At 69.0% G+C, this 57,340-nt stretch carries 52 protein-coding genes (2 of these 52 only partly in view); 21 read left to right on the top strand and 31 right to left on the bottom strand.

Annotated features, from left to right (window positions below):
* The 5 genes from C8K38_RS21160 to C8K38_RS21140 all read right to left on the bottom strand — a co-directional run.
* Window positions 1-250, bottom strand: partial view of a hemolysin family protein gene (locus C8K38_RS21160; RefSeq protein WP_097213371.1) — the 5' portion only. Its footprint begins 839 nt before the window's first position; the window shows 250 of its 1,089 coding nt (coding positions 1-250); its start codon is at window positions 248-250; its stop codon lies off the left edge, out of view.
* Complete coding sequence (locus C8K38_RS21155; protein ID WP_097213370.1) at window positions 243-1,664, bottom strand: hemolysin family protein; 1,422 nt, start codon at window positions 1,662-1,664, stop codon at window positions 243-245. Before C8K38_RS21155 ends, C8K38_RS21160 begins: the two co-directional genes overlap by 8 nt.
* A gap of 265 nt (window positions 1,665-1,929) precedes the next feature.
* On the bottom strand, window positions 1,930-3,366 hold the full coding sequence (locus tag C8K38_RS21150; protein ID WP_097213369.1) for a GuaB1 family IMP dehydrogenase-related protein: 1,437 nt from the start codon (window positions 3,364-3,366) through the stop codon (window positions 1,930-1,932).
* Between the two features lie 3 nt (window positions 3,367-3,369).
* Window positions 3,370-4,251: a DMT family transporter gene (locus C8K38_RS21145; protein WP_097213368.1), complete on the bottom strand. Its 882-nt coding sequence runs from the start codon at window positions 4,249-4,251 to the stop codon at window positions 3,370-3,372.
* Between the two features lie 3 nt (window positions 4,252-4,254).
* Complete coding sequence (locus tag C8K38_RS21140; protein WP_097213367.1) at window positions 4,255-5,607, bottom strand: DEAD/DEAH box helicase; 1,353 nt, start codon at window positions 5,605-5,607, stop codon at window positions 4,255-4,257.
* A 195-nt stretch (window positions 5,608-5,802) separates the two neighbouring features.
* Between C8K38_RS21140 and C8K38_RS21135 the strand changes: the two genes are divergently transcribed.
* A complete protein-coding gene (locus tag C8K38_RS21135) occupies window positions 5,803-6,288 on the top strand; it encodes a DUF4262 domain-containing protein (RefSeq protein ID WP_179800664.1) in 486 nt (161 codons plus the stop codon).
* Between the two features lie 81 nt (window positions 6,289-6,369).
* On the opposite strand, the gene gndA is transcribed toward C8K38_RS21135, so the two are convergent.
* The gene (gndA, locus tag C8K38_RS21130) at window positions 6,370-7,827 is read right to left on the bottom strand and encodes an NADP-dependent phosphogluconate dehydrogenase (protein WP_097213365.1); all 1,458 of its coding nucleotides are present in this window, start codon (window positions 7,825-7,827) and stop codon (window positions 6,370-6,372) included.
* A 168-nt stretch (window positions 7,828-7,995) separates the two neighbouring features.
* A complete protein-coding gene (locus C8K38_RS21125) occupies window positions 7,996-9,972 on the bottom strand; it encodes a DEAD/DEAH box helicase (protein WP_373560283.1) in 1,977 nt (658 codons plus the stop codon).
* 477 nt (window positions 9,973-10,449) lie between these two features.
* On the opposite strand from C8K38_RS21125, the gene C8K38_RS21120 reads away from it, so the two are divergent.
* Window positions 10,450-10,998, top strand: a complete 549-nt coding sequence (locus C8K38_RS21120; RefSeq protein WP_097213364.1) for an OsmC family protein — start codon at window positions 10,450-10,452, stop codon at window positions 10,996-10,998.
* Between the two features lie 18 nt (window positions 10,999-11,016).
* Here C8K38_RS21120 and C8K38_RS21115 read toward each other — a convergent pair whose 3' ends face one another.
* Together C8K38_RS21115 and C8K38_RS21110 are read right to left on the bottom strand one after the other, a co-directional pair.
* On the bottom strand, window positions 11,017-11,961 hold the full coding sequence (locus C8K38_RS21115) for a M56 family metallopeptidase (protein WP_077041754.1): 945 nt from the start codon (window positions 11,959-11,961) through the stop codon (window positions 11,017-11,019).
* Window positions 11,962-11,988: 27 nt separating this feature from the next.
* Window positions 11,989-12,411 (bottom strand): BlaI/MecI/CopY family transcriptional regulator, encoded by a 423-nt coding sequence (locus C8K38_RS21110; RefSeq protein ID WP_097213363.1) that lies wholly within the window; start codon window positions 12,409-12,411, stop codon window positions 11,989-11,991.
* A gap of 153 nt (window positions 12,412-12,564) precedes the next feature.
* Here C8K38_RS21110 and C8K38_RS21105 point away from each other — a divergent pair, with 153 nt between their 5' ends.
* Both C8K38_RS21105 and C8K38_RS21100 read left to right on the top strand, forming a co-directional pair.
* Entirely contained in the window at window positions 12,565-13,875 is a 1,311-nt protein-coding gene (locus C8K38_RS21105; RefSeq protein ID WP_097213362.1) for an alpha/beta hydrolase, read from the top strand.
* Window positions 13,872-16,439 carry a bifunctional lysylphosphatidylglycerol flippase/synthetase MprF gene (locus C8K38_RS21100; RefSeq protein WP_097213361.1) on the top strand — a complete coding sequence of 856 codons (2,568 nt, stop codon included), beginning with the start codon at window positions 13,872-13,874 and terminating at the stop codon, window positions 16,437-16,439. Before C8K38_RS21105 ends, C8K38_RS21100 begins: the two co-directional genes overlap by 4 nt.
* 2 nt (window positions 16,440-16,441) lie before the next feature.
* Here C8K38_RS21100 and C8K38_RS21095 read toward each other — a convergent pair whose 3' ends face one another.
* Genes C8K38_RS21095 through C8K38_RS21085 form a run of 3 tightly spaced genes read right to left on the bottom strand, consistent with a single transcriptional unit; the run spans window position 16,442 to window position 19,808 of the window.
* On the bottom strand, window positions 16,442-17,314 hold the full coding sequence (locus tag C8K38_RS21095; protein WP_097213360.1) for an ABC transporter ATP-binding protein: 873 nt from the start codon (window positions 17,312-17,314) through the stop codon (window positions 16,442-16,444).
* Window positions 17,314-18,405 (bottom strand): FecCD family ABC transporter permease, encoded by a 1,092-nt coding sequence (locus tag C8K38_RS21090; protein WP_097213359.1) that lies wholly within the window; start codon window positions 18,403-18,405, stop codon window positions 17,314-17,316. Before C8K38_RS21090 ends, C8K38_RS21095 begins: the two co-directional genes overlap by 1 nt.
* Window positions 18,402-19,808, bottom strand: coding sequence for an iron chelate uptake ABC transporter family permease subunit (locus tag C8K38_RS21085; protein ID WP_097213410.1), 1,407 nt, complete (start codon window positions 19,806-19,808; stop codon window positions 18,402-18,404). Before C8K38_RS21085 ends, C8K38_RS21090 begins: the two co-directional genes overlap by 4 nt.
* A 324-nt stretch (window positions 19,809-20,132) precedes the next feature.
* Here C8K38_RS21085 and C8K38_RS21080 point away from each other — a divergent pair, with 324 nt between their 5' ends.
* A complete protein-coding gene (locus tag C8K38_RS21080; RefSeq protein WP_179800667.1) occupies window positions 20,133-20,858 on the top strand; it encodes a hypothetical protein in 726 nt (241 codons plus the stop codon).
* A 195-nt stretch (window positions 20,859-21,053) separates the two neighbouring features.
* Window positions 21,054-21,488 carry a PaaI family thioesterase gene (locus C8K38_RS21075; RefSeq protein WP_373560285.1) on the top strand — a complete coding sequence of 145 codons (435 nt, stop codon included), beginning with the start codon at window positions 21,054-21,056 and terminating at the stop codon, window positions 21,486-21,488.
* Between the two features lie 206 nt (window positions 21,489-21,694).
* Here C8K38_RS21075 and C8K38_RS21070 read toward each other — a convergent pair whose 3' ends face one another.
* From C8K38_RS21070 to C8K38_RS20985, 17 genes are all read right to left on the bottom strand, one after another.
* Window positions 21,695-21,880, bottom strand: coding sequence for a hypothetical protein (locus C8K38_RS21070; protein ID WP_097213358.1), 186 nt, complete (start codon window positions 21,878-21,880; stop codon window positions 21,695-21,697).
* A 575-nt stretch (window positions 21,881-22,455) separates the two neighbouring features.
* On the bottom strand, window positions 22,456-22,725 hold the full coding sequence (locus tag C8K38_RS21065) for a hypothetical protein (RefSeq protein ID WP_097213357.1): 270 nt from the start codon (window positions 22,723-22,725) through the stop codon (window positions 22,456-22,458).
* Entirely contained in the window at window positions 22,725-23,531 is an 807-nt protein-coding gene (locus C8K38_RS26950) for a hypothetical protein (RefSeq protein WP_143548502.1), read from the bottom strand. Before C8K38_RS26950 ends, C8K38_RS21065 begins: the two co-directional genes overlap by 1 nt.
* Before the next feature lie 1,066 nt (window positions 23,532-24,597).
* Complete coding sequence (gene nuoN / locus C8K38_RS21050; RefSeq protein ID WP_097213354.1) at window positions 24,598-26,229, bottom strand: NADH-quinone oxidoreductase subunit NuoN; 1,632 nt, start codon at window positions 26,227-26,229, stop codon at window positions 24,598-24,600.
* Window positions 26,226-27,860 carry an NADH-quinone oxidoreductase subunit M gene (locus C8K38_RS21045; protein ID WP_097213353.1) on the bottom strand — a complete coding sequence of 545 codons (1,635 nt, stop codon included), beginning with the start codon at window positions 27,858-27,860 and terminating at the stop codon, window positions 26,226-26,228. The genes nuoN and C8K38_RS21045 overlap by 4 nt, the downstream gene beginning before the upstream one ends.
* On the bottom strand, window positions 27,857-29,800 hold the full coding sequence (gene nuoL / locus C8K38_RS21040) for an NADH-quinone oxidoreductase subunit L (RefSeq protein WP_097213352.1): 1,944 nt from the start codon (window positions 29,798-29,800) through the stop codon (window positions 27,857-27,859). Before nuoL ends, C8K38_RS21045 begins: the two co-directional genes overlap by 4 nt.
* Before the next feature lies 1 nt (window position 29,801).
* Complete coding sequence (nuoK, locus tag C8K38_RS21035; RefSeq protein ID WP_097213351.1) at window positions 29,802-30,101, bottom strand: NADH-quinone oxidoreductase subunit NuoK; 300 nt, start codon at window positions 30,099-30,101, stop codon at window positions 29,802-29,804.
* Complete coding sequence (locus C8K38_RS21030; protein ID WP_097213350.1) at window positions 30,098-30,910, bottom strand: NADH-quinone oxidoreductase subunit J; 813 nt, start codon at window positions 30,908-30,910, stop codon at window positions 30,098-30,100. The genes nuoK and C8K38_RS21030 overlap by 4 nt, the downstream gene beginning before the upstream one ends.
* The gene (gene nuoI, locus C8K38_RS21025; protein WP_097213349.1) at window positions 30,907-31,467 is read right to left on the bottom strand and encodes an NADH-quinone oxidoreductase subunit NuoI; all 561 of its coding nucleotides are present in this window, start codon (window positions 31,465-31,467) and stop codon (window positions 30,907-30,909) included. The genes C8K38_RS21030 and nuoI overlap by 4 nt, the downstream gene beginning before the upstream one ends.
* Window positions 31,460-32,794 carry an NADH-quinone oxidoreductase subunit NuoH gene (nuoH, locus tag C8K38_RS21020; protein ID WP_097213348.1) on the bottom strand — a complete coding sequence of 445 codons (1,335 nt, stop codon included), beginning with the start codon at window positions 32,792-32,794 and terminating at the stop codon, window positions 31,460-31,462. The genes nuoI and nuoH overlap by 8 nt, the downstream gene beginning before the upstream one ends.
* Window positions 32,794-35,238 (bottom strand): NADH-quinone oxidoreductase subunit G, encoded by a 2,445-nt coding sequence (locus C8K38_RS21015; protein ID WP_097213347.1) that lies wholly within the window; start codon window positions 35,236-35,238, stop codon window positions 32,794-32,796. Before C8K38_RS21015 ends, nuoH begins: the two co-directional genes overlap by 1 nt.
* A complete protein-coding gene (gene nuoF / locus C8K38_RS21010; protein ID WP_097213346.1) occupies window positions 35,238-37,484 on the bottom strand; it encodes an NADH-quinone oxidoreductase subunit NuoF in 2,247 nt (748 codons plus the stop codon). The genes C8K38_RS21015 and nuoF overlap by 1 nt, the downstream gene beginning before the upstream one ends.
* Complete coding sequence (nuoD, locus tag C8K38_RS21005) at window positions 37,484-38,815, bottom strand: NADH dehydrogenase (quinone) subunit D (RefSeq protein WP_097213345.1); 1,332 nt, start codon at window positions 38,813-38,815, stop codon at window positions 37,484-37,486. Before nuoD ends, nuoF begins: the two co-directional genes overlap by 1 nt.
* A complete protein-coding gene (locus C8K38_RS21000; protein WP_257017696.1) occupies window positions 38,815-39,516 on the bottom strand; it encodes an NADH-quinone oxidoreductase subunit C in 702 nt (233 codons plus the stop codon). Before C8K38_RS21000 ends, nuoD begins: the two co-directional genes overlap by 1 nt.
* Window positions 39,517-39,572: 56 nt before the next feature.
* Entirely contained in the window at window positions 39,573-40,136 is a 564-nt protein-coding gene (locus tag C8K38_RS20995; protein WP_097213344.1) for a NuoB/complex I 20 kDa subunit family protein, read from the bottom strand.
* 63 nt (window positions 40,137-40,199) lie between these two features.
* Complete coding sequence (locus C8K38_RS20990) at window positions 40,200-40,571, bottom strand: NADH-quinone oxidoreductase subunit A (protein ID WP_097213343.1); 372 nt, start codon at window positions 40,569-40,571, stop codon at window positions 40,200-40,202.
* Between the two features lie 288 nt (window positions 40,572-40,859).
* Window positions 40,860-41,276, bottom strand: coding sequence for an Rv3143 family two-component system response regulator (locus C8K38_RS20985; protein WP_097213342.1), 417 nt, complete (start codon window positions 41,274-41,276; stop codon window positions 40,860-40,862).
* Between the two features lie 182 nt (window positions 41,277-41,458).
* Here C8K38_RS20985 and C8K38_RS20980 point away from each other — a divergent pair, with 182 nt between their 5' ends.
* From C8K38_RS20980 to C8K38_RS20950, 7 genes are read left to right on the top strand one after another with little or no spacing between them, the layout of a single operon-like run.
* On the top strand, window positions 41,459-41,761 hold the full coding sequence (locus C8K38_RS20980) for an urease subunit gamma (protein WP_097213341.1): 303 nt from the start codon (window positions 41,459-41,461) through the stop codon (window positions 41,759-41,761).
* A 9-nt stretch (window positions 41,762-41,770) separates the two neighbouring features.
* The gene (locus C8K38_RS20975; protein ID WP_097213340.1) at window positions 41,771-42,082 is read left to right on the top strand and encodes an urease subunit beta; all 312 of its coding nucleotides are present in this window, start codon (window positions 41,771-41,773) and stop codon (window positions 42,080-42,082) included.
* Complete coding sequence (locus C8K38_RS20970) at window positions 42,082-43,803, top strand: urease subunit alpha (RefSeq protein WP_097213339.1); 1,722 nt, start codon at window positions 42,082-42,084, stop codon at window positions 43,801-43,803. Before C8K38_RS20975 ends, C8K38_RS20970 begins: the two co-directional genes overlap by 1 nt.
* Window positions 43,804-43,819: 16 nt before the next feature.
* A complete protein-coding gene (locus C8K38_RS20965) occupies window positions 43,820-44,458 on the top strand; it encodes an urease accessory protein UreF (protein WP_097213338.1) in 639 nt (212 codons plus the stop codon).
* A 52-nt stretch (window positions 44,459-44,510) separates the two neighbouring features.
* Window positions 44,511-45,188 carry an urease accessory protein UreG gene (ureG, locus tag C8K38_RS20960; RefSeq protein WP_077041737.1) on the top strand — a complete coding sequence of 226 codons (678 nt, stop codon included), beginning with the start codon at window positions 44,511-44,513 and terminating at the stop codon, window positions 45,186-45,188.
* Between the two features lie 4 nt (window positions 45,189-45,192).
* Window positions 45,193-45,864 carry an urease accessory protein UreD gene (locus C8K38_RS20955; RefSeq protein ID WP_097213337.1) on the top strand — a complete coding sequence of 224 codons (672 nt, stop codon included), beginning with the start codon at window positions 45,193-45,195 and terminating at the stop codon, window positions 45,862-45,864.
* A complete protein-coding gene (locus C8K38_RS20950; protein ID WP_027501474.1) occupies window positions 45,861-46,211 on the top strand; it encodes an ArsR/SmtB family transcription factor in 351 nt (116 codons plus the stop codon). The genes C8K38_RS20955 and C8K38_RS20950 overlap by 4 nt, the downstream gene beginning before the upstream one ends.
* On the opposite strand, the gene C8K38_RS20945 is transcribed toward C8K38_RS20950, so the two are convergent.
* On the bottom strand, window positions 46,212-47,621 hold the full coding sequence (locus C8K38_RS20945; RefSeq protein ID WP_097213336.1) for an NAD(P)/FAD-dependent oxidoreductase: 1,410 nt from the start codon (window positions 47,619-47,621) through the stop codon (window positions 46,212-46,214).
* Between the two features lie 223 nt (window positions 47,622-47,844).
* On the opposite strand from C8K38_RS20945, the gene gdhA reads away from it, so the two are divergent.
* The gene (gene gdhA / locus C8K38_RS20940; protein ID WP_373560282.1) at window positions 47,845-49,194 is read left to right on the top strand and encodes an NADP-specific glutamate dehydrogenase; all 1,350 of its coding nucleotides are present in this window, start codon (window positions 47,845-47,847) and stop codon (window positions 49,192-49,194) included.
* Here gdhA and C8K38_RS20935 read toward each other — a convergent pair.
* A complete protein-coding gene (locus tag C8K38_RS20935; RefSeq protein WP_097213334.1) occupies window positions 49,187-49,975 on the bottom strand; it encodes a helix-turn-helix domain-containing protein in 789 nt (262 codons plus the stop codon). The genes gdhA and C8K38_RS20935 overlap by 8 nt on opposite strands.
* Window positions 49,976-50,108: 133 nt before the next feature.
* On the opposite strand from C8K38_RS20935, the gene C8K38_RS20930 reads away from it, so the two are divergent.
* The 7 genes from C8K38_RS20930 to C8K38_RS20900 form a co-directional block, all read left to right on the top strand.
* Entirely contained in the window at window positions 50,109-50,471 is a 363-nt protein-coding gene (locus C8K38_RS20930; RefSeq protein WP_097213333.1) for a nuclear transport factor 2 family protein, read from the top strand.
* A gap of 160 nt (window positions 50,472-50,631) precedes the next feature.
* Entirely contained in the window at window positions 50,632-52,056 is a 1,425-nt protein-coding gene (locus C8K38_RS20925) for an MFS transporter (protein ID WP_257017681.1), read from the top strand.
* A gap of 113 nt (window positions 52,057-52,169) precedes the next feature.
* Complete coding sequence (locus C8K38_RS20920) at window positions 52,170-53,312, top strand: HoxN/HupN/NixA family nickel/cobalt transporter (protein ID WP_209926490.1); 1,143 nt, start codon at window positions 52,170-52,172, stop codon at window positions 53,310-53,312.
* A 66-nt stretch (window positions 53,313-53,378) separates the two neighbouring features.
* The gene (locus tag C8K38_RS20915) at window positions 53,379-53,708 is read left to right on the top strand and encodes a hydrogenase maturation nickel metallochaperone HypA/HybF (protein ID WP_027501469.1); all 330 of its coding nucleotides are present in this window, start codon (window positions 53,379-53,381) and stop codon (window positions 53,706-53,708) included.
* 3 nt (window positions 53,709-53,711) lie between these two features.
* Window positions 53,712-54,656: a hydrogenase nickel incorporation protein HypB gene (gene hypB / locus C8K38_RS20910; protein WP_097213331.1), complete on the top strand. Its 945-nt coding sequence runs from the start codon at window positions 53,712-53,714 to the stop codon at window positions 54,654-54,656.
* Window positions 54,656-55,711, top strand: a complete 1,056-nt coding sequence (locus C8K38_RS20905) for a hydrogenase expression protein HypE (protein WP_097213330.1) — start codon at window positions 54,656-54,658, stop codon at window positions 55,709-55,711. Before hypB ends, C8K38_RS20905 begins: the two co-directional genes overlap by 1 nt.
* 24 nt (window positions 55,712-55,735) lie before the next feature.
* Window positions 55,736-57,340 carry the 5' portion of a nickel-dependent hydrogenase large subunit gene (locus C8K38_RS20900; RefSeq protein ID WP_097213329.1) on the top strand. Its footprint extends 192 nt past the window's final position, so 1,605 of the gene's 1,797 nt are visible here — the first part of the coding sequence; the start codon lies at window positions 55,736-55,738; the stop codon falls past the right edge of the window.

Below are 57,340 nucleotides of genomic sequence, written 5' to 3'. Positions count from 1 at the left end.
GCGCGATCGCGGGCTCGCCGACCCGGCCGAGCAGGATCGAACAGATCGTGATGCCCAGCTGTGCGCCGGCCAGCATCAGCGAGAGGTTCTCGCCGGCCCGGATCACCGTGCGCGCCCGCTTCTTGCCCTGCGACTCCAGCGCCTCGAGCCGGTCGCGTCGCGCCGAGATCAGCGCGAACTCGGCGGCCACGAAGAACGCGTTACCCGCGAGCAGGAGAACGGTCAGGGCGACCGCGAACAGGTCACTCATCGTCGTCCTCCTTCGTCTCCGCCGAGTGATCGGCCAGTGTCTCCGCCGAGTGATCGGCCAGTGTCTCCGCCGAGTGGTCGGCCAGGTCGGCGACCGGGGTCAGCACCACCCGGTCGATCCGGCGGCCGTCCATCGCGGCGACCCGGGCAATCCAGCCGCCCGCGGAGCGGCCGTCGTCGTCCGGATGAGGCAGGACGACCTGGTCACCGACCTCGGGGATCCGGCCCAGGTGGGCCAGGACGAGGCCGCCGAGGGTGTCGTACTCGCCCTCGGGCGCCGAGTAACCGGTGGTCTGGCTGACCTCGTCGATGCGGAGCAGGCCCGAGCAGATCCAGCTGTCGCCGCTGCGCTGCACCTCGATCTCCGGCTCGTCGTGCTCGTCGCGGACGTCGCCGACGATCTCCTCGATCAGGTCCTCCATTGTGACCATGCCCGCGGTGCCGCCGTACTCGTCGACCACGAGCGCGACCTGCATGCCGTCGGCGCGGACGCGTTCCATCAGCTCGTCGCCGTCGAGGCTCGACGGCACCACCGGGACCTTCTGCGCGAGGGTGATCAGCGGCGTGGTGGCGCGTCCCGTGGCGGGCACCGTGAACGCGTGCTTGATGTGCACGACGCCGACCGTGTCGTCCAGGTCGCCGTCGACGATCGGGAACCGCGAGAAGCCCGTCCGGGACGCGGCCTCGATCAGGTCGGCGACGGTGTCCCGGAGTTCGAGGGTCTCGACCTTCACCCGCGGGGTCATCAGCTCCTCCGCGGTGAGCTCGCCGAATCGCAGCGAGCGATCGACGAGCAGCGCGGTCCCGGCGTCGAGCGCGCCGCGGCGCGCGCTGGTGCGCACCAGCGAGCCCAGTTCCTGGGGAGAGCGTGCCGAGCGAAGTTCCTCGGCGGGTTCGATGCCGAGCCGTCGGACCACCCAGTTGGCGGATCCGTTGAGCCCGTTGATAGCCCATTTGAACACCGCCGAGAAGCCGGCCTGCAGGCCCGCGGTGGCGCGCGCGGTCTGCAGCGGACGCGCGATGGCCAGGTTCTTCGGCACCAGCTCGCCGTAGATCATCGACAGCGAGGTGGCCAGCACCAGGGCGAGGGTCAGCGAGATGCCGCTGGCCACGGATTCGCTGATGTTGACGGCTGTCAACAGCGGGTCGATGAGCTTGGCCAGCACCGGCTCCGCGAGATAGCCGGTGATCAGCGTGGTGATCGTGATGCCGAGCTGGGCGCCGGAGAGCTGGAACGAGAGCGTGCGGTGTGCGTGCTGCACCTGGCGCGAACGCCGGTCGCCGTCGCGCGCGTGGGAGTCGACGGTGCTGCGCTCGAGCGCGGTGAGCGAGAATTCCGCGGCCACGAACAACGCGGTGCCTGCGGTCAGGGCCGCGAACCCGATGAGGCTCAAGACGGTGAGTGCGATCTCCATCAGCTATCGCCGCCGAGCGTGGGTCCGAACAGTGGGGGATGTGCGCCGGGTTTGTCGCCCGGCTCGGTAGAGGAGCCCTCCGTAGAGGTGCTCTCGTCGCCGGACTCGGTCGAGTCGACGACGGTCAGAGTGGGTGCCTCAGGCACCTTGTTCCTTCCTGTTGTGCGCAGGCTTTCGCTGCGCGTGTGCGAGTGCAGACCACGATTCTACCGGGCACGGCGGACCGTGCCCGGTAGTAGTGGTGGTGCGTCGGTGTGTCGGCTCGCTACCAGCCGGCAGGCAGCGGGCGCCCCTCGGCGAACCCGGCCGCGGACTGGACCCCGAGCAGCGCCTTCTCGTGCAGCTCCTCGACCGTGCGGGCGCCTGCGTACGTGCAGGTGCTGCGCACGCCGGAGCAGATGTGGTCGATGAGGTCCTCGACGCCGGGGCGGTCCGGGTCCAGGCGCATGCGGGAACTCGAGATGCCCTCCTCGAACAGGCCCTTGCGGGCACGATCGAAGGCGCTGTCGGTGGCCGTCCTTGCCGCGACAGCGCGCTTGGACGCCATGCCGAAGCTCACCTTGTATGCGTTGCCCGCCTGGTCCATCCGCAGATCACCTGGCGACTCGTAGGTGCCCGCGAACCACGAACCGATCATCACGTTCGAGGCGCCCGCCGCGAGGGCCAGTGCCACATCGCGGGGGTGCCGGACGCCGCCGTCCGCCCACACGTGGGCGCCGAGTTCCCGTGCGGCCGCAGCACACTCGGCCACCGCGGAGAACTGCGGCCTGCCGACGCCGGTCATCATCCGGGTGGTGCACATCGCGCCGGGTCCGACGCCGACCTTGACGATGTTCGCGCCAGCGGCGATGAGGTCCCTTGTGCCTGCCGCGGAAACGACGTTGCCCGCGGCCAGCGGCACGCCGAGGTCGAGCTCCGCGACGGCGCCGAGGGCGTCGAGCATCTTCTGCTGGTGCCCGTGTGCGGTGTCCATCACGAGGACATCCGCGCCCGCCGTGACCAGTTCCTTCGCCTTCGCGGCCACGTCGCCGTTGATGCCGACGGCCGCGGCGACGCGCAGCCTGCCGTCCGAGTCGAGTGCCGGTTCGTAGATGCCCGCCCGGATCGCGCCGGTGCGGGTGAGCACGCCCGCCAGGGATCCGTCCTCGTTGACGATGACCGCCATCGGGTCGTGCTTGGTCTCGAGCAGCTCGAAGACCTCGCGCGGGGAGGCCGTCACGGGCGCGGTGACGAAGTCGGTGATGGCGACGGAGCGGAGCCTGGCGAACCGGTCGACGTCCGCGCACGCGGCTTCGGTGACGACGCCGATCGGCCGGTCGTTCTCGACGACGACCAGGGCGCCGTGCGCACGCTTGGGCAGCAGGGCTATCGCGTCGGAGACGGAGTCCTCGGGGCCGAGGGTGACCGGGGTGTCGGCCACCAGGTGGCGGCTCTTGACGAACGCGACGGTCTCGGCGACGGCGGAGGCCGGGATGTCCTGGGGGATGACGACGATCCCGCCGCGGCGCGCGACGGTCTCGGCCATCCGGCGGCCGGCGACCGCGGTCATGTTGGCGACGACGATCGGGATGGTGGTGCCGGATCCGTCGAGCGTGGACAGGTCCACATCGAAGCGCGAGGTCACATCGGTGCGATTGGGCACCAAGAAGACGTCGTCGTAGGTCAGGTCATAGGGCGGCTGCTGGCCGTCGAGGAAGCGCACGTCTTACGAGAGTACCGGCTGCGACGTCTGGGCGTGGGTGGTCACATCGGCCTGGGACCGGGACAGTCCGATCGTGGTCACGACCATGACGAGCACCGCGACGGCGATCAGGGCGATGCCGGGACCCTCCACCCGAAGCCGCTCACCGAGCACCGCGAACCCGAGGAAGGCGGCCACCAGCGGCTCGGCGATGGTGATGGCAGGCAGCGACGCCGAGAGCGAGCCGGCGTGGAATGCGCGCTGCTGGAGGTAGAACCCGGAGAGACCGGCGGCGATCAGGGCCCAGGTGGTCCAGCTGCCGAGCACGGCCGCCGGGCCCAGGTGCAGCAGGTCGATGACGGACTTGGTCAGCGCGACCGCGACGCCGTACAGTGCGCCGCTGGCGAACCCGAGCAGCAGGGCCCGGGGACCGGGGCCGATCCGGGTCATCGCGGCCGCGATCGCCGCGGCGACCAGCCCGAGCATCCCCGCGAGTGGTATCAGCCAGTCGGCGATCGCCGCCGAGTTGTGGCCCTCGGTCGGATTCCCGACGATCAGGAACACGACGAGCGCCGCCGCAAGCGCCAAGGCCATCGACCAGGTGCGGCCGGTCATCCGCGCGCCGCTGAACCGGGCAGAGAGGGGGAGCGCGAACAGCAGCGAGGCCACGATCAGTGGCTGCACCACGAGCACCGACCCGACGCCGAGCGCGATCGCCTGGAACACGTACCCGCCACCGTCGCCGAGCATGCCTGCCCACCATCGCTTGCTGCGCACCAGCTCGGCGAGCAGGGCGTCGCCCTCGGCGACCCCCGCCGCCGCGCTCTGCTGTGCGACCGAGCCGCAGGCGAACAACAGCGCGCCGATCAGCGCGAACGCGACTGCCAGCAGCGGGGTTCCGGACATGGCTCAGCGCCCTCCTCGGTTGCGGTGGCCGTGCGCACCGGCGCCGCCTCCGCGTCGCCCGCCGGTGCGAACCGTGGTCGCGCCCGGGCGCCTGCCGCGGGCACCTGGTCCGGTGGCCCGCTCCTTCGGTGCCGTCGGCGCCGGTGCGGACGGTGTGGGCACCGGGACGCCGGTCGGCTCGCGGGCACCGGTCAGGGCGGCGAGTTCGGCGGCGCCGGGGCGCACCTCGACGCCGATGACGTCCACGCCTGCCTTCGCGGTGAGCGCGGCGACCTCGGCGCGTTGGTCGTCGGTCACCAGGGTCACCACCGTCCCGGATTCGCCTGCGCGAGCGGTCCGTCCGGCGCGGTGCAGGTAGTCCTTCGCCTCGGCGGGCGGGTCCACGTGGACGACGAGATCGATCCCGTCCACGTGGATACCGCGGGCCGCGACATCGGTGGCGACCAGGACCGGGGTGTCGCCGTCGGCGAACGCGGCGAGGGTGCGGGTGCGGTTGCTCTGGGTCTTGTCGCCGTGCAGTGCCCCCGCGACGACGCCTGCCGCCCGTAGTTCCTCGGCCACCCGGTCCACGCCGTGCTTGGTCCGAACGAAGAGCAGGGTCTTGCCGCTCCGGGAGGCGATCTGGGCGAGCACCACCCACTTGTCGGCCTTGCGGACGTGGAGCAGGTGGTGCGCCATCGTGGCCACCGAGGCGGCCACCGGCGCGGTGGCGTGCGTGACGGGATCGTGCAGGTAGTCCCGGACGAGGTCGTCCACCCCGCCGTCGAGGGTGGCCGAGAAGAGCAGTCGCTGACCGTCTTTCGCCGTCTGGTCGAGCAGGGTGGTGACCTGCGACAGGAACCCGAGCTCAGCCATGTGGTCGGCCTCGTCGATCGTGGTCACGCGGACGTCGGCGAGGGAGGCCGCGCCCTGGGCGATCAGGTCGGCCATCCGGCCGGGCGTCGCCACCAGCAGGTCCACCCCGCGCGCGAGCCGCTGCGCCTGCGCCTTGATGGGGAGCCCGCCGACCACGCAGGCCAGGCGCAGTCCGAGCGAGAGCGCGGACTCGTCGAGGGCCTTCTCGATCTGCGCGGCCAGTTCCCTGGTCGGCGCGAGCACGAGCCCGCGGGGGCGCCCGGGTGCGCTGGGGGCTCCCTTGAGCCGGACCAGCATCGGCAGTCCGAAGGCGAGGGTCTTGCCGGAACCGGTCGGCCCGCGCCCGAGCACGTCCCGCCCGGCCAGGATGTCGGGGATCGCGGCGGCCTGGATCGGGAACGGGGCGGTGATCTTCTCCCGGTTCAGCGACTGCACCAGCAGCGGCGGGAGGCCGAGGCCCGCGAACGTGTCGGCGGGTCCTGTGGTGGCTGGGTCGGACATGTCGCGGTTGCCTCCGAGTGTTGGGCCGCGGGGCGCCCCCGATCTCACGGAACGTCGTCGGCGCGTGCTGTGAGGTTACCGCTCCGGCGGGTGTGTTTGGTCATTCGTCCTGCAAGACGGCTCCGTGGCCGTGTGGTGTCGGTGGCATGGCGCATGATCAAAATCGAACATACATTCGATTTCGGGAGGGTGATCATGTGTGAGATCTGCGAGGGGATGACGCCTGAGCAGGCGCACCGGAAGATGCTGCGAACCATCGACAGATACGGCTGGGCGATGCAGTATGTCGAGTCCTCCGTCGACGAGCGGGGCGTCCATCCCGCCTTCTGTTACACGGTCGGGTTGACCGAGATCGGCTGTCCCGAGGTGATCGTCACCGGCCGGGCCGCCGACGAATCGGTGGCGGTCCTGGGCGACCTCGCCCATCGGTTGTGGCACGGCGATCGGCTCGGGCCGGGGGAGCGGCTCGAGGTCGGCGGGCTCGAGGTGTGCCTGATCCGGGCGCGCGAGTACGAATCCTGGCTGTTGCGCGCGGTCGCGTTGTACGGGCCGGCAGACGTGTCGGCGGTCCAGGCGGTGTGGGCCGACTGTCAGGGGCTGATGCCGTGGGAGGCCGAGATCAGTTCGACCATCGTGCAGCCGCTGCTGGGGCCGCCGCCCGGCGGCCAGATGGTCGCCTGACGAGTCGAGCCCGGCCTCCGGTCGGCGGACACCCTTCGGTGTGCGCCTCGGGAGGCCGGGCTCGTGGGACGTCGGCGGTTGCTACGCCTCGACCTCGCTGCGGTCGCCGCTCCAGAGCGTGTGGAACTTGCCCGGACGGTCGGTGCGCTCGTAGGTGTGCGCGCCGAAGAAGTCGCGCTGCCCCTGCGTGAGCGCTGCGGGCAGGCGCTCGGCACGCAGGCCGTCGTAGTACGACAGGGAGGAGGCGAAACCGGGGACCGGGATGCCGAGCAGGGTCGCCGTCGCGACGACGCGGCGCCAGCTGTCGATGCCCGCCTCGATGGATTCCCGGAAGTACGGGGCGAGGATCAGGCTCGGCAGCGCCGGGTTCTCCTCGTACGCATCCTTGATGCGGTTGAGGAACTGCGCGCGGATGATGCAGCCGCCGCGCCAGATGGTGGCCAGGTCGGCGGGCTTGAGGTCCCAGTTGTACTCGGCGCTGCCCGCGGCGATCTGGTCGAAGCCCTGGGCGTACGCGATGATCTTCGACGCGTAGAGGGCGGCGCGGATGTCCTCGGTGAATTGCGCTGCATCGCTCGGCTTCTCGCCGAGCGCGCCGGAGGCGAGGCCGGCCGCCTGGGCGGCCGCGCGCTGGGTGCGCGAGCCGGAGAGGGCGCGCGCGAAGACCGCCTCGGCGATGCCGGTGACCGGGACCCCGAGGTCGAGCGCCGACTTGACCGTCCAGCGGCCGGTGCCCTTCTGTTCGGCGGCGTCGACGATCACGTCCACGAGCGCCTGACCTGTCTTGGAGTCCTTCTGGCGCAGTACCTCTGCGGTGATCTCGATCAGGTAGGACTCGAGGGTGCCTGCGTTCCACTCGGTGAACACGTCCGCGATCTGGCCGGCGTCGAGGCCGAGCGCGTCCCGGAAGAGGTGGTAGGCCTCGCCGATCAGCTGCATGTCGGCGTACTCGATGCCGTTGTGCACCATCTTCACGAAGTGGCCTGCGCCGTCGGGGCCGATGTGGGTGCAGCACGGGGTGCCGTCGACCTGAGCTGCCACCGACTCGAGCAGCGGTCCGAGGGACTCATACGACTCCTTGGGGCCGCCCGGCATGATCGACGGGCCGTTCAGCGCGCCCTCCTCGCCGCCGGAGATGCCTGCGCCGACGAAGTGCAGTCCGCGGTCGCGGAGGGAGGCCTCGCGACGGATCGTGTCCGTGTACAACGCATTGCCACCGTCGATGATGATGTCGCCCGGCTCCATCGCGGAGGCGAGCTCCTCGATCACCGAATCCGTGGCGTCTCCCGCCTTCACCATGATCAGGACGCGGCGCGGCTTCTGCAGTGTCGCAACGAACTCTTCGACGGTCTCGGTGCGGACGAAGTCTCCGTCACCGCCGTGCTCGGCGATGAGGGCGTCGGTCTTCGCGACGCTGCGGTTGTGCAGTGCCACGGTGTGTCCGTGCCGGGCGAAGTTACGGGCGATATTGGAGCCCATCACGGCAAGTCCGGTGACGCCGATCTGCGCGCGGGCGGTCGTGCTGCTGTTCTCGGTCATGCCGTACACCTTCCCTTGCTGGGCCCGCGAAGAAAAGCGCGGGGTCCCGATACCTGTCGACGGGGGCGGGTGCCGTCCGTCGCGTGCCGGATAGCCGAGACGCCACCGACCGCGTGTGCGGTCGGTGGCGTCTGGGTGTCTGCGTCGAACGCCGTGGGCGCTCAGCGATCAGCGATCGCCGCGGGGGCCTTCGAATCCGTCGTACGAGCGGCGCTCGGTCCGGCTGCGGAAGCCTCCGGAACGCGAGGAATCGCCGCTGCGCTGGGGGCGATCCCCGTAGCTGCGCTCGCCGTTGCCGGAGTCGCGGTTCGGGCGGTCGCCCTGCGGGCGGTCGCCGTAGGGACGGCTGCCGTGCGAACGCTGGTGACCGCCCTCGGAGCGGTTGCCCTGGTAGCCGCCCTCGGTGCGGGGTCGGCTGCCCTGGTAGCCGCCGCCGTCGCGCTGCGGCCGGTTGCCCTGGTAGCCACCCTCGCTGCGCTGGGGGCGGTCGTTGTACTTGCGCTCGCCCTGGTAGCCGCCTTCGGAGCGGTTGCCCTGGTAGCCGCCCTCGGTGCGGGGTCGGCTGCCCTGGTAGCCGCCGCCGTCGCGCTGCGGCCGGTTGCCCTGGTAGCCACCCTCGCTGCGCTGGGGGCGGTCGTTGTACTTGCGCTCGCCCTGGTAGCCGCCTTCGGAGCGGTTGCCCTGGTAGCCACCCTCGGTGCGGGGTCGGCTGCCCTGGTAGCCACCTTCGGAGCGGTTGCCCTGGTAACCGCCCTCGGTGCGGGGACGGCTGCCCTGGTAGCCGCCTCCACCCTCACGGCGGGGACGGCTGCCCTGGTAGCCGCCCTCGCGACGGGGCCGGTCGCCGAAGCGATCGCTCTTGAAGTGCTGTTCGCGGACCGGCTCGCCGCTCGGCGCCTTGGCGCCGGTGATGGTGGCCAGCTCCTCGGAACCGGGCGCGACGTTCACCGCGGTGGCGTCCACCCCCGCCATCCCGGTGAGCTTGCGCACCAGGCGACGCTGGTTCGGCAGCACGATCGCAACGACCGTGCCCTTCTCGCCCGCGCGGGCGGTCCGGCCTGCGCGGTGCAGGTAGTCCTTGTGATCGGCCGGCGGATCGACGTGCACGACCAGGTCGATGCCGTCGACGTGGATGCCGCGGGCCGCGACGTCGGTGGCGACCAGCACCGGGGTGCGGCCGCTCTTGAAGCGCTCGAGGACGCGGGTGCGCTGGTTCTGGGCCTTGCCGCCGTGCAGCGACTCTGCCGGGATGCCAACCGCGCGAAGACGATCGGTGATGCCCTCGCAACCGAGCTTGGTCCGGGCGAACATGATGGTGCGGCCGTCGCGGGCGCCGATCTCGGCGAGGACGACGTCCTTCTGTCCGCGATCGACGAGGAGCACGTAGTGCTCCATGGTGTCGACGCTGGCCTTGCCGTCCTCCGTCGAGTGCGTCACGTGATCGGCCAGGAACTGCCGGACCAGCGACTGCACCTCGCGGTCGAGGGTTGCGGAGAACAGCAGTCGCTGACCGTCGGGCCGGGTCTCGCCGAGGATCGAGCGGACCTCGGGCAGGAAGCCCATGTCGGCCATCTGGTCGGCCTCGTCGAGCGCGGTGATCTCGACCTGGTCGAGGATGCAGGTGCCCTGCCGCAGGTGGTCGCCGAGGCGGCCGGGGGTGGCGACGAGGATGTCGACGCCGCGGCGCAGCTGCTCGACCTGCTTGGTGAACGGCATGCCGCCGACCGCGGCGAGCACTCGCACGCCGACCGAGGACGCGTAGGGGTAGAGCGAGTCGACGACCTGGATCGCGAGCTCGCGGGTGGGCACCAGGACCAGGGCGCGCGGCCGCTTGGCCGCGGGACGGTCCTCGTGCTGCGCGAGCCGGGCCAGCATCGGCAGGCCGAAGGCGAGGGTCTTGCCCGACCCGGTCTGGGCGCGGCCGAGGACGTTCCTGCCCGCGATCGCGTCGGGCACGGACATCGCCTGGATCGGCGACGGCACGGTGATGCCGTTCTTGGCGAGGGCGGCGACCACGGGTGCGGGCAGGCCGATCTCGGCAAAGGTGATGGTGGGAGTCTCCTCGGCGGGCGAGGGGGACTCGAGCGGCGCCAGTTCCTCGGGGGAAACAGGGGCAGCAGAAGACATGTGGACAGCGTCGGTCACGCGGATACCTCTCCGGACGTCGGGCGCGTCGCGGAGCGCGAGCTGTCATGCAGCACGCAAAGAGACGAGCCGGGGCACATTTTCGCCTGGCCTTTCCCGGTGACATTACGGCCGGGGGCGGGGCTGGGTGCCTGAACAAACAATGGGTGGACCGCGATTGCGGCCGTCGTTCAGTGTACGCGAGGCGCCGGAAAACCACACGTCAGCGGGGTTGTGACGTGGGCAACTGCCGGTAGGTCGGCCGTTGAGGTGCGCGGAGTCCCTGTGCGCCACCGGGATTCACCGGTTAGCATCGCCTCGTGACCGACACCCACGTGACCGATGCGGCTATGGCCCTCGTCCGTCGTCGGTACATCGATCTTGCGCTGGTGTGTGCTGCCGCTTGTCGCGGCCGCTGATCCGACCTGAACCGCGACCGTCGCTCGCGGAGTCGAATCCTGCGACGTTCACCCACATCCTGCGCAAGGAGCCCTGTCCATGTCCACGATCAATGCTGCGCCCACGACCCCGAACCCCGATGCCGCGATCTCGCACCTGGGCGGCATCATCCGCGCGACCACCGACGCCGTCCGCAAGGATCGCGCCAACGCCCGGGTCCGGTTCACGGCGAACGCGACCGCGCACGACGCCGTCGCCAGCACCGTCCGAGCCGGCAAACACTTCGTCGAGGTGGACGAGCCGCCCGCGCTCGGCGGCGGATCCACCGCGCCCAATCCCGTCGAGTACTACCTGGCGGCGGTGCTGTCCTGCCAGGTGGTGACCTATCGGTTCTGGGCGGACAAGCTCGGCGTCGAGATCGAGGACATCACCGCCACGGCGGAGGGAGACCTCGACGTGCAGGGCTTCTTCGGCCTCGACGAGGCGGTTCGCCCCGGCTTCGGTGAGGTGCGGGTCACCGTCACACTCACCGGACCGGAGAGCGCCGAGCGGTACGCGGAGCTGCAGGAGGTGGTCGACGCGCACTGCCCGGTGCTGGACCTGACGCGCAATCCGACCCCGGTGCGGACCGTGCTCCAGGTCGCCTGACGCGGCGACGGGTCGGGCTCAGCCCCGGAACAGGCGGCTGAGCTCGACCAGCCAGGGCACCGCGACGGCGATCGTCGGCACCACGAGGATCGCCACCGACGCGAGATACGCGGCGGCCGCGAGCTGCAGATCGTTGCCGTCGCCGCCGAGTCGCTTGATCCGGGTCAGGGTGTGGGGACCGCCTGCGGCCATGGCGCCGACGGGGGCGCTGGAACCCGAGCACGCGACGAGCGCGCGGGCCAGGGGAGTGGGTCCGGTGACCTTGAGGGCCGAGTCGTCGGCGAGCATCTCGACGAGCAGCTGCACGCAGCCGAGCGCGGACTTGCTGCGGACTACCCGAGGGAAGGCCTCGTTCACCGCGGTGAAGGCCTCGAGCACCAGGTCGTGCCGGGCGCGCAGGTGGGAGCGCTCGTGCATCAGGATCGCCGTGATCTCCTCCCGCTGGAGGTTCGCCAGGGTGCCCTCGCTGAGCACCACCCGTTGGCGGAGGCCGGGCAGGCAGTACGCGATCGGTTCGGAGGCGCTGAGCACCCGGAGGTTCGAGTTGCGTCCACGCTGCGGGTCGCGCTGATCGAGGAGATCGACGAGCATCCGGTGCCGGGCGCGGCGCCTGCGCGTGCGCACGCCGACCGAGGCGATGGAGAACACCAGCTTCGCGCCGATCAGGAGGGTGAGCGCGAGCACCACCACGTAGGCGATCCACAGCGGGAGCCCGAGCGCGTCGATCTCGGCGGTGGGCGCGGTGGTCGGCCTGCCGTCCGGGCCGGGTACGAGCAGCTCCGTCGCGATCGCCAGTCCGGAACTGAACGCCGACAACACGGCCGCGAGCGCGATGGCCTGCCACAGCACCAGCGCCGCCCTTGGCGCCCGATAGGGCCAGGTCGCCCGGGAGAGGAGGGCTGGCACCGGCCCTGCAAGCAACAATGCGAGCAGCGCGAAGGCCAGTGCGGTGGTGGGGTTCATTGCCCACCCATCATCCACATTGTGGGGTCAGCTGGCGCGATCGGTCCCCGGATCGACGCTCCGGAGGGCGGGTTTGGCCGCCTCCGACGCCTCGAGCGCGGCGAGGGCCTCACGCAGCGCGGCCGCCTCGTCGGCGCCCACCTGCCCGACGAAATGCACCAGTGCGGCGACCCGTCCGTCGGACTCGTCCGCCTGCTGAAGCGCGTCGACCATCAGGCTCGCAACGAGCTCGTCGCGGCCGTGCACGGGCACGTAGCGGTGCGCGCGATCGTCGCGCTGCTGAATCACCAGGTTCTTCTTCGCGAGACGCTGCAGGACCGTCATCACGGTCGTGTACGCAAGCTCGCGGCGCGTCGCGAGAGCCTCGTGCACCTGTCGCACGGTCTGCGGTTCGGAACTGGACCAGAGGTGGTCCATGACTGCGCGCTCGAGTTCCCCAAGTCCTGCCATAGGAACAGTGTACGGACTGTCCGACGCGGATGCGTACTACTACTCGTAGTACGAAATCCCCTGATCCGTGCTATGTGTGGATGAGCTCGTTGCGGAACCGGACCGGCGCCGCCGGAGGGAATAGTCTGCTGTCACCCGTCGAGAGGCATACCCGTGGATTGGCTGCTTCGCTGGTCACTCACCTCCGGCCCGCTGCCGTGGTTCGTCGCGGCCCTCGGCGCGGTCGGCGGACTCTGGCTGCTGCTGGCACCGACCACGGACCCGCGCCGGTACCGGCAGCGGGCCATCCCGCTCGCCGCGGCGGTCACGCTCGGGTGCACCGTTGCCCTCTGGGTGGTAGTCGAGAAGTGGTGGCGGCCGTTCCCCGATCAGATCGAGACCGAGATCTACGTCTGGATCGGCCTCGGGATCCTCGCGGTGGCACTCCTGGTGGCGCGGCTGCTGCTCGACCGGCGGGTGTGGCGGGCGGTGGTCTCCGTGCTCGCGGCGGCGGCCGTGGTGGCGGCGGCGGGCGCGCAGATCAACCTGGTGTTCGCCGCATACCCGACGGTGCGCGACGTCCTCGGCCTCCCGAACCCCAACGAGATCGCATTCGGCGAGCTGCCGCCGCCCACACCTGACCCGATCATGGGTACCCCCCTCGAGTCGGTGTGGCGGCCACCGGCCGATCTGCCCACCGAGGGCAGGGTGACGACGGTGCCGATCCCCGGCGTCGCCTCCGGGTTCGGGGCGCGGGACGCGCAGATCTATCTCCCGCCCGCCTACTTCGCCGACCCCCGGCCCGCGCTGCCGGTGCTCGTGCTGCTGGCCGGACAGCCGGGTTCCCCGGCGGACTGGTTCAACGGGGGCAAGCTCGCGCAGACGATGGATGCCTTCGCCGCCCAGCACGGCGGCCTGGCCCCGGTGGTGGTCGTCGCCGATGCCACGGGGTCGCAGTTCGGCAACCCCCTCTGCCTTGACTCGAAGCTCGGCAACGTGGCGACGTACCTCGCCGAGGACGTGCCCGCCTGGGTCAAGTCGCACCTCGAGGTGAACCCCGACCCGCGGAGCTGGGCGATCGGTGGGCTGTCCTACGGCGGCACCTGTTCGCTGCAGATGGCCACCAACCACCCGGACGTGTATCCGACGTTCCTCGACCTGTCCGGGCAGGAGGAGCCGACGCTCGGGGACCGGGCCCGCACGGTCGACGAGGTGTTCGGCGGCGATGCGGCGAAGTTCGCGGCGGTGAATCCGATGGACCTGATGGCTGCACGCAAGTACCCGGGCTCGGCCGGGGTGATCGTCGCAGGCAGCGACGACGGCGAGTACAAGCCGGGGGCCAAGCGGGTGTATCAGGCGGCCAAGTCCGCGGGGATGGACGTCCAGTACGTGGAACTGCCGGGGGGACACAGCTTTGCGGTGTGGTCGGCCGGGCTCGAACACGAGCTTGGGTGGTTGGCGACGAAGATGGGGCTGATTTCGTGACTCAGGCGACGGCGACGGCGGCCACCAGGCAGACCCGAAGGCTCCTCGAGCTGGCCAGGTCCGGGGCATCCGGGGCGCCGGTCAGCATCGGGCTGCTCGTCCTGATCTGGGTCCTCGGTGCGGCGACCGCCAGCCTGCTGTCCGGCCCGGCGCGGTACGTGGACCGTCACTTCGCGGCGGGGATCGGGCCCTTCGAGGACGGTCGGGTCTGGACGTCGCTCACCGCCGGGCTCTGGGCGCCGGGCCTGGCCGGGTATCTGGTCGCGACGGCGCTGGTCCTGCTGGTGGCCGCACCGATCGAGCACCGGATCGGCTCGGGCCGCTTCGCGGTCGCGGCGGCGAGCACCCAGGTGCTGGGCACGCTGCTGGGGATCGGGGTGGCCGCGCTGGTGAAACTGGTCGACGAGGGGTGGGGCTTCCGGTTGCACATCGGTGCCGCGGTCGGCCCGACGACGTGGATCGTCGGCGTGGCCATGGTGGCGAGCTCGCGGATGGACACGCTGTGGCGACGGCGGACCCGGGTGGGGCTGCTCGCGCTGCTGATCACCCTCGCACTGTTCGGCGGGCACCTCGAGGACATCATCCGGCTCGCCGCGGCGGTGGTCGGGCTGGTCCTCGGTCCCTGGATCGTCGGCCGGTCGGCGCGCGGGGCTCGGCTCGCGGGGACCCGCCGCGAGGGCCGGGTGCTCGTCGCGATCGTGGTCGCGGCCGGCGCGCTCGGCCCGGCTCTGGCGGCCCTCTCGCCCAACGCGGTCGGACCGTTGGCCGTGCTGCGCGAGCTGTTCCGTGGGGTGCCCTGGACACCGGACGAGGTGCGGGCCATCTGTGCGGGCGCGTCGAACAGCGAGGAGTGCAGGCGCGGGCTGCTGGGGCTGCGACTTGGTGGGGTCGGGCCGACCCTGTTGAGCCTGATGCCCTCGATCTTCCTGTTGGTGCTCGCGGACGGCCTGCGCCGGGGCAGGCGGTTCGCGTGGATCGCGGCGGTGGTCGTGCACTCGATCCTGCTCGCGCTGTCCGTGGCGAACTATGTCGTCCGGTTCATCGAATCGGTCGGTGAGGAATCGCTCTTCTACGGCCTCGACTCGCCGAACCTGTACCGGACCATCACGCCGTTCCTGACGCCGCTCGCGATCCTCGTGGTGCTGCTGCTGACCCGGCGGTTCTTCGATGTCGCCGCGCCGAAGGGCACGTATCGCCGGCTGTGGACGATCCTCCTGGCCGTCGCCGCGGGGCTCGGCGTCGTGTATGTCCTCGGTGGGCTGCTGGCGCGCAAGGGGTTCGACCGGGATCCGGGGCTCGCGGGTCTGCTCGCCGACTATCCGCAGCGCCTGATCCCACCGGTCTACCTGCAGTGGCTGGACCCGCGCCTGCTGCCCGACAGCGCCGCCACCACGGTGCTGTTCGAGTGGACCGGAGTGGTGTTCTGGGTGGTCGCGTGCGTGGCGACGCTGGCCACGTTCCTCAAGCCGGCCTACGGCGCGGAGACCGAGGACACCGAACGGGCCAGGAAGCTGTTGTGCGCCAGCGGCGGCAGCCCGCTGTCCTGGATGACGACCTGGCGCGGCAACAAGTACTGGTTCAGTCCGGACGGGACGAGCTACGTGGCCTACCGGGTGATCGCGGGCGTCGCGCTGACCACCGGCGACCCCGTCGGTCCGCCTGACCGGTTGCGGGTCAACGTGACCGACTTCGCGGAGTTCGCGTCCAGCAGCGGATGGATTCCGTGCTTCTACTCGGTGACCGGCGAGCTGCGGGAGGTGACCGACTCGATGGGGTGGTCCGGAATCCAGGTCGCGGAGGAGACGGTGCTCCGGCTCGACGACCTCGCGTTCACCGGCAAGAAGTTCCAGGACGTGCGCACCGCGGTGAACCGGGCCAAGAAGGACGGGATCAGCGCCGAGTGGATCTCGTTCCCCGACGCCCCGCTGTCGATCACCGATCAGATCACCGCCATCTCGGAGGAATGGGTGGCGGACAAGGGGATGCCGGAGATGGGCTTCACGCTCGGCGGCCTCGAGGAGATCGACGATCCGCAGGTGCGGTGCCTGGTCGCCGTGGATGCCGAGCGCACCGTGCACGGGGTCACCTCGTGGATGCCCGTCTACCGGGACGGCCGGGTGGTCGGCTGGACCCTCGATTTCATGCGCCGCCGCTCCGAGGGCTTCCGGCCCGCAATGGAGTTCCTGATCGCCTCCGCGGCGATGCTCCTCAAGGAAGAGGGCGCCGAGTTCGTCAGCCTGTCCGGCGCGCCGCTGGCGAAGGTCGTCTCGCCGGAGGCAGCGGCCGATACCGAGGAGGACCTCGAGCGGTCCACCCTGTCGACGGTGCTGGACCGCCTCCTCGACGTGCTCGGCAAGACCCTGGAGCCGGTGTACGGGTTCCGGTCCCTGCTGGCCTTCAAGTCGAAGTTCCAGCCGGAGTACGTGCCGATGCACATGACGTTCGCCGATCCGGCGGCGCTGCCGAGCATCGGCAACGCCATCGGTCGGGCCTACCTGCCGGAGGTCTCGATCGGCCAGGGAGTTCGCCTGGTGCGCACCATGATCGGTGGCAACCGGACCTGACCTCAGGCCGAGCCGACGCCCACCGCGTCGGCCGCCGCCACTGGCCCGCCGATCGACCCGTACACGTGCCGGGTCCCGATCGGCACGATCAGCGGCCGGTCGGAGACGGGGTCCTCGATGACCCGGGCCTCGAGCCCGAACACCTTCAACAGCAGCTCCTCCGAGATGACCTCGCTCGGGGTGCCGGACGCGACGACCGCGCCCTCGGACATGACGATCAGGCGGTCGCTGTACCGGATGGCGAGGTTCAGGTCGTGCAGCACCATCACCACCGTGCGTCCGAGTTCCTCGTGCATCCGGTCCACCAGGTCGAGGACCTCGACCGAATGCGCCAGGTCCAGGTACGTGGTCGGCTCGTCGAGCAGCAGGATGTCGGTGCCCTGGGCGAGCGCCATCGAGATCCAGGCGCGCTGGCGCTGTCCGCCGGAGAGCTGGTCGACGGGTCGGTCCGCGAGCTCGGACACCCCGGTCAGGGCCAGCGCCCTGGCCACCTCGCCCTCGTCGTCGGCCGACCACTGCCGGATCCAGGACTGGTGCGGGTGCCGTCCGCGGGCGACCAGGTCGGCCACGGTCAGTCCCTCGGGCGCGACGGGGGCCTGCGGGAGCACCCCGAGGGTGCGCGCGACGTCCTTGGTCTTGAGGGTGGAGATGGCCTTGCCGTCGAGCAGCACCTGGCCGGACTTCGGCTTGAGCAGTCGGCCGAGCGAGCGGAGCAGGGTGGACTTGCCGCAGCCGTTCGGCCCGATCACCGTCGTCACCACGCCGGTGGGGATCTCGAGGTCGAGCCCGTCGACGATGATGCGGTCGCCGTAGCCGACGGTGAGGGCCTCGGCCGCGAGCCGGGGCGCGGTGTGCTCGGTGGTGAGCTCGCTCATCAGACCGACACCTTTCGATTGTTTCGGACGAGCAGGTACAGCAGGAACGGTCCGCCGAGGGCCGAGGTCACGATGCCGACGGGGAGCTCGACGGGGAGGATGGTGCGCGCGATGACGTCGCTGCCGACCACCAGAACGGCCCCCACCAGGCCGGAGGCCAGGATCGGCGGTCCCGGGGTACGCAGCAGCCGGAGTGCGAGCTGCGGAGCGCACAGCGCGACGAATCCGATCGGGCCGACGGCGGCCGTCGCGATGGAGGCGAGCGCCACCGCGGCCAGCAGCAGGGTGGCCTGTCCGGCCTGCAACCGGACGCCGAGCGAGCGTGCGTTGTCGTCGCCGAGACGCAGCGCGCCCAGGGTGAACGAGGAGATCAGCGCGATCGTGCCGACCACCGCGACGCCGATCGCGACGGGCCACACCTGCGCCCAGTCGCTGCCGTTGAGGGAGCCGTTGAGCCAGACCTGCGCACGGGCGACGTCGTTGATGTCGGCGGAGATCAGCATCCACTGGATCGCGGCGATCAGCATGGCGTTGAACCCGATGCCGATCAGCACCACCCGGTAGCCCTGGACTCCGCCGCGCCACGCGAGCGCGTAGATGATGACGGCGGTCGCGATGCCGCCGATCAGCGCCGCGATCGGGATGCCGAGCACCGCGAGCAGTCCCACGAAGCTGCCGCCGCCCGCCAGCACGATGAGGGCCACGGCGGCCGCGCTGGCCCCGGCGGTGATGCCCAACAGGTCCGGGCTGGCCAGGGGATTGCGCAGGATGGACTGGGTGATCGCGCCCGAGATGCCCAGCGCGAGGCCGGTGAGCAGCGCGGTGAGGGCGCGAGGCAGGCGCAGGTCCATCACGATGAACCGCTCGACCTTGGTGCCGCCGCCGAAGAGGATCTCGGCGACGGTCGGCACCGAGATCGCGAAGTCGCCGCGGCCGATGTTGATGCACAGCAGCAGGAACGCGGCGAGCAGCAGGCCTGCGGTGATCGCGACCATGGTGGTGCGGCGGACCAGGGAGACCGGCCCGACCCGGAACCCCGGGCGCGACGGCACGGTGGTGGGGAGTTCGACTTTGTCGTCGATCAGGCTCACAGCGACACCAGCTTTCTGCGCCGGACGAGCGCGACGAAGAACGGTGCACCGAAGAGCGCCAACACGATGCCCACCTGGAGTTCGCCGGGGCGGACCACGACGCGGCCGATCACGTCCGCGAGCAGGACCATGATCGCGCCGATGATGCCTGCATAGGGCACCAGCCAGCGGTAGTCCGGTCCGGTGATCGACCGGGCGACATGGGGCACCACCAGTCCGACGAAGGCGATCGGGCCACAGGCGGCGGTGGCGGCGCCGGTGAGCAGGGTGATCGCGATGATGCCGATCGTCCGGCTCAACACGATGTTGGTGCCGAGGCCGCGGGCGACGTCGTCGCCGAGGCTGAGCACGTTCAGGCTCGGGGTGCTCGCCATCGCGATCAGCGTGCCGATCACCAGGAACGGCAGCACCTGCCAGAGCACCTCGGGTCCGCGCCCGGCGATGGAGCCGACGACCCAGAACCGGTAGCCGTCGAGGCTGGTCTGGTCGAGCAGGATGACGGTGTTCGTCATGGCGCTGAGGAACATCGCCACCGCGGCACCGGCGAGCGCGAGGCTCAGTGGGCTCGATCTGCCGTTGCCGATCGACGAGATGCCGAACACGACGATGCTCGCGGCGAGGGACCCGGCGAAGGCGAACCACAGGTACTCGTTCGGTCCGGCCAGCCCGAACAGGTAGATCGAGAGCACCACGAAGAACGCGGCGCCGCCGTTGAGGCCGAGCAGGCCCGCGTCGGCGAGCGGGTTACGGGTGTGGCCCTGGATGAGCGCGCCCGCGATGCCGAGCGCGATGCCGACCGCGATCCCGAGGGCGGTGCGCGGCACCCGCAGGGTGCGCACCACCAGGTCGGTGTCGAGGCCGGTCGGGGTGAACAGCGCGTGGAAGATCTCGGCGAAGGTCATCGGCCGGGCGCCGACGGCAACGCTGGCGAGGGCGGCCGCCGCGAGCAGCAGCACGAGGAGGGCGAGCCCGAGCAGTCGGCGCTTGCGGATCGCGGCCATCGAGGTGTCGCGGCGGATCGGGGTGAAACCCTCCGCGACCGCGGTCTTGAGCCGGACGACCTCGGAGCCGCTGCGGGGGAGCAGGGCCCGGCGGGTGCCGAGCGGCCTGCCGGACTCGGCGTCCCTGGTGACCAGGCCCAGCCAGCCCTTGCCGACGCTCTGGCCCGTGGCGCCCTCCCTGCTGCCGCGGTTCCAGACGAGCAGGGCGGCGGCGGTGATCAGCGCGACGCCGCCGAAGACCGCGCGATCCATCTGGCCGCCGCCGTTGTCGTCGCGCAGGGAGTCGACGATGAACCAGCCGATGACCAGGGGGAGGGCGACCACGCCGAGGTCCGCGAGGGCGGCGAGCAGCCGGCGTTGCAGCGGTGCCGGACCGGTCGGGACCTCCAGCGAACCGTAGATCTCGGTCGGGTGGGTCCCCCGGGTCTCGGTCGGCCCGGGGCGAGCGGCGACCGAACCGGGTGTGGGGGTGGACGTCACGGTCGGGGGCTCCTGATCGGCGAGGCGCAAGCTTGCGAGATTAGGTTACGGAACCCTATCCCCGGCCGGGGGCTCGGCTCCCGCTCGCCCGCAAGTAATGGTTAGGCTAACCTACATTCGCGGTCGACCCGCAAGCGGTCGCCCTGCAGTTGATCTCGACGAGATGTCCGAATGTCGCCGACCCAGGAGTGAGCAGTGTCATCCATCGCAGCGCCCCCGTTCGCAGTGTCATCGACCGCCGTTTCGGTGAAACCGGTGCGGAACGACCCGGCCGCCGCGCTCGACGACTCCTGTCTCCGACTCCGGGGCATCTATCCGGAGTACCCGCGGGTGTATGCCGTCGCTCTGATGGCCGACCAGGGCAAGCGTCGCTGGTGGTCTGCCGTCGAGGGGATTCACGGCGATCGCCTCGAGCGGATGGTCGAGCGGGCGCTGGCCGACCTCTGCGATCCGGAGGCGGCGGCCGCCTCGGTCGCGACCGCGCTCATCCACGCGGTGATCGGCCGGGTGGCGTCGCTGGTGGTGTTGGAGGGGCGCGCCTGGGATCCGGGTCTCGAGAACCTTTGGTTGCACATGGACAGCGACGGCTGCATCGACTGGGCCGGGGTAAGCGATCCGGTGCTGCGGGTGCTGCCCGGTGATCGCTGGGCCGGGACGCGTGCCGCGGTGACGTTGCCGTGCGAGGGCGCTCTGCTGGTGTGGACCGTGCACCGCTGCCACACCGCGCTGGTCGCGTTCTTCGATGCGCTGGACCTGATCGTGCCGCTCGATCGATCGCGCTTGTGGGCCATGGTCGGTGAGGCGATCCTCGGTGCCGCCACGCTTGTTCCCATTCTCGGCGGCGTGGGCGAGTCCGCCGCGATGCGCCGGGGGCAGGGCCTGCTCGACGCCTTTGAGGGTGCCGGGGTGCCGGTCCGGGCGCGTGCCGACCGGGCAGCTTTTCGCCGCGGCGTCGCTGCGCTTGCATGTTAGGCCAGGCTTGCCTATTGTCATTCTCGGAACGTGAATGATCGGACCGCGCCGGAGTCCTGAGGGCTGCAGAGACTCCCGGTCCTTCCCCGCGACGGGCCCCACACCTTCGGGTGCGGGGCCCGTCGGCATTTCGGGCGAAAGGTACATTCACTCGACCGGCAACGATGGAGTGTGAAGATGAGCAACGTGTCCTCGATGAGCGATCTGTCCGGGATGGACCCCGCGGCCGCAACCCCGTTCCTCAACAAGGGATTCGGTGAGGTGCTTGGGCTCGAGTACACCGAACTCAGCGGCGACCGGGTCCGGGCCCAGTGGACGGTCCGTCCCGAGCTGTACCAGCCGGCGGGCATCATGAACGGCGGCGTGCACTGCGCGGTCGTCGAGACGCTCGCCAGCATCGCGGGCAGCATCTGGCTGGGTGACCGGGGGCATGTGGTCGGCGTCAACAACAACACCGACTTCCTGCGGGCCACCCGCGACGGCGTCCTCTTCGCGGAGGCGACGCCGGTGCACCGCGGCCGCACGCAACAGCTGTGGCAGGTCGCCGTGGTGGACGAGCGGGACCGCCTGGTGGCCAAGGGGCAGGTGCGGCTCGCGAACGTCACAGACACGGACCGGCTCGGGGGCTAGCGAACGAACGAGAGATCGGTTCGTCACCCCCGACTGTCGCCATTGATCGCAGTCACTGATTGCGCAACGCATTTGTCGGCAGCACTGCCCCGCTCCGGAGGGGCGGGATCCGGCAACGAAGCGGTCCATTTGTGGACTGCCGCCGCGCTTAGCCCAGCAAAGATGCGCCTTGCCAAGAAGACGCGCGATCCCTCATCTCGTAGGCGTCAAACCTGCGGCCGGTTCTTGTAGACGGCCCGGAGGACCAGGAACGCCAGCCCGGTGGCAACCGTGCAAACCAACAGGGTCACGGTTCCTTTGGTCCAACTACCAGCCGAGGCACCGAAAACGACGCCAAGGATTTCGGACATGAGGAGTCCTGCGGTCAATGCCTGCCGCTCGTTGATCCTCATGTGGCTACCGTGACTCCTGACGCATCAACCAGTCTCGAACAGCGTCGAGCACTGCGTCCTGCATGCGGAGGCCCTTGGCTGCGCAAGTCATTTTCAGTTGGCGCTGTACCTCGACAGGAAGCCGAGTCCCGAAGGGTGCGAGCGTCGCGCCCTTCAGCGATCGATCCTCCGGTTGAAGTGACCGTTGCGGTGCCCCTTGGACGGTTGGTAGTGCCGTATATGGCTGTAGTTCGCCTCGATGGGATCCAAAGAGGTGGCTAGATGTTCTCTTGTCCGCATTTGGTAGATGTGACCCCCCGCTGATCCCCACTTGTACTCCGTGTCTGATTTGTATATTTAGATACTTAGAGCATGCAATCCTAGTGCATTTCGGGGGCATTGTCTTCGAAAGTTACCTGCGAGTATCTAGCGGTGAGATCGCACGCCAAATCTCGCATGTATGCACGCATGATGGAGGCTGGCTGGTCATACCAACGGCGCCGCTGATTTACGGAATTGCAACCGAAATCCACAACCTCAGGTTGTTAGTCGTGCGGTCGCACTCCTTTTCTAGAGCTGTGGGCATGAACTCTGGGCTACTTATCGCCCTCGCGCGATTTCAGGCGAGCCCAGATCTTCCCGACAAGAATGGGCGCTAAAAGAGCGCCGAGGATCAGCCCCAACAGGGCATCTGTACTTAGATGCGACGCCATCGACACGAGGAAGGCGAGCGTCGCGACGAGCACAGCCCAGCCGCCGAACCGGGCAACGGGCGCAGTAGTCGGCCGCTCCAACCAACGGGCTGTCGTGGCCGTGATCGTGTAGACGATCACGGCCACGACAGCCATGGTGATCATGATCCACATCAGCTGCAGTATCCACCCGAGTAGTAGTCGACACCCAGAATGCCGGCGCCGAACGGAAGCGGGGAGCCGGGCAGCAACGGGAGTCCGCCGAGGCCGAAGCCTACCTTGAACTGAACGCACTGGCCGGATGCTGCAGCGAAAGCGGCAAGGCTGGCAAGTGTCCGCCCAGCCCACATCACACCCGGATTCGGAAGCCAGGCGGCCACGCCTCCCCCTGCCCCCATCTTGGCAGTCTCCATTTTGTTGAGATAGACGTGGCCGGACACCCATCCCCAGTTCCAGGAGGGATCGGCGGTCACGGGGAAGGCTGTTTCCTCGGTGAAGTCGACATGCTGAACGAGGCTGTTTCCCTCTACTTTCAGCGAAGTGGAAATCGCGCCACCGTTCGCATCGGTCGCCCATGGCTTCTTGAAGCTGCCGACCGGGAGGCCGGCGGCGTTGTTCACTGTGATCGACCCATCTTCCTGAGGATCGGTGGTGAAGCCGGCCGGCAGGTTGAGGGGGAATTCGTAGCGGCTCGGCGCCGCCGCGTCGGGGATGGTGATGGTGGTCGAGACCTCGCCGTTCGGGCCAGTCTTGGTGTCGAACGACGTTGAAGCGCCAGGGATGGTGTCGAACGATGGTGAAGCGTCGCCCCGTTCGCCAAGAGTGTCGTGGGGGATTTGCCAGCTGATTTGTGAACCATCTGTTCCGGTCCCCTGAATCTCCTCACCAGGAGTGGACGGCGCAGCATTTGCAACTCCGCCAAGCGGCAGAATTGCGGCCATTGCAATAGTGGTCAACACGACACGAGAACGAACCTTCATGGATCTCCCTGCTTGGCGGGTTGGCGGACTTATCTCCGCCCGAGCCAAGGATGCTTCATCCGGATTTTTGCGTCAATGGCCAACCCGGAATAGCGGATGCATTTTCGAAATCCATATGCGGGTTATCTTGTTAGCATTCCAAAAATGCGCGTCAACCAGCACGGGAATGCAGTAAAGACAGAAATCTGACAACCTAACAATATTTGTAAATAGGTGGCGGCCTCGGGCTGGTTGCGGGCCAGGCGTCGCATCCCGCAACGGCCAGGGCGCCCGGCCGGCCATCACGTTGGTAGCAGTCGGCTGATCGGGGCGTGGCCGGGCACACCGAGGGCCGCGTCCAACGGAGTCTTCGTGCCGTTGATCGGAGAGTTGTTCGTAGTGTCGCGTCTGGCGCTATCGGGAAAGGAAGGCGATGCAGTGACTGAACCGATGAATCCAGTCGATCACCGGCAGGTCGATGCATCGCGCTTGCCGTTGCATCCAGCGTCCTAGATGCCTCGTGGTCGGGACGGGTCATCGGGGTCGGAATTGGTGTCGTGCTTGTCATGCTGGGAGAAAAGTTCCTACTTCCTCGGATGTCACGCCGAGATGCGATCAGACGGTGCCGCTCACCGCGTAGTGGGTGGTCCTAGGCCGGATGAATACCCCAAAGGCGTCGTTGCGGCGGCGAACTAGTTGGTAGCCTCCGGACCGGGGAATGCGGCCGGGGTGGTCCGCGTAGTAGACCTGCACTCCGCTGCAGGTAGTCCACAGGGGGACAAATTGGTAGTCGCCATCGCGCTCGTTGCTGGCTTTCTCGTACTCCTTGCCGGCGGAACGGCGCTCATCGAACGGCTGGATAGACCAGGGCGCAGAGAATCGGATGAGAAGTGGATGTCCCGCGGGCAACCCGAGGATCATCCCTAGATTCTCTCAAGTGTCGGTTCTGGCCAGGGCATCAACGGCGGCTGTCCAGCGAGGAGCGGACCGGTACTTCCCTTGCCGGCCCGCATCTCGCCAGGCAGCCCTGAAACGCAGTTCGTTCTGACGGGCACACAGGAACCCTCCGCTGCCCACCGGCTTCGCATCAGGTGAGGAACTGCGCCGCCCTGTCCGCCAGGTCGAGCACGGGCTGCGGCAGGATCCCGAGCATCAGCGTGACGACGGCGCACAGGCAGATCGCGGCCGCGGTCGCGGTGCTGGGCACGACCACCGTCGTCGCCTCGGATTCCGGCGTCGGGTCGGAGAAGTACATCAGCACGATGACCCGCACGTAGAAAAACGCGGCGATCGCGCTGCTGATCACGCCGACGATGACGAGGGGTACCGCCCCGCCCTCAGCGGCGGCCCGGAACACCGCGAACTTTCCGACGAACCCACTGGTCAACGGGATTCCGGCGAACGAGAGCAGGAACAGGGCGAAGACCGCGGCCAACAGCGGTGAGCGTCGGCCGAGGCCGGCCCAGCCGGCCATGTCGGTGGTTTCCTGGTGCCCGTCCCGCACCAACATCACGCAGGCGAAGGCGCCGAGCGTGCTGAAGCCGTAGGCGAGCAGATAGAACATCGTCGCCGAGAGTCCCGCGTCGTTCCCGGCGATCAGGCCGGTGAGGATGAATCCGGTGTGGGCGATCGCCGAATACGCGAGCATGCGTTTGACGTCGGTCTGGGTGATCGCCAGCACGGCACCGATCAGCATGGTCGCGATGGCGACGGCCCACAGCATCGGACGCCAGTCCGCCCGCAACTCCGGCAGGGCGACGTAGAAGATGCGCAGCATGGCGCCGAACGCGGCGACCTTGACGGCCGCCGCCATGAAGGCGGTGACCGGGGTGGGGGCGCCCTGGTACACGTCGGGCACCCACGAATGGAACGGCACCGCACCGACTTTGAACAGCAGGCCCACGCTCAGCAGCCCGGCACCGAGCAACGCCAGCACCGGCCGCTGCTCGCCGCCGTCGGCGATCGCGTCGGCTATGCCCGCGAGCCGCACCGTGCCCGCGTAGCCGTACAGCAACGCCACGCCGTAGAGAAAGAACGCCGAGGAGAACGCGCCGAGCAGGAAGTACTTCAGCGCTGCCTCCTGGGAGAGCAGGCGCCTGCGCCTGGCCAGTCCGCAGAGCAGGTACAGCGGCAGCGACAGCACCTCGAGCGCGACGAACATGGTGAGTAGGTCACCCGCCGCCGGGAACAGCAGCATCCCGCCGACCGCGAAGAGCGTCAGCGGGAACACCTCTGTCTGCATCACTCCCGCCCTGGTCGCCTCCAGTTCGTCGACGCTGCCGGGCACCGCGGCCGCCTGGGGGGCGAAGGCGTCGATGCCGCCGACCCCGGCCGCTGGACTCGGGACCGAGACGACCGCCGCCCGCCGCGCCCCGCCCGCGGCCCGCGGTCCGCTGCGTTCGGCGATCAGCAACACCGCGAGGATCGAGACCAGCAGGATCGTGCCCTGCAGGAACAGGGTGGGGCCGTCGACGACGACAGCGCCCATGACGGCGGTGCCGTGATCTCCCCTCAGCAGCACGACCGCGACGAACGCCGCGCCCAGGCCGCCGAGACTGAGCACCAGGTGGCTGGTGAGGCGGCCGCGGGTGGGCGCGAACGCCTCGACGATCACCGCCACGACCGCCACCCCGAACACGATCAACATCGGCGCGAGCCTGCCGTACTCGATGTCCGGTGCGGGCAGCGCAGCCTGGGCGAGGGCTTCATGGGACCTCATCGGGGCGCACCTCCGTGGTTGTCCTGATCGGCGACGAGGCCGGTGAGGGTCGGGCCGGTCGGTGCGGGATCGTGCTGACCGATCGTGGTCATGATCTGACTGACCGCGGGGTTGACGATGTCGAGGACCGGTTTCGGGTAGAAGCCGAGGACGAGGAGCAGCGCGATCAGCGGGGCCACGACCGCGAGTTCGCGGGGCACCAGGTCGCGGATGCGCTTGTTGTCCTCGGTCACCGGACCGGTCATCAGGCGTTGATACAGCCAGAGCACGTAGATCGCCGCGAGAACCAGCGCGCTGGTCGCGATCAGCGCGGCGGCCGGGTAGCGGGTGAAAGTGCCCACCAGGACCAGGAACTCGCTCACGAACGGGGCCAGCCCGGGCAGGGACAGGGTCGCGAGGCCCGCGACGAGGAAGGTGCCTGCCATCACAGGGGCGACCTTTTGCACGCCGCCGTACGCGGCGATGGCCCTTGTGCCGCGGCGGGAGACAAGGAATCCGGCCACCAGGAACAGGGCAGCGGTCGAGATGCCGTGGTTGACCATGTACAGCGTCGAGCCGGCCTGCCCCTGACTGGTCATCGCGAAGATGCCGAGAATGATGAACCCGAAGTGCGAGATCGACGTGTAGGCGATCAGCCGCATCACGTCGGTCTGACCGATCGCCAGCAACGCGCCGTAGACGATGCCGATCACCGACAGCGTGACGATCAGCGGCGCGAAGTACGCGGACGACTCGGGGAAGAGCTGCAGGCAGTAGCGGAGCATCGCGAAGGTGCCGACCTTGTCGACGACGGCCATCATGAGCACCGCGGTGGCCGGGGTGGCGGCAGTGGCCGCGCCCGGCAGCCAGGTGTGGAAGGGCCACAACGGCGCCTTCACTGCGAAGGCGAACATGAAGCCGAGGAACAGCGCATTGAGGACGCCGGGATCGACGCCGAGCCCGCCCGAGGAGGCGGCCGCGACGATCTCGCGGAAGTCGAAGGTCCCACCCGGAAGCGGGCTGCCCTCGCGCACCGTCACCACGTACAGTCCGATCACCGCGGCCAGCATGATCAGGCCGCCGAAGAGGTTGTACAGCAGGAACTTCACCGCCGCGCGAGACCGGTGCACGCTGGCCCTCCGGGTCACCGCGGTGGCATCGGTCCCGCCGAATCCGCCGATGAGGAAATACATCGGGAGCAGCATCGCCTCGAAGAACACGTAGAACAGCAGGATGTCGAGGGCGGTGAACGACACCAGCACCATCGATTCGACCACCAGGATCAACGCCACGTAGAAGTGGATCCTGCGCCTGCCGATCGGCTCCGGCTCGGGGACGTCGTTCCATCCTGCGAGCAGTAGCAGCGGCACCAGCACGGTTGTCAGCAGCACCATCACCAGCGCGATGCCGTCCACCCCGAGGGTGTACCGGGTGCCGAAAGCCGGGATCCAGGCGTGTGACTCGACGTACTGGTACTGCGCGCCCGCCGGATCGAAACCGACCGCCACGGACACCGCCAGCGCGAGCACCACGAGCGCGGTGCCGAGCGCGACGGACCGGGCGAGCCGGTGCTTGTCGGCGGGCAGCGTCAGGACAGCGGCGGCGCCGACGAGCGGTGCCACCCAGATCGCGGTCAACCAGGGCAGGCTCATCGGAGACCCACCAGCACCATCGTCGCGGCCACCGCGCCCGCGCCCGCGAACATGTACAGGGCGTAGGTCCGGACGAAGCCGGTCTGCAGCCGTCGGATCCGCGCCGACGAGCCGGCGATCGCCGCGGTCAACCCGCTCACCGCGCCGTCGATGCCCCTGCCGTCGAAGTAGCCGAGCCACCGCGTCAGATGTTGGCCAGGACGCATGAACACCGCCTCGTTGACTGCGTCGCCGTACAGGTCCTTGCGGGCCGCGACGGTGAGTGGGGAGACCGCGGCGGGCGCGACCTCGGGGATCTTCTGCCCCGCGTACTGCCGATAGGCCACAGCGACACCGGCGAGCACGACGACCAGGGTGGTCACGGTGATCACCCATACGGGGACGGCGAGATCGGGATGTTGGGCGCCGACCACCGGTTCGAGCCAATGCTGGAGCGCCCCACCGAAGGCCAGGATCGCGCCGGAGGTCACCGAACCGATCGCGATGAGGATCATCGGCCACGTCATCACGCCCGGCGACTCGTGCGGGTGGGCGACTGTGCCGTCTGGTCGCTCCGCAGGCTCCGCGCCTGTGCCTTCTGGTCGCTCCGCATGCTCCCCTCGCCATCGGGGCGTGCCGAAGAACGTCAGCAGCATCACCCGGGTCATGTAGAACGCGGTGATGCCCGCCCCGAGCAGGGCGGCCGTACCGAGGACGATGCCCTCGGTGCCGCCCGCGCCGAACGCCGCCTCGATGATCTTGTCCTTCGAGAAGTACCCGGAGAAGGGGGGAATGCCGAGGATCGCGAGATAGCCGAGCCCGAACGTGACGAAGGTGATCGGCATGAACGCCCGCAATCCGCCGTAGCGGCGCATGTCAGTCTCGTCGTTCATGCCGTGCATCACCGACCCGGCGCCGAGGAACAGTCCCGCCTTGAAGAAGCCGTGGGTGAGCAGGTGCATGATCGCGAACGCGTACCCCGCGGGGCCGAGGCCCGCGGCGAGCACCATGTAGCCGATCTGGCTCATCGTCGACGCCGCAAGCGCCTTCTTGATGTCGTCCTTGGCGCAGCCGATGATTGCGCCGAACAGCAGGGTGACCGCGCCGACCGCTACGACCGCGAGCTGCGCGCCCGGCGCCAGGTCGAAGATCACGTTGGACCGGACAATGAGATAGACGCCCGCGGTGACCATCGTGGCGGCGTGGATCAGCGCCGACACCGGGGTCGGGCCCTCCATCGCGTCGCCGAGCCAGGACTGCAGCGGCACCTGGGCCGACTTGCCGCACGCCGCGAGCAGCAGCGCCAATCCGATTGCCGTGACCGCGGACTCGCTCGCCCCGTCCGCCGCGGCGAAGACGCCGCTGAAGTTGATCGAACCGAACGTCGCGAACATCATCATGATCGCGACGACCAGGCCCATGTCGCCGACGCGGTTGACCACGAAGGCCTTCTTCGCCGCGGTCGCCGCCGACGGCTTGAACTGCCAGAAGCCGATCAGCAGGTAGGAGGCGAGGCCGACGCCCTCCCATCCGACATAGAGACCGAGGTAGTTGTCGGCGAGCACCAGGAGCAGCATCGCGGCCAGGAACAGGTTGAGGTAGGCGAAGAAACGACGCTTGGCCACATCGTCTTTCATGTAGCCGACCGAATAGATGTGGATCAGCGAGCCCACCCCGGTGATGAGCAGCACGAAGCAGATCGACAGCTGGTCCAGCAGGAGCCCGAAGTCCACCTGCAGGCCCGCGGCAGGTAGCCAGCTGAAGAGGTCCTCGGACAGGGCACGATCGGCGGTGTCGCGGCCCAGCATCTGGGCGAAGAACACGACACCGACCGCGAACGACGCCAACGCCATCGCACAGGCGAACAGATGGCCCCACCGGTCGGTTCGCCTGCCGCCGAGCAGCAGCACCGAGGCGCCCAGCAGCGGCAGGGCGGGCAGCAGCCAGATCCCCCCGGTCACGTCAGTACCTCAGGAGGTTCGCGCCGTCGACCGAGGCCGAACGTCGGGTGCGGAAGATGGTCATGATGATCGCCAGGCCGACAACGACTTCGGCGGCGGCGACCACCATGGTGAAGAACGCGAAGACCTGGCCGTCGAGGTTCTGGTGCATCCGGGCGAACGTCACGAACGCCAGATTGCTCGCGTTCAGCATCAGCTCGATGCACATGAACACGACGATGGCGTTGCGGCGGACGAGGACGCCCGCCGCACCGATGGTGAACAGCAGGGCGGACAGGTACAGGTAGTTCTCGGGGTTCACCGCGTGCCCTCCTCTCCTGGTGTCTCCGACTCGGATGCCGAGATGTCTCGCTGCTGGAGAATGCGGCTGACCGACGACGGGGCGTACGACCCGTCCGGCAGCAGTGCGGGCATGTCGACCGCGTTGCTGCGGGCGTAGACGCCGGGACTCGGCAACGGGGTCACCCGATCGCCGCCCGTGGCCCCCTCGCTCCATCGGCGAACCCGGTCGCGCGAGAGCTCCCGCTGGTCCGCGCGCGGCCACAACCGCTCGCGGTGTGCGAGCACCATGGCGCCTATGGTCGCGGTGATCAGCAGCGCGCCGGTCAGCTCGAACGCCCACACGTAGCGGATGAAGATGAGTTCCGCGAGGGCCTCGACGTTGCCCGCAGGCAGCTCGCCCGGCTCGGCGACGCCGCCGCCCACGTAGACGGACGCGGTGCCGATGGCCGCGATCAGCAGCACCCCGAATCCGAGCCCCGCCACGATCGCGGCGATCCGCTGGCCGCGAAGCGTTTCCACCAGCGAGTCGGAGGAGTCGACGCCGATGAGCATGAGGACGAACAGGAACAGCATCATCACCGCGCCGGTGTAGACGACGACCTGCACGACGCCGAGGAAGAGCGCGGCCTGGGCGATGTAGAACACCGCGAGAATGATCATGGTCAGCGCGAGGAAGATGGCCGAATAGACGGCCTTGGTGGCGCATACGACGCCGAGGGCGCCGATCACGGCCACCACGGCGAGGACCCAGAACTGGACCGCCTCGCCCGTGGACGTGCGTTCCAGGGGCTCGGCGGCGAGTAGCGCCGCGGCGGCGACCGCGGTCACGCTTGCGACCCATCTTCCGGTGCGGGCTCTTCCTGGGTGGGGTCCTCCGAGTCCGGCCGCACGGTGCCGAGGTAGTAGTCCTTGTCCGTGCTCCCGGGCTGCATCGGGTGTGGCGGCTCTGTCATGCCCGGCTCGAGCGGCGCCAGGAGGCGATCCTTCTCGTAGATCAATCCGGCCCGGTTGTCGTCGACCATCTCGTAGTCGTCGGTCATGGTCAGCGCCCGGGTCGGGCACGCCTCGATGCACAGTCCGCATCCGATGCACCGCAGGTAGTTGATCTGGTACACGCGGCCGTATCGCTCACCGGGCGAATAGCGTTCGGCCTCGGTGTTGTCGGCGCCCTCGACATAGATGGCGTCGGCGGGGCAGGCCCAGGCGCACAGCTCACACCCGATGCACTTCTCCAGCCCGTCCGGGTAGCGGTTGAGCTGATGCCTGCCGTGGAAGCCGGGGGCGGTCGGCGTTTTCTCCTCCGGATAGAACTCGGTGTTGGGCTTCGCGAACATCGTTCGGAAGGTCACGCCGAATCCCGATAGGGGACCTAGGAACTCAACCATCGTCGCCCTCCTTGGTGGTGGCGCCCGTGGATACCGGGGTGCGGCTGAACGCGGGCAAGATCTGGCCGGGTAGCGGCGGAACAGGGAAACCGCCCGCCATGGGGTCGAACGGCTCGTCGACCGGGGGGGCGATCGGGCCCCCGGTGACCTGCGGCACGGGCGCTGCCGCGGGCTTCGGTGCGGACCGGAGCCGTCGCCACACCAGTCCGAGGGCTACCAATGCGACGACCGTCCCCGCACCGAAGAGGAAGACCTGCAGGGAGCCGTACCCCTCGTTCCGCAGGGTCCGCATCGCGGCGACCACCAGGATCCAGACCAGTGCGGCGGGGATCAGGATCTTCCAGCCGAGGTTCATGAACTGGTCGTAACGCAGCCGGGGGAGCGTCCCGCGCAACCAGATGAAGACGAACAGGAAGCCCCAGACCTTGGCCGTGAACCACAGCAGGGGAAGCCATCCGGAATTCGCGCCCTCCCACATGTTCAGTGGCCACGGGGCGTGCCAGCCACCGAGGAACAGCGTGGTGGCGAGTGCCGAGACGGTCGCCATGTTGATGTACTCGGCGAGCATGAACATCGCGAAGCGGAGCGAGGAGTACTCGGTGTGGAAGCCGCCGACCAGCTCGCCCTCGGCCTCCGGGAGGTCGAACGGCGCGCGGTTGGTCTCGCCGACCATCGAGGTGGCGTAGATGAGGAACGAGGGCAGGAGCAGGAAGACGTACCAGGTGCCTTCCTGCGCGGCGACGATGCCCGAGGTGGCCATGGTGCCCGCCCACAGGAATACCGCGGCGAACGCCAACCCCATCGCGACCTCGTACGAGATGACCTGTGCCGTCGAGCGCAATCCGCCCAGCAGCGGGTAGGTCGAGCCCGACGCCCACCCGGCGAGCACGATGCCGTACACGCCGACCGAGGTGACCGCGAGGATGTACAGGACGGCGACCGGCAGATCGGTCAGTTGCAGCGGGGTCTGGTGGCCGAGGATCGACACCTCGGGACCGAACGGGATCACGGCGAACGCCATGAAGGCAGGCACCACCGCGATGATCGGTGCCAGCAGGTAGACCGGCCTGTCCACACCGCTCGGGACGATGCCCTCCTTGAGTGCCAGCTTGATGCCGTCGGCCAGGCTCTGCAGTGTCCCCTTCGGACCGACCCGGTTGGGCCCCACCCGCATCTGCATCCAGGCCAGCACCTTGCGTTCGACGAGGATCGCCAGCAGCGGGGTCAGGACGAGGAAGACGAAGACCGCCAGGGCCTTGCCGAGGACGAGCCACCACGGATCGTGGCCGAATGCCGACAGATCTGTGTACTCACTCGCCGTAGCCATCACCGCTCCGTTCCCGTTGTGGCGGAATGGATACGGACGAGGCCGCCGGGAAGCGTGGCGAGCTCACGGAACATCGCGGACCCGGGGGAGTTCAGCGGCAGCCACACCACCCGGTCCGGCAGGTCCGTGATGGCCAACGGCAGGGTGATCGATCCCCGCTCGGTGCTGACGGTCACCGGGGCCCCCTCTGCGGAGCCGATCTCGGTGGCGGTGGCGGCGGACAGACGCAGCACCGGTGTGCGCGCGGTCCCCGCGAGGTGCGGCTCCCCGTCCTGCATGCGGCCGGAGTCCAGCAGCATTCGCCAACCGGCCAGGACCGCCTCGCCCGGGCCCGGCCGCGTCGGCTCGGCGGGTGCAACGTCCGGCGCGGCGGGCGGCACACCGTCCCAGGGGCCGAGCCGCGCGAGTTCGGCGCGCGCGGCCGCGGCGTCGGGAAGGCCGAGCGGCGTGCCCATCCGGTCGGCGATGGCGTCCAGCACCCGCTGGTCGGGCATGGCGCCGCCGCCGGGAAGCGCGGCGCCGAAGACACGAGGGCGACCCTCCCAATTGAGGAAGGTGCCCGGCTTCTCCGTCACCGGGGCGACGGGGAACACCACATCGGCGCGTTCGGTGACCTCGCTGCGGCGCAACTCCAGGCTGACCACGAAACCGGCCGCCTCGATGGCGGCCAGGGCGGCCCGCGGGTCGGCCATGTCGCCCGGCTCGACCCCGCCGACCACCAGCGCCCCGATCCGGCCGTCGCGCGCGGCGGCGAGGATGTCCGCGGAGTCCCGGCCCGGCAGCGCGGGCAGATCCGTGAGGCCCCACGCCTGTGCCACCTGCCTGCGCGCGGCGTCATCGGCGACCGGCCTGCCGCCGGGCAGCAGCTGCGGGAGGGCACCCGCCTCCAGCGCACCCCGGTCGCCTGCCCGGCGGGGTACCCACACCAGGCGGGCCCCTGTCCGATCGGCGAGCCGGATCGCGGCGGACAGCGCACCAGGGATGGCCGCCAGGCGCTCGCCGACCATGATCACGGCGCCCGCCGCCCGCAGCGGCTCCGACTCCCTCAGTGAGTCGAGCGCCGCCGCCTCGCCGCCAGGCGCCGTCTGCAACAGCCGGCCCGACATCTTCGCCAGACCGCGGCTGGCGTAGGGCGCGATCGACAGCACTAGGAGCGCGCCCTGTCTCGCGGCCTTCCGCAGTCGCAGGTAGACGATCGGTGACTCCTCCTCGGGCTCGAAACCGACGAGCAGTACGGTCGGCGCGTTCTCCAGGTCGCGGTACGTAGCCGTGACCCGATGACGGGCGGCCAGGAAGTCGGCCTCTTCAGCGGAGTGCGGCCGGATGCGGAAGTCGATGTCGTTGGTGCCGAGCACCACCCGCGCGAACTTCGCGTAGGCGTAGGCATCCTCCAGGGTGGAGCGCCCGCCGACCAGGACTCCGGCACCGCTTGCGACTGCTTGCAGGTCGCTCGAAACGGCACTGCCCCTTACCGCGGAGCTCAAACCGCGCGCCGCCGTTGCCAGTGCCTCGGGCCAGGAGGCGGGCACCAGCGTGCCGTCGTCGGCGCGGACCATCGGTGTGGTGATGCGGTCGGGGGCGGTGGCGTAGGTGAACGCCCACCTGCCCTTGTCGCAGTTCCATTCCTCGTTGACCTCCGGGTCGTCGCCCGCCATCCGGCGCAACACGGTGCCGCGGCGGTGATCGGTGCGGAGGTCGCAACCGCTGGCGCAGTGTTCACAGGCGCTCGGGCTGGACACCAGGTCGAATGGCCGGGCGCGGAACCGGTAGGCGGCACCGGTCAGCGCGCCGACCGGGCAGATCTGCACGGTGTTGCCCGAGAAGTAGGACTCGAACGGTTCCTTGGCGTAGATGCCGACCTGCTGCAGCGCCCCGCGCTCCAACAACTCGATGAACGGGTCGCCCGCGATCTGCTGGGAGAAGCGGGTGCACCGGGCGCACAGCACGCACCGCTCCCGGTCGAGCAGGACCTCGGAGGACAGCGGAATCGGTTTGGGGAAGGTGCGTTTGACCCCGCCGAACCGCGATTCGGTCCGGCCGTTGGACATCGCCTGGTTCTGCAGCGGGCACTCGCCGCCCTTGTCGCAGACCGGGCAGTCCAGCGGATGGTTGATCAGCAGCAGTTCCATCACGCCCCGCTGCGCCTTGTCCGCGACGGGCGAGGTGAGCTGGGTGTGGACCGTCATGCCGTCCGTGACCGTCGTGGTGCACGATGCGAGCGGCTTGCGCTGACCCTCGACGTCGACCAGGCACTGGCGGCAGGCGCCGACCGGGTCGAGCAGCGGATGGTCGCAGAACCGGGGGATCTGGATGCCGATCATCTCCGCGGCGCGGATCACCAGCGTTCCCTTGGGAACTGCGATCGGGACGCCGTCGATGGTGGCCGACACGAGCTCCTCGGGGACGGGCAGTTCCGCCGCGTCGCTGTTCGTGTTCACCGTCATCAGATGTGTCCTCTCGGATAGAGAGTGGACCGGTCCGGATCGAACGGGCACCGGCCGAGCTCGAAATGCGCCAGGTACTCGTCACGAAAGTGCTTGATGGAGGAGATGATCGGGCTGGTCGCGCCGTCGCCGAGGGCGCAGAACGACTTCCCGAGGATGCTGTCGGAGATGTCGAGCAGCTTCTCCAGGTCCGCTTCGGTGCCGTCGCCCGCCTCCAGTCGTTCGAGGATCTGGACCAGCCAGTAGGTGCCCTCGCGGCAGGGGGTGCACTTGCCGCAGGACTCGTGCTCGTAGAACTCGGTCCAGCGCAGCACCGCTCGGACCACGCAGGTGGTCTCGTCGAAGATCTGCAGTGCCTTGGTGCCGAGCATCGAGCCGGCCGCGGCGACGTGTTCGTAGTCCAGCGGGACGTCCAGGTGATCAGCGGTGAAGAGGGGGGTCGACGATCCGCCCGGGGTCCAGAACTTGAGCGAATGACCGGCCCGCACGCCGCCCGAGTACTCGAGCAGCTCGCGCAGGGTGATGCCCAGCGGTGCCTCGTACTGCCCGGGTCGGGCAACATGGCCGGAGAGGGAGTACAGGGTGAAGCCGGGCGATTCCATGCTGCCCATGGAGCGGAACCACTGCGGCCCGCGCAGGATGATCGGCGGGACGCTGGCGATCGATTCGACGTTGTTGACCACGGTCGGGCTCGCGTACAGGCCGGCCACCGCCGGGAACGGCGGGCGCAGCCGGGGTTGTCCGCGGCGGCCCTCGAGCGAGTCCAGCAGCGCGGTCTCCTCGCCGCAGATGTAGGCCCCCGCGCCCGCGTGCACCACCAACTCCAGGTCGTAGCCGGAGCCGAGGATGTCCCGGCCGAGATACCCCGCCTCGTAGGCCTCGGCAACCGCGGCCTGCAGACGGCGCAGCACCGGCACGACCTCACCCCGCAGGTAGATGAAGGCGCGGCTCGAGCGGATGGCGTATGCCGCGATGATCACGCCCTCGACCAGTGCGTGCGGTGTTGCCAGGATGAGCGGCATGTCCTTGCAGGTGCCGGGCTCGGACTCGTCCGCGTTCACGACCAGGAAGTGCGGCTTGGCTGCGGGGCCGTCTGCATCTTTCGTTTGTGCATTCGGGTCGCTCTGCGGGCTCCGCTCCTGTGGGATGAACCCCCATTTGGTGCCGGTGGGGAATCCGGCACCCCCGCGTCCGCGCAGACCCGAGTCCTTCACGGTCCCGATCACCTGATCGGGATCCATGCGCAGGGCCTTGTCCAGCGCCAGGTAGCCGTCGTGCCTGCGGTAGGTCTCCAGCGTCCAGGATCGGGGGTCGTCCCAGTACCGGCTGAGGACAGGGGACAACGAGGTGGGCGAGGCGGACGGCTCCGGCGCCGCGTCGGCCAGCGGCTGGTCCGTCTCGTCGGGGGAGGCGGCGGGCTCGGGCGGGGGAGCGGCGTCGGGCGCCTCCATCCCCAGTTCGCGGGCGATTCGTAGGCCGACCACGGTGGGATCACCCGCGCCGCCGCCCGCCTCGAGCGCGCCTGGCCGGGTGTCCGGGAACCCGGCGAGGATCCGGGCGGTCTCCCGGAAGGTGCACAGCGGGGCGCCCCTGGTCGGGGTGACCTCGTCGCCTGCCGCGAGGCCGTCGACCAACTCCTTGGCCGAGTCAGGGGTCTGGTTGTCGAAGAACTCCCAGTTGACCATCACGACAGGGGCAAAGTCACACGCCGCGTTGCACTCGATGCGTTCGAGCGTGATCTTGCCGTCGGCGGTGGTGTCGCCGTTGCCGACGCCGAGATGCTCCTCCAGCGCGGCGGCGATCGCATCGCCACCCATCACCGCGCAGAGCGTGTTGGTGCAGACCCCGACGTGGAAGTCGCCGGTCGGATTGCGGCGGTACATCGAGTAGAAGGTCGCCACCGCGGTGACCTCGGCCCCGGTGAGGCCGAGTCGCGTTGCGCAGAACTCGATTCCGGCCGGGGTGAGGTAGCCGTCCTCGGCCTGGACGAGGTGCAGCAGTGGCAACAGCGCCGAGCGTGCCTCCGGGACCGCGCTCGTCTCGCCGTAGCGCGCGATGATCTCCGCCGCATCCGCCGCCAACCGGGCGTGGACATCGGGCGGGTAGTCCGCGCGGGCACCGGGGCGGACCAGCTGACCCTTCTCGTCCGGACGCGGCCCGAGCTCGAGGAAGATCGGTCCGGTGGCACCGGGTGGCCCGCTCACGGACACGTTGGTCGCGCGCTCGTCGCCTCGTCCCTGCAACATCAGCGATCAGCTCCGCCCATGACCGGATCGATGCTGGCAACCGAGGCGATTACGTCGGACACCATCCCGCCCTCGCACATGGCTGCCACTGCTTGGAGATTGGTGAACGAGGGGTCCCGGTAGTGGACCCGGAACGGGCGGGTGCCGCCGTCGCTGACCATGTGCACGCCCAGCTCGCCTCGGGGCGACTCGACCGCGGTGTAGACCTGTCCCGGCGGTACCCGGAGCCCCTCGGTGACGAGCTTGAAGTGGTGGATCAGCGATTCCATGGAGGTCCCCATGATCTTGCCGATGTGCTCGGGGGAGTTCCCGAGTCCGTCGCTGCCGAGGGCGAGATCGGCAGGCCAGGCGATCTTCTCGTCCTCGACCATGACGGGGCCGGGCCGCAGTCGGTCGAGACACTGTTCGACGATCTTCAGTGACTCAGCCATCTCGTCGACCCGGATCCGGTAGCGCCCGTAGCAGTCGCTGCCGGTGTCGGTGATGACGTCGAATTCGTAGTCCTCGTAGCCGCAGTAGGGCGCGCTCCTGCGCAGGTCGTGGGGCAGGCCGGTGGCCCGCAACACCGGACCGGTGATGCCGAGCGCCATGCAGCCGGTCAGATCGAGATAGCCGATCCCCTTGGTGCGGGCCTTCCAGATCGCGTTGTCGCTGAGCAGCAACTCGATGTCCCGCAGTCGTTTCGGCATGATCGCGAGCAGTTCGCGAACCTTCCGGTCCGCACCCGGAGGTAGGTCCCGGACGAGGCCGCCGGGACGGATGTATGCGTGGTTCATCCGCAGGCCGGTGATCACCTCGAAGACATCGAGGATCAACTCGCGCTCGCGGAACCCGAAGAGCATCGGGGTGATCGCGCCCAGCTCCATCCCGCCGGTGGCCAGCGCCACCAGATGGGAGGAGACCCGGTTGAGCTCCATGAGCATCACCCGGATGACGTCGGCCCGCTCCGGGATCTGGTCGGTGATGTCGAGGAGCTTCTCCACCCCGAGGCAGTACGCGGTCTCGTTGAAGAACGGTGACAGGTAGTCCATCCGCGTGACGAAGGTGACGCCCTGCATCCAGTTGCGGTACTCGAGGTTCTTCTCGATCCCGGTGTGCAGGTAGCCGATTCCGCAGCGCGCCTCGGTGACCGTCTCGCCCTCGATCTCGAGGATGAGGCGGAGGACCCCGTGCGTGGACGGGTGCTGCGGGCCCATGTTGACGACGATGCGCTCGGCGCCGGCAGGAGCGGAGCTTGCGGAGCGACCAGTGGTCGATGTTCCTGCAGTGGAGGAGACGACCTCGTCCCAGTCCTGTCCCGTGACAGTGAGGTTCTGTTCGGTCTCGTTCATCAGTTGTATGCCCTCCGCTCGTCCGGCGGTGGCACCTGCGCGCCCTTGTACTCGACGGGGATGCCGCCGAGCGGGTAGTCCTTGCGCTGCGGGTGCCCTTGCCAGTCGTCGGGCATCTCGATCCGGGTCAGCGACGGGTGGCCGTCGAACACGATGCCGAAGAAGTCGTAGGTCTCCCGCTCGTGCCAGTCGTTCGTCGGGTACACCCCGTACAGCGACGGAACGTGCGGATCGCCGTCGGGTACCGACACTTCGAGCCGGATGAGGCGGCCGAGGGTGATCGACCGGAGTGGGTAGACCGCGTGCAGTTCCCGGCCGGTGTCCTGCGGATAGTGCGCCCCGTTCACGCCGAGGCACAGCTCGAATCGGAGATCGGGTTCGTCGCGCAGGGTCCGCGCGACCAGAGGTAGGTGCTGCCGCCGGACGTGGAAGGTCAGCTCGTCCCGGAAGACGACGACCTTCTCGATCGCCTCCTCGAACGGCGTCCCCGCCTCGGTGAGCGCCGCCTGGAGGGCGTCCGCGACCTCGTCGAAGTAGCCGCCGTACGGGCGAGGGGCGCTGTCGGGCACGGTGACCGGGCGGATCAGCCGGCCGTAGCCGGAGGTGTCGCCGGTGCCGCGCACCCCGAACATGCCCCGGCGCACGCCGATCAACTCCTCGTCCTCGGGGTGCGCCGATGGCACGGCACCCTCCGGGCCCACGGTCGCCTCCGCGTCGATCCGCCGGGCTTCCTCGTCGCGGTCGTTTTCCTTGTTGGTCACCGGAGCAGACCTCCGGGGGTGCCGAGATCGAACGTCGGGGTGGAGGCCAGCGCGGCCTGCTCGGCGGCCCGCACCGCCTCCTCGCGGTTGGCGCCCAACGGCATCTGCTGGATCTTCTCGTGCAGCGTGATGATCGCGTTGAGCAGCATCTCCGGCCGCGGCGGGCACCCGGGCAGGTAGATGTCCACGGGGACGACGTGATCGACGCCCTGCACGATCGCGTAGTTGTTGAACATGCCGCCCGAGGACGCGCACACCCCCATCGCCAGCACCCACTTGGGTTCGACCATCTGGTCGTAGATCTGGCGGAGGACCGGGGCCATCTTCTGGCTGACCCGGCCTGCGACGATCATCAGATCCGCCTGCCGCGGCGAGGCGCGGAACGCCTCCATCCCGAAGCGGGCGAGGTCGTAGCGCCCCGATGTGGTGGCCATCATCTCGATCGCGCAGCAGGCGAGGCCGAAGCTCGCCGGCCAGAGGGAGCCCTTTCGGGCGAACCCCGCCAGCCCCTCGAGCGTGCTCAGCAGGAAGCCGCTCGGCAGTTTCTCCTCGAGACCCATCTCGCTACTCTTCTCGGTTCGGATTTCGTGTGAGATCGATTCCGGCACTACACGAACGGGCGCTCAATCCCAGCTCAGGCCGCCCCTGCGCCACTCGTACACGTAGGCAACGGCCACGTTGAAGATGAACAGGGCCATCGCGCCGAGACCGAAGATGCCCAGTGCGTCGAAATGCACGGCCCAGGGATAGAGGAAGACGATCTCGATGTCGAAGATGATGAAGAGCATCGCCGTCAGGTAGTACTTCACCGGGATGCGCTGGCCCGGAGCCTGGCCGCCCGCCGGCTGCTGAATCGGGTCGATGCCACACTCGTACGCCTCGAGCTTGGCCCGGTTGTACCGCTTCGGGCCGACGATCGAGGCCACCATCACCGAGAAGATCGCGAATCCCGTTGCGATCGCTCCGAGTACGAGGATCGGCACGTAGACGTTCATGCCGGGTGAGCTCCCCTCTGTGCGAGCCTGGCCGCCCGGTTCCGGACGGTCGTTCCAGCACGCGCGCGGGATCGATGCGGCAGTCGATCTCGGACCGACTCGTCGGTCCGAATTGCCAGGCTCGCCCCATACCACGCTCCCAAGATCCGAAGCACTTCCCGCGCGATCACTCCGGCCGAACGAGCCGCACTATCCCGACTCGGGTCGATGTGAGCTACATCTCACCCTACCGGTCTGGGGAGTTCGCGCTCGGTGGTTCGCGGGCGTGTCCGGCGGCGAACCGCGGAGCTACGCGGCGGCGCGCAGCAGGGTGACGACGGCCTCGGCGAGGCGGATCGGGTCGATCGGCCGCGGCACCGAGGCCTCGGCCCGCGACCAGTTTGCCAGCCAGGCGTCGTCGGGCCTGCCGGTCAGCACCAGGATGGGCGGGCAGTCGCGGATCTCGTCCTTCAGTTGCTTGGCGATGCCCATCCCGCCGACGGGGGTCGCCTCTCCGTCCAGGACGGCCAGGTCGATGCCGCCCGCGTCCAGGTGCCCGATCACGACGGGTCCGGTCGCCACCTCGACGTACTCCAGTTCCGGTAGATCCGGGTCGGGCCGAGTCCCGATCGCACCGATGACCTGGGCGCGGGTGTTCGCGTTGTCGCTGTACACGAGCACGCGCAACACGACTGGCGGGCTGGTGCGTTCCGTCGCCTCGGTCACAGGCTCGATGCTACTGGCGATCCGCTCCCATGGGCCGTCGCTGCGTCGAGAGAGGCGTGTTGCCTGCATGTTTCGGTCTTCTTACAGCCGTATCAACCGGCCGGGGAGGATGAGATCGCTCCCGGTCCGCGTGGCACCATTGCCCCTCCGGGTACCAGCCCGGCACATGACAAGGAGGACGGATGCGCCTGTCACCCCATGAGCAGGAACGGCTGCTGCTCAGCTACGCCGCCGAGCTCGCCAGGCGTCGCAGGGGCAGGGGTCTGCTCCTCAACCATCCCGAGGCGGTGGCCATCATCACCGACCACCTGCTCGAGGGCGCGCGGGACGGCCGCACCGTCGCCGAGCTGATGGCGTCTGGTCGCGAGGTTCTCGGCCGCGAGGACGTGATGGAGGGCGTGCCCGAGATGCTCGCCGACGTCCAGGTCGAGGCCACCTTCCCGGACGGCACCAAGCTCGTGACCGTCCACCATCCGATCGTGTAGGAGCAGAAGATGATCCCCGGTGAAATCCTCTGCGCCGACGGCGAGATCGAGCTGAATCCCGGTGCGCCGCGGACCGAGCTCGAGGTGCTCAACGTCGGCGACCGGCCGATCCAGGTCGGCAGCCACGTGCACTTCCCGCAAGCGAACGCGGCGCTGCGGTTCGACCGCGCGACCGCGCACGGGCTCCGTCTCGACATCCCCGCGGGTACCGCCGTTCGCTTCGAGCCAGGGCTGAGCCAGCGTGTGAGCCTGGTCCCGATCGGTGGCACCCGTGAAGTGCACGGCCTGAATCTGACCGCGCCAGGAAAGCTGGACCGCTGATGACCTCGTTGAACAGGCCCCGCTATGCCGCCCTGTTCGGACCCACCACCGGCGATCGGATCCGGTTGGCCGACACCGACCTGTTCATCGAGATCACCGAGGACCGCTCCGGCGGCCCGGGGCTGGCGGGCGAGGAAGCCGTCTTCGGCGGTGGCAAGGTGCTCCGCGAATCCATGGGGCAGGGCCGTGCGACCCGCGCCGAAGGTGCACCCGACACCGTCATCACCGGGGTGGTGGTCCTCGATCACTGGGGAATCATCAAGGCGGACGTCGGGATCCGGGACGGCCGGATCGTCGCGCTCGGCAAGGCAGGCAACCCTGACACCATGACGGGGGTGCATCCCGACCTGGTGGTCGGACCGTCCACCGAGATCATCGCGGGTAACGGACGGATCCTGACCGCGGGCGCGATCGACTGCCACGTGCACTTCATCTGCCCGCAGATCATGGAGGAAGCACTCGGTGGCGGGATCACCACCCTGATCGGCGGCGGCACCGGCCCGGCCGAGGGGTCGAAGGCCACCACCGTGACGCCGGGCGCCTGGCACCTGTCGCGGATGCTGGAGGCGCTCGACGGGTGGCCGATGAACATCGCGCTGCTCGGTAAGGGCAACACCGTCAGCGCGGAATCGATGTGGGAGCAGTTGCGCGGCGGCGCTTCCGGATTCAAGCTGCACGAGGACTGGGGCTCGACCCCGGCGGCGATCGATGCCTGCCTGTCCGTCGCCGATGCGGCGGCCGTCCAGGTCGCGCTCCACTCGGACACGCTGAACGAGGCCGGCTTCGTCGAGGACACGCTCGCGGCCATCGCGGGCCGCGGGATCCACGCGTACCACACCGAGGGGGCGGGCGGCGGGCACGCGCCGGACATCATCACCGTTGCCGCGCAGGGGCACGTGCTGCCCAGCTCGACGAACCCGACCCGCCCGCACACGGTGAACACCCTCGACGAGCACCTGGACATGCTCATGGTGTGCCACCACCTCGACCCGTCCATCCCCGAGGACCTGGCGTTCGCGGAGAGCCGGATCCGGCCGTCGACCATCGCGGCGGAGGACCTGCTGCACGACATGGGCGCCATCTCGATGATCGGCAGCGACGCGCAGGCGATGGGCCGGATCGGGGAGGTGGTGCTGCGCACGTGGCAGTCGGCGCACGTGATGAAGCGCCGGATCGGGGCCCTGCCCGGTGACGGCGCCGCGGACAACAACCGGGCCAGGCGCTACGTGGCCAAGTACACGATCTGCCCGGCGGTTGCGCACGGACTGGACGCCGAGATCGGGTCGGTGGAGGTGGGCAAGCTCGCTGACCTGGTGCTCTGGGAGCCCGCGTTCTTCGGGGTCCGTCCGCACGCGGTGATCAAGGGCGGCGCCATCGCCTGGGCCGCGATGGGCGATGCCAACGCCTCGATCCCGACCCCGCAGCCGGTGCTGCCGAGGCCGATGTTCGGGGCCGCCCCGAAGGTGGCCGCCGCGACCTCGGTGCACTTCGTGGCGCCCCAGGCGATCGAGGACGGGCTGGCCGACCGGCTGAACGTGGACCGCAGGCTGGTGCCGGTGCTCGATGTGCGCGCACGGGGCAAGGAGGACATGCCGCTCAACGACGCGCGACCCCACATCGAGGTGGACCCCGACACGTTCACCGTGCGGATCGACGGGCAGGTGTGGCGCGAGCAGCCCGCCACCGAACTGCCGATGGCCCAGCGGTACTTCCTGTTCTGATGGCGGTGCGTACGCGATGACCTCGAGACTGGCGAACCTGCTTGCGCTGGCCGACTCCCGGCTGCCCACCGGAGGGCACGTGCACTCCGGTGGAGTGGAGGAGGCCATCGCCTGCGGGCTGGTGCGGGATCTCGCGACGCTCGACGCCTACCTGCGCAGGCGTATCCGCAGCACCGGGCTGGTCGCCGGGTCGATCGCCGCGGCGGTGTGTGGCGGTGCGCTCGCCCCGGGCGTGGCCGATGCGGAGACCGACGCGCGGACCCCGTCCCCTGCGGGGCGTGCGGCGTCCCGGGCCCAGGGCCGGGGGCTGCTGCGGCTGTCCAAACGCGTGTGGCCCGAGCACGACTGGTCGGTTCTCGGCTCCCGCCCGCACCTGGCGGTGGCCTCCGGCGAGGCCGCGCGGGTCTGCGGGATGAGTGATGCCGAGGCCGCGATGGTCCTCGTCTACACCACGATGACGGGGTCCGCGATCGCCGCGCAGCGCCTGCTCGCCCTCGACCCTGCGGACGTGGCGGCCTGCACCTTCGCGCTCTCCGAGCTGTGTGACCGGACGGCGGATCTCGCGGCCACCGGAATCGCCGACCTGTCCGACCCGTTGCTCGACGTGGTCGCGCAGGCGCACCTGGACCGCGAACGCCCCCTGTTCGCCTCGTGAACTCCCCGACACCCCGAATGCCCGAGAACCGCACCACCCGAAGGAGATCGACATGCCCCCGCACCTGATCGACGGCGAACCGCATCAGCACACGCACGACCGACCCAAGCGGGTGCGGGTGCCGGGAGAGCCGCTGCGAGTGGGTATCGGCGGCCCGGTCGGATCCGGCAAGACCGCGCTGGTGGCCGCGCTCTGTCGTGAGCTGCGCGACGAACTCTCGCTCGCGGTGCTCACCAACGACATCTACACCACCGAGGACGCGGACTTCCTGCGCAGGCACGCGGTGCTGCCCGACGAGCGGATCACCGCGGTGCAGACGGGTGGCTGCCCGCATACCGCGATCCGCGACGACATCACCGCGAATCTCGACGCGATCGACGACCTGATCGAGGCGAACCCGCCCCTGGACCTGATCCTGGTCGAGTCCGGCGGCGACAACCTCACCGCCACCTTCTCCTCGGGGCTGATCGACGTGCAGATCTTCGTGGTCGACGTGGCGGGCGGCGACAAGGTGCCGCGCAAGGGCGGACCGGGCGTGACGTTCTCGGATCTGCTGGTGGTCAACAAGACCGATCTCGCCCCACTGGTCGGCGCGGACCTGACCGTGATGGAGACCGACGCGGCCCGGGTCCGCGAGGGCAGGCCGACGGCGTTGATCTCGCTGACCGCGGACCCGGCGGCGACACCGGTCCTGGCCTGGGTGCGCGAGCAGTTGGCCGCGGCGGTCTGATCGGGTGCACACCGCGCTGACCATCGTCGCCGAGCGGGGCCGTTCCCCGCGGATCCGGGCGAGCGGGGGACTGGCCGCCCGGATCACCGGGCCCGACACCGTGCACCTCATCTCCGCGGCGGCGACGCCGCTCGGCGGCGACCACCTCGAGATCGCGCTGCGCGTCGGGCCTGGCGCGAGCCTGACGGTGCGCACCGTCGCGGCGGCGCTCGCGTTGCCAGGGGCCGAGGAACTGGTCTCGACCGCGCGCTGGGACATCCGGGTGGACCGGGACGCGGAGTTGCTGCTCGACCCCGAGCCCATGGTCGTCGCGGCGGACGCGGACCACCGGACCCACACCCGGCTCGAGCTGACGTCCTCGTCGCGGGTGACGGTGCGCGAGCGGGCTCAGATCGGGCGCACCGGGGAGCGCGGCGGGCGATGGTCGGGCGCGCTGCACGCGGACCTGGACGGGATGCCGTTGCTGCGACATCGGCTGGAGCTGGGCGCGGGGACGGTGGGGCACGACCTGCTGGACGCGCCGATGGCGGTCCAGAGCGAGCTGGTGTTCCCCGACGAGCGGTCCGCGGTGGTCGAGAGGTACCCCGCGGGTGGGTCGTGGGTGCGGATGCCCCTTGCGGCGGGCGGCAGCCTCGGGACCCGGCTGGGCCGCGCGTTGACTACGGTGAACTCATGACCGGTACCCCGCCCGCGTTCGACCCGGAACAGGTCGCGCAGGCCCGCGCCGCCGTCGAGGCGGTGCCGGACCTACCGGAATGGGTGCGCCGGTTCGAACTGCTCGGCGACCCCACCCGGCTCCGGATCCTGCTCGGTCTGCACCGGGCCCCCGGCATCTACGTCTCGGATCTCGCGGCGGCGCTGGACATGAGCACCACGGCCGTCTCGCACGCGCTTCGGCTGCTGCGCAACCAGGGCTGGGTCGCGGTGCGGCGGGACGGCAAGAAGATGAGCTACTCGCTCGACGACGAGGTCGTGCACCGGATGCTGCACGACCTCGGCGCCACCCACGCACACAACGGCTAGCTAGCCGGCCTTCTCCCGCTCCTCGCCGGTCGAGACCGCCAGCGGATCGCCGATGAGACCGGCGTCCTTGGCTCGTTCGTAGTCCTGCAACAGGTCGATCGCGTTGCGCGCGAACACCTGCTGTTCCGTCGATGCCATCTGCGCGCGTCCGCGGCCGAGGAAGCTGACGGTCCAGGACAGGATCGTGGAGAACTTGCTGCGGAAGCCGACCAGGTACATCAGGTGGATCACCAGCCACGCCACCCAGCCGATGAATCCGCTGATCTCCAGCTTGCCGACCTTCGCGACCGCGCTGAAACGGGAGATGGTCGCCATCGAGCCCTTGTCGAAGTACTTGAAGGGGTGCCGCGTCTCGGGGGACTCACCCGCGACGGTCGCCTTGATCTGCTTGGCGGCGTACTTGCCGCCCTGCATCGCGACCTGCGCCAGTCCGGGCAGGTTGTCGAGCGACATCATGTCGCCGATGACGTAGACGTTGGGGTACCCGGGCAGCGACAGGTCGGGGTTGACGTGCACGCGGCCCGCGCGGTCGATCTCGGCGCCAGACTGCGCCGCGAGCTGCTTGCCGAGCGGGCTGGCCTGCACGCCCGCGGACCACACCTTGCACTGCGAGTCGATGCGGCGCTCGGTGCCGTCCTTCTCCTTGACGACCAGGCCGTCCACGTCGACGTCGGTGACCATCGCGTTGAGCTGGATCTCGACGCCCAGCTTCTCGAGCCGGCCGGCCGCCTTCTCGCTGAGCTTGCCGCCGTAGACAGGGAGCACCGCCGGGGCGCCGTCGAGGAGGATCACCCGGGACTCGCGGGAGTCGATGTTCCTGAAGGCGCCGGTGAGGGTGCGATGGGCCAATTCCGCGATCTGGCCTGCCAGTTCGACGCCGGTGGGGCCCGCGCCGACCACGACGAAGGTGAGCAGCCGGGCGCGCTCCTCCGGGTCGTGGGAGAGCTCGGCCTGCTCGAAGGCGCCGAGGATGCGGCCGCGCAGTTCGAGGGCGTCGTCGATGGTCTTCATGCCGGGCGCGAACTCGGCGAACTGGTCGTTGCCGAAGTAGGACTGACCGGCGCCCGCGGCGACGATCAGGCTGTCGAACTCGGTGACCGTCTCTCGCTCGAGCAGCCGCGACGTGACCGTCTTGGCCTCGAGGTCGACCTCGAGTACGTCGCCGAGCAGCACCTGGGTGTTCTTCTGCTTGCGCAGGACCAGGCGGGTCGCGGGGGCGATGTCGCCTACCGAGAGGATGCCGGTCGCCACCTGGTAGAGCAGCGGCTGGAACAGGTGGTGGGTGGTGCGAGCGATGAGGGTGACGTCGACGTCGGCGCGTTTGAGTGCCTGCGCACCGAACAGTCCGCCGAAACCGGAACCGATGACCACGACGCGATGGCGGCGCGACTCCACCGTCTGGATGCTCATTGACGCTCCTCCGCAGATCTGGAATGACGAATCTCACGGTAGTCCCAGGCTCACCTCCCGTCCCGGCAAGTCAGGGCCGCGCCCACCCGTGTCGCGCCCGCGGCAGGGTGTGGGATCGGTCACCGCGACGACGGGCATCACGGATACCCGCATGTTGCCGTGAGGAAGTCTTGTGATTGTCTTTACTTTCCATCCCTGCAGAGCAATGAGGAGGGCGGCCGCTGTGAGTGGGCATGTCCGTGAGCGCGTCGACAAGTACTTCGAGGAAGTTGTCCGTCGCAACGCCGGTGAGCCGGAGTTCCACCAGGCCGTCGCCGAGGTTTTCGAATCGCTCACGGTGGTGCTGGAGCGGCACCCGAACTACGCCGACGGCGCGCTGATCGAGCGGCTCTGCGAGCCGGAGCGCCAGATCATCTTCCGGGTGCCGTGGACCGACGACAACGGCAACGTGCACGTAAACCGCGGATTCCGGGTGCAGTACAACAGCGTGCTCGGCCCCTACAAGGGCGGCCTGCGCTTCCACCCGAGCGTCAACCTGGGCATCGTGAAGTTCCTCGGCTTCGAGCAGATCTTCAAGAACGCGCTGACCGGACTGCCCATCGGCGGCGGCAAGGGTGGCTCCGACTTCGACCCCAAGGGCCGCTCCGACGCGGAGATCATGCGGTTCTGCCAGTCGTTCATGACCGAGCTGCACCGGCACATCGGTGAGTACACCGACGTGCCCGCGGGCGACATCGGCGTCGGTGGCCGCGAGATCGGCTACCTGTTCGGCCAGTACAAGCGGCTGACGAACTCCTACGAGTCGGGCGTGCTCACCGGCAAGGGCCTGACCTGGGGTGGCTCCCAGGTGCGCAAGGAGGCGACCGGCTACGGCGCCGCCTACTTCGTCGCCGAGATGCTCAAGACGGCCGGCACCAGCATGGACGGCAAGCGGGTCGTGGTCTCCGGTTCCGGCAACGTGGCGATCTACGCGATCGAGAAGGTGCACCAGCTCGGTGGCACTGTGGTGGCCTGCTCGGATTCGGCCGGCTACATCGTGGACGAGCGCGGCATCGACCTGGAGCTGCTCAAGGAGATCAAGGAGGTCCGGCGCGGCCGGATCTGCGATTACGTCGACACCGTTCCGTCCGCCAAGTATGTTGCGGGCGGCTCGATCTGGGACGTGCCCTGCGAGGTCGCGATCCCGTCCGCCACCCAGAACGAGCTCGACGAGAAGGGCGCACTGACCCTGGTCGAGAACGGGGTCCGCGTGGTCGCGGAGGGTGCCAACATGCCGACCACCCCCGAGGCGTTGCGCGTGCTGCGCTCGGCGGGCGTCGCGTTCGCCCCCGGCAAGGCCGCGAACGCGGGCGGCGTGGCGACCTCGGCGCTGGAGATGCAGCAGAACGCCTCGCGCGACTCCTGGCACTTCGACTACACCGACGAGCGGCTCTCGAAGATCATGTCGGACATCCACTGCCGCTGTGTCGCGACCGCGGAGGAGTACGGCAAGCCGGGCGACTACGTCCTCGGTGCGAACATCGGCGGCTTCGTCAAGGTGGCGGATGCGATGCTCGCGATGGGCGTCATCTGACGCCCTCGGCGAGCGCCGCGGCTGTCGGCGCGTCGGCTGGGTAGAAGGTCTCGATCGCCAGCTCGGCGACCGTGACGTCCATCGGCGTGCCGAACACCGTGGTGGTGCTGAGAAACGCCAGTTCGCCTCCCGGCGTGGCGAATCGGAGCGGCACCACCAGGGCATCCGGGTCGTGGTCCGTCGGCGCCTCGCCGGGGTAGGCCGACAGTTCGTCGGCCAACGCGGCGAGGAACGGATCCCCGGTGGTGGCGATCTGGTGGTCGAGCCGGTGCAGCAGGTGACTGCGCCACTGACCGAGATTGACGATCCGCGGTGCCATGCCCTCCGGATGCAGGCTCAACCGCAGCACGTTGACGGGCGGTTCGAGCAGGTGGAGCGCGCATCCCTCGGTGAACATCGCGACCGCCGCGTTGCCGTCGATCATGTTCCAGTGCCGGTCGACGACCACGGCAGGGGCGGGCAGGTGCGCACCGAGGATCGCCGCGATCGCGTCGGCCACCGCGGCCATCGGCACGTCGGAGAGCTGGTGCTCCGGGTAGGCCGGGGCATAGCCGCCTGCCAGCAGCAGCGAGTTCCGCTCCCGCAGAGGGATCTCGAGCTGTTCGCTGAGCTTGAGCAGCATCGCCTTGGTCGGCTTGGACCTGCCGGTCTCGAGGAAGCTCACGTGCCGGGCCGAGACCTCGGCCCGGGACGCGAGGTCCAGTTGACTGAGCCTGCGTCGCTCACGCCACCGCCGGAGCAACGTGCCGACCGGCTGCTGGGCCTCGATGAGGGTGGTCATGAGGCAACCCTAGGGCGGGCCGGGAAGCGCCGCCATTACCTCGGAGGTAATCGACGCGGCGCACCGCGACGGTCAGAGTTGTGTTCCGACGGGGGCCGAGGCGGCCACCGCGACATCCGACAGGAGTGACGACATGACCTTCGAAAACCTTGCGGCCCAGTACATCGCGGTGTGGAACGAGACCGATGCGGACCGGCGTCGCGCCGCGATCGACGCGCTGTGGGCGGCCGACGGCCGGTACGTGGACCCGATGGCCGCGGCCACCGGCCGGGCCGAGATCGACGCCACCGTCGGCGCCGTGCAGCAGCAGTTCGCCGGGATGAGCTTCCGGCTCAACGGCCCGGTCGACGGTCACCACGACCAGGCGAGGTTCGGCTGGCAGCTCGGGCCCGCGGGTGCGGAGGACCTGATCGAGGGGTTCGACGTGATCGAGCGCGACGCCGACGGCCGGCTGATCCACGTGCTCGGCTTCCTCGACAAGGTGCCCTCCGCCTGAGGCGTGCCTCCTGGCCGGACGGCCACAGCGACTGCCTCGTAGGAGGCGGATACGTGGCGGGTCGTCCGGTCCGGGGAGGACCGCTTCGGGGCCTGTGGAGCTCGCCACAAGCAGGTCTTCCACTGGATGTGTCAAGTCGATGATCAGTAGTCTGCGGCGTGTGAAGCCATCGTCGAGGCGGCCCGAACCGCGGATGCTGGTCCCGTTGCTGGTGTTCATCGCCCTGGTCGTCGCGGCGGTCGGCAGCCTCGGGGCGCCGCTGATCACCAGCGTGGCGACCACATTCGATGTGTCACTGGCCAGCGCGCAGTGGACTCTCACCATCACCCTGCTGACCGGTGCCATCGCCACGCCTGTTCTCGGCCGCTTGGGGGCCGGTCCTCATCGCCGCGGCACCATCCTCGCCACCCTCGGGGTCGTGGTGGCGGGAAGCGTGCTCACGGTGCTTCCACTGCCCTTCGCCTGGCTGCTCGTCGGCCGGGCGGCTCAGGGCGTCGGCTTGGGGTTGACCGCGCTGATGATGGGCGTCGCCCGTGATCATCTTCCCGAAGGTCGCGCGGCCGCCACGATCGCCCTGGTGTCGGTCGCCTCCACCGTCGGTGTCGGCATCGGCTACCCGCTGGCAGGGTTGCTCACCGAACTCGGCGGTGTACGCGTCGCATACGGACTCGGGGTGTTCGTCACCGCCGTCGCGTTCCTGGCGGCCCTGCGCAGCATGCCCGTACCACCCGAGGGGCGCTCGGCTCGGGTCGACATACCTGGCGCGCTACTCCTGGCAGGCGGCCTGTTCCTCGTTCTTCTCCTGGCGAGCGAGACGGGCCTGTGGATCCGACACCTCGGCCTGGCGGTGGCTCTGGCGGCGATTGCCGCACTCCTGCTCGGCATCTGGGCGGCCTACGAACGCCGTAGCTCGGCGCCGCTTGTCGATATCCGGCTGATGCGACACCCGGCCGTCGCCGGAGCGAACGCCGCGATGCTCGTCGGCGGCGTTGGCATGTACCTGCTGCTGACCCTCATCACGCGCTACGCCCAGACACCCGAGAGCGCCGGTTACGGCTTCGGGCTCACCACCTTCGTTGCCGGGCTCGTGCTGGTTCCGTTCTCGCTGCTGGGATTCGTCGCAGGCAAGCTCACGCCTCGCCTGCGCGAGCGAATCGGCGCGCCGCCACTTCTGGCCGGTAGCGCCATCATCGTGCTGTTTGCTTTTGCCCTGTTTGTTGCCGCCCGCTCGAACCTCGCCGAGTTGCTGGCATCGATGGCGGTACTCGGCTTCGGCGTCGGCGGATTCTCGGCGGCGATGCCCTCCGTCATCCTGGCCGTCACCCCGACGGATGAGACGACGAGCGCCATGAGCTTCAACCAGGTCGTGCGCAGCGTCGGCTTCTCGCTCGGAAGTGCAATCGGTGGCCTGGTGTTGGCCGCCGGCACTCCGAGCGGGCATCTCTTCCCGACCGACGACGCCTACACGACCGCGGCATGGATCGGGATCGCAGCAATGGCAGTCACGGCGATCACGTGCGTCACGCTCGCCCGCCGTCCCGCGGCCCGAGAACCTGGCACAAATCAGCCAATTGGGTTTCGCTGACCTGGCGGTGGACACGGCCAAATACCGGCGGTCCAGGGCTTCAAGTGAACAACTGTGCAGGTATAGGCTGAGTGACGGCATCGGCTCGGTTCTCGCGCCCATCGAGGAACGTCATGACCGTGACATCCCGCATCACCCGCACCGGGCTGATCCGCGCATGGCGAGACCTCGACCGCGGTGAGCGACGCAGCCTCCTCGGCATGGCGGTCACGGTGCTCGCCCTCAACGTCATCGGCTGGGGTGTGCTGTTCGTCGTCGTCGTTCCCGGGCACTACACGGTCCACGGGTCCGCTTTCGGCGTCGGGCTCGGCGTCACGGCGTACACGCTCGGCATGCGGCACGCCTTCGACGCCGACCACATCGCGGCCATCGACAACACCACGAGGAAGCTCGTCGCGGAGAACAAGAAGCCGATGTCGGTCGGATTCTGGTTCTCCCTCGGGCATTCCACGATCGTGTTCGTGCTCGTGGCGCTGCTGGCATTCGGGGTGCGTGAGCTCGCCGCGAGCCTGTCCGACGACAACTCCGATCTCACGCGATGGACGGGAGTGTTCGGCACCCTGGTCTCGGGGACCTTTCTGCTGCTCATCGGCCTGTTCAACCTGATGTCGTTCATCGCGATCCACCGGGTGTTCCGCGAGATGAAGAGGGGCGCCTACGACGAGGCGCGGCTGGAGCGGGAACTCGACAATCGGGGAGCCCTCAACCGGGTGCTGAAGCCGGTGGTCGCCGCGGTCCGCGCGCCGTGGCACATGTATCCGGTCGGGCTGCTCTTCGGGATGGGCTTCGACACGGTCACCGAGGTGGGGCTGCTCGTCATCGCGGGTGGCGCGGCCGCGACCGGGCTGCCCTGGTACTCGATCCTGGTGTTGCCGATCCTGTTCTGCGCGGGCATGTCGTTGTTCGATTCGATCGACGGCTCGTTCATGAACTTCGCCTACGGCTGGGCGCTCGCCCGGCCGCTCCGCAAGATCTACTACAACCTCGTGGTCACGGGGCTGTCGGTGGTGGTCGCGATGCTCATCGGTGCGCAGGAGATCATCTCGCTCCTGACCGCGAAGTTCGACGTCACCGATGGGCTGCTCGGGTGGATCGGCGCGCTCGATCTCGGGGCGATGGGGTTCATCATCGTCGGGCTGTTCATCGGCACCTGGCTGACCGCCGTGCTGGTGTGGCAGTACGGCGGCGTGCAGGCGCGCTGGGAGTCCGGTCTGGCGACGTCGCCGTCACCCGAGAAGGCGGCGTCACCCGAGTGACGAACCGTTGTGCCCGTGGTGGTCGCGTCCTAGGGTGAATTCCACCGAGGCCGGAGCGAGGCCGTGATGCACGAGATGTCGATCACCCAGAGCGTCGTCGACGCGGTGTGCGAGCGTGCGGCGGGCAGGCGGGTGCGGCGGGTCACGATCGAGGTGGGCACGCTCTGCGCCGTGGTTCCCGATTCGATGCAGTTCTGTTTCGAGCTGGCGACCGAGGGCACCGTGATGGAGGGTGCCAGCCTGGAGATCGATCAGCCGCCGGGCAGGGCGCACTGTCGCGGCTGCGGGGCGGATTTCGAGCTGACCGATCTGGTGGTGCTGTGCCGCTGCGGTAGCGCGGACGTGGAGATCCTCTCGGGCCGCGAACTACGGATCATGTCGATGGAAGTGAGCTGAGCTATGTGTGCAACATGCGGATGCGGCGACCACGCGGGTGCGGTGATCACGGTGCCCCACGACCATGCCGATCACGATCACGATCACGCTCATCCACACGACCCTGCCCACTCACACGATCACGCGCACCAGCACGACCACGACGATCATCCGCACGAACACCTGCCGCCGACCGAGACGATCTCGCTCGAGCAGAAGGTGCTCGCGAAGAACGACCTGCTCGCACAGGAGATCCGGGAATGGTTGGCCGCCCGCGACATCCTCGCCTTCAACATGACGAGCTCGCCGGGCGCGGGCAAGACCACGTTGCTCGAGCGAACGATCCGTGAACTCGGCGGCGCGCGCCCGATCTCTGTCATCGAGGGCGATCAGGAGACGTTGCTCGACGCCGAACGGATCAAGGCCACGGGATGTTCGGTGGTGCAGGTCAACACCGGCGCCGGCTGTCACCTCGACGCCGAGATGATGCGGCGCGCCCTCGACACGCTCGACCCGCCCAGCGGGTCGTTGCTGTTCGTGGAGAACGTCGGCAACCTCGTCTGCCCGGCCCTGTTCGATCTCGGCGAGCGCAGCAAGGTGGTCGTGATCTCGGTGACCGAGGGGTCGGACAAGCCGCTCAAGTACCCGCACATGTTCGCGGCCGCCGGGTTGGTGATCATCAACAAGACCGATCTCTTGCCGTATGTCGACTTCGATCTCGAGGCGTGCTCGCGACACGCGCGGTCGGTGAACCCGGACGTTCAGATCGTGCCGGTATCGGCGGTGTCGGGTGAGGGCGTAATCGATTGGTACACATGGATTGACGCGCAGTCGGGGCGCCGTGACGATCCTGCGACCATTGACAAGGTTCTTCCGGCGGGTGTAGACCGTGATGAGCGTCATACAAGTGGGCCGAGGGTCGACTCCGATGACGTAGGGGCACAGCCCTGCCCCGGAGAGCGGCACTGATGCCAACGGAGGCGGCAGTCAAAGCCGAAGAAACGTTGATCCACGTGCTGTGGATCAACGCGGGTCTCAGTTGTGATGGTGATTCGGTGGCACTGACTGCTGCCACCCAGCCCAGCATCGAGGAGATCGCCCTCGGTGCCCTTCCGGGCCTGCCAAAGATCGCCGTCCACTGGCCCCTGATCGATTTCGAGTGCGGGTCGGCCGGCGGTGCCGACGACTTCCTCGAGTGGTTCTGGAAGGCCGATCGCGGCGAACTCGAACCGTTCGTGCTGGTGGTCGAGGGATCGATCCCCAACGAGAAGCTGCACGACGAGGGGTACTGGTGCGGCTTCGGGAGTGACCCGGCCACCGGACAACCCGTGACGACGAGCGAGTGGCTCGATCGTCTCGCGCCGAAGGCGACCGCGATCGTGGCGGCCGGAACCTGCGCGACGTACGGCGGAATCCACGCGATGGCGGGAAATCCCACCGGCGCGATGGGCGTGCCCGACTACCTCGGCTGGGAATGGAAGTCCAAGGCCGGGATCCCGATCGTCTGCGTGCCCGGTTGCCCGATCCAGCCGGACAACCTGTCCGAGACGCTGACGTATCTGCTGTACATGGCGACCGATCAGGCGCCGATGATCCCGCTCGACGAGGCGTTGCGCCCGCAGTGGCTGTTCGGTGCCACGGTGCACGAGGGTTGCGACCGCGGTGGCTATTACGAGCAGGGTGAGTTCGCCACCGAATACGGGTCGCCGACCTGCCTGGTGAAGCTGGGCTGCTGGGGTCCGGTGGTCAAGTGCAACGTCCCCAAGCGCGGCTGGATGAACGGCCTCGGCGGATGCCCGAACGTCGGCGGCATCTGCATCGGGTGCACCATGCCCGGCTTCCCCGACAAGTTCATGCCGTTCATGGACGAACCGCCCGGCGGCCTGGTCTCGAGCACGGCGTCGGGGCTCTACGGCTCCGTCATCCGGCGCCTGCGTCACGTGACCGCACGAACGGTGGAGAAGGAACCGCGTTGGCGCAATCCGGGTTCCACGCTCGAAACGGGAGCAGTACGTACCTGGTAGCTCGACCTGTCGAGAGGCAATTCGATGACACAGATCATCCCCGAGCCGTCGCACAAGCAGACGGACCCCGGCGGCCTCGTGGAGATGGCCTGGGATCCGATCACCCGCATCGTGGGCAGTCTCGGCATCTACACCAAGATCGATTTCGACAACCGAGAGGTGGTGGAATGCCACAGCACCTCGTCCATCTTCCGCGGCTACTCGTTGTTCATGAAGGGCAAGGATCCCCGCGACGCGCACTTCATCACGAGCCGCATCTGCGGCATCTGCGGCGACAACCACGCGACGTGTTCCTGCTACACGCAGAACATGGCCTATGGGGTGAAGCCGCCGCACCTCGGGGAATGGATCGTCAATCTCGGTGAGGCCGCCGAGTACATGTTCGATCACAACATCTTTCAGGAGAACCTGGTTGGCGTGGACTACTGCGAGAAGATGGTGTCGGAGACCAACCCAGGCGTGCTCGCCAAGGCCGAGAACACCCAGGCGCCGCGGGCGGGCGAACACGGCTACCGCACGATCGCGGACATCATGCGTTCGCTCAACCCGTTCACCGGCGAGTTCTATCGCGAGGCGCTCCAGGTCAGCCGGGCGACCCGAGAGATGTTCTGCCTCATGGAGGGTCGGCACGTGCACCCGTCCACCCTGTACCCGGGCGGGGTCGGGACGGTGGCCACCATCCAGCTGATGACGGACTACATGACCCGGTTGATGCGGTACGTGGAGTTCATGAAGAAGGTCGTGCCCATGCACGACGACCTGTTCGACTTCTTCTACGAGGCGATTCCTGGGTACGAGAAGGTGGGCCTGCGCCGGACGCTGCTCGGTTGCTGGGGCTCGTTCCAGGACCCCGAGCACTGCAACTTCGAGTACAAGGACATGACCAACTGGGGCCGGAAGATGTTCGTCACCCCCGGGGTCGTCGTCGACGGCAAGCTGGTCACCACCGATCTCGTCGACATCAACCTGGGCATCCGGATCCTGCTGGGCTCGTCGTACTACGACGACTGGTCCGACCAGGAGACCTTCGTCAAGCAGGACCCGCTGGGCAATCCGGTCGACCGGCGGCACCCGTGGAACCAGCACACCAACCCGCAGCCGCAGAAACGCGACCTCGAGGACAAGTACAGCTGGGTGATGTCGCCCAGGTGGTTCGACGGCACCGACCACCTCGCGCTGGACACCGGCGGAGGGCCGCTGGCCCGACTGTGGTCGACGGCGCTGGCAGGGCTCGTCGACATCGGGTACGTGAAGTCGACCGGCCGCAGCGTGCAGATCAACCTCCCGAAAACCGCGCTCAAGGGCCCGGTTTCGCTCGAGTGGAAGATCCCGGAGCACGGCAGCAACACCATCGAACGCAACCGCGCCCGGACCTACTTCCAGGCCTACGCGGCGGCCTGCGCGCTGCACTTCGCGGAGAAGGCCCTCGAGGAGATCCGGGCCGGGCGCACCAAGACCTGGGAGAAGTTCGACGTTCCCGACGAGGGCATCGGCTGCGGGTTCACCGAGGCGGTTCGCGGCGTGCTCTCCCACCACATGGTGATCCGGGACGGGAAGATCGCGAACTACCACCCCTATCCGCCGACCCCGTGGAACGCCAGCCCCCGCGACAGCCTCGGCACACCGGGG

The organism is Rhodococcus sp. OK611, assembly GCF_003050885.1.
GTDB lineage: Bacteria > Actinomycetota > Actinomycetes > Mycobacteriales > Mycobacteriaceae > Rhodococcus_G > Rhodococcus_G oryzae.
The sequence above is the reverse complement of the archived record's forward strand: the minus strand, read 5'-3'. Positions and strand labels throughout refer to the sequence as shown.

Excerpts from the sequence above, each read along its gene's own strand:
- C8K38_RS20990 (WP_097213343.1), bottom strand. The coding sequence starts at position 40,571 with ATGAACGTCTACGTGCCGATCCTCGTACTCGGAGCGATCGCAACGGGA.
- C8K38_RS20980 (WP_097213341.1), top strand. The coding sequence starts at position 41,459 with ATGCGCCTGTCACCCCATGAGCAGGAACGGCTGCTGCTCAGCTACGCC.
- nuoN (WP_097213354.1), bottom strand. The coding sequence starts at position 26,229 with ATGAGGTCCCATGAAGCCCTCGCCCAGGCTGCGCTGCCCGCACCGGAC.
- nuoI (WP_097213349.1), bottom strand. The coding sequence starts at position 31,467 with ATGGTTGAGTTCCTAGGTCCCCTATCGGGATTCGGCGTGACCTTCCGA.
- ureG (WP_077041737.1), top strand. The coding sequence starts at position 44,511 with ATGCCCCCGCACCTGATCGACGGCGAACCGCATCAGCACACGCACGAC.
- C8K38_RS21110 (WP_097213363.1), bottom strand. The coding sequence starts at position 12,411 with ATGGCAGGACTTGGGGAACTCGAGCGCGCAGTCATGGACCACCTCTGG.
- C8K38_RS21120 (WP_097213364.1), top strand. The coding sequence starts at position 10,450 with ATGTCCACGATCAATGCTGCGCCCACGACCCCGAACCCCGATGCCGCG.
- nuoF (WP_097213346.1), bottom strand. The coding sequence starts at position 37,484 with ATGTTGCAGGGACGAGGCGACGAGCGCGCGACCAACGTGTCCGTGAGC.
- C8K38_RS21015 (WP_097213347.1), bottom strand. The coding sequence starts at position 35,238 with ATGACGGTGAACACGAACAGCGACGCGGCGGAACTGCCCGTCCCCGAG.
- C8K38_RS21115 (WP_077041754.1), bottom strand. The coding sequence starts at position 11,961 with ATGAACCCCACCACCGCACTGGCCTTCGCGCTGCTCGCATTGTTGCTT.
- C8K38_RS21045 (WP_097213353.1), bottom strand. The coding sequence starts at position 27,860 with ATGAGCCTGCCCTGGTTGACCGCGATCTGGGTGGCACCGCTCGTCGGC.
- C8K38_RS21075 (WP_373560285.1), top strand. The coding sequence starts at position 21,054 with ATGAGCGATCTGTCCGGGATGGACCCCGCGGCCGCAACCCCGTTCCTC.
- C8K38_RS20995 (WP_097213344.1), bottom strand. The coding sequence starts at position 40,136 with ATGGGTCTCGAGGAGAAACTGCCGAGCGGCTTCCTGCTGAGCACGCTC.
- C8K38_RS20920 (WP_209926490.1), top strand. The coding sequence starts at position 52,170 with ATGACCGTGACATCCCGCATCACCCGCACCGGGCTGATCCGCGCATGG.
- C8K38_RS21155 (WP_097213370.1), bottom strand. The coding sequence starts at position 1,664 with ATGGAGATCGCACTCACCGTCTTGAGCCTCATCGGGTTCGCGGCCCTG.
- C8K38_RS21065 (WP_097213357.1), bottom strand. The coding sequence starts at position 22,725 with ATGTGGATCATGATCACCATGGCTGTCGTGGCCGTGATCGTCTACACG.
- nuoH (WP_097213348.1), bottom strand. The coding sequence starts at position 32,794 with ATGGCTACGGCGAGTGAGTACACAGATCTGTCGGCATTCGGCCACGAT.
- C8K38_RS26950 (WP_143548502.1), bottom strand. The coding sequence starts at position 23,531 with ATGAAGGTTCGTTCTCGTGTCGTGTTGACCACTATTGCAATGGCCGCA.
- C8K38_RS20950 (WP_027501474.1), top strand. The coding sequence starts at position 45,861 with ATGACCGGTACCCCGCCCGCGTTCGACCCGGAACAGGTCGCGCAGGCC.
- C8K38_RS21145 (WP_097213368.1), bottom strand. The coding sequence starts at position 4,251 with ATGTCCGGAACCCCGCTGCTGGCAGTCGCGTTCGCGCTGATCGGCGCG.
- C8K38_RS20930 (WP_097213333.1), top strand. The coding sequence starts at position 50,109 with ATGACCTTCGAAAACCTTGCGGCCCAGTACATCGCGGTGTGGAACGAG.
- hypB (WP_097213331.1), top strand. The coding sequence starts at position 53,712 with ATGTGTGCAACATGCGGATGCGGCGACCACGCGGGTGCGGTGATCACG.
- C8K38_RS21095 (WP_097213360.1), bottom strand. The coding sequence starts at position 17,314 with ATGAGCGAGCTCACCACCGAGCACACCGCGCCCCGGCTCGCGGCCGAG.
- C8K38_RS20905 (WP_097213330.1), top strand. The coding sequence starts at position 54,656 with ATGCCAACGGAGGCGGCAGTCAAAGCCGAAGAAACGTTGATCCACGTG.
- nuoD (WP_097213345.1), bottom strand. The coding sequence starts at position 38,815 with ATGAACGAGACCGAACAGAACCTCACTGTCACGGGACAGGACTGGGAC.
- C8K38_RS20945 (WP_097213336.1), bottom strand. The coding sequence starts at position 47,621 with ATGAGCATCCAGACGGTGGAGTCGCGCCGCCATCGCGTCGTGGTCATC.
- C8K38_RS20915 (WP_027501469.1), top strand. The coding sequence starts at position 53,379 with ATGCACGAGATGTCGATCACCCAGAGCGTCGTCGACGCGGTGTGCGAG.
- gndA (WP_097213365.1), bottom strand. The coding sequence starts at position 7,827 with ATGACCGAGAACAGCAGCACGACCGCCCGCGCGCAGATCGGCGTCACC.
- C8K38_RS20975 (WP_097213340.1), top strand. The coding sequence starts at position 41,771 with ATGATCCCCGGTGAAATCCTCTGCGCCGACGGCGAGATCGAGCTGAAT.
- C8K38_RS20935 (WP_097213334.1), bottom strand. The coding sequence starts at position 49,975 with ATGACCACCCTCATCGAGGCCCAGCAGCCGGTCGGCACGTTGCTCCGG.
- C8K38_RS20970 (WP_097213339.1), top strand. The coding sequence starts at position 42,082 with ATGACCTCGTTGAACAGGCCCCGCTATGCCGCCCTGTTCGGACCCACC.
- C8K38_RS21135 (WP_179800664.1), top strand. The coding sequence starts at position 5,803 with ATGTGTGAGATCTGCGAGGGGATGACGCCTGAGCAGGCGCACCGGAAG.
- C8K38_RS20965 (WP_097213338.1), top strand. The coding sequence starts at position 43,820 with ATGACCTCGAGACTGGCGAACCTGCTTGCGCTGGCCGACTCCCGGCTG.
- C8K38_RS21070 (WP_097213358.1), bottom strand. The coding sequence starts at position 21,880 with ATGAGGATCAACGAGCGGCAGGCATTGACCGCAGGACTCCTCATGTCC.
- C8K38_RS21140 (WP_097213367.1), bottom strand. The coding sequence starts at position 5,607 with ATGTCCGACCCAGCCACCACAGGACCCGCCGACACGTTCGCGGGCCTC.